General features: G+C 64.2%; 57 protein-coding genes (2 of these 57 cut by a window edge). 29 read left to right on the forward strand and 28 right to left on the reverse strand.

Going from position 1 to position 55,475, the window contains the following annotated elements; translation table 11 throughout:
- A protein-coding gene (locus tag LZ538_RS04180) for a hypothetical protein (protein ID WP_249830727.1) crosses the window boundary here: on the reverse strand, window positions 1-257 show its 5' portion. The gene continues 781 nt to the left of window position 1, outside the view; only the first 257 of its 1,038 coding nucleotides appear in the window; the start codon lies at window positions 255-257; its stop codon lies off the left edge, out of view.
- A 266-nt stretch (window positions 258-523) separates the two neighbouring features.
- Between LZ538_RS04180 and LZ538_RS04185 the strand changes: the two genes are divergently transcribed.
- From LZ538_RS04185 to LZ538_RS04220, 8 genes are all read left to right on the forward strand, one after another.
- Entirely contained in the window at window positions 524-904 is a 381-nt protein-coding gene (locus LZ538_RS04185) for a hypothetical protein (protein ID WP_249830728.1), read from the forward strand.
- A 146-nt stretch (window positions 905-1,050) separates the two neighbouring features.
- Window positions 1,051-1,983 carry an AAA family ATPase gene (locus LZ538_RS04190; protein ID WP_249830729.1) on the forward strand — a complete coding sequence of 311 codons (933 nt, stop codon included), beginning with the start codon at window positions 1,051-1,053 and terminating at the stop codon, window positions 1,981-1,983.
- Between the two features lie 74 nt (window positions 1,984-2,057).
- Complete coding sequence (locus LZ538_RS04195; protein ID WP_249830730.1) at window positions 2,058-4,430, forward strand: PAS domain-containing sensor histidine kinase; 2,373 nt, start codon at window positions 2,058-2,060, stop codon at window positions 4,428-4,430.
- 110 nt (window positions 4,431-4,540) lie between these two features.
- Window positions 4,541-4,840 carry a hypothetical protein gene (locus LZ538_RS04200; RefSeq protein WP_249830731.1) on the forward strand — a complete coding sequence of 100 codons (300 nt, stop codon included), beginning with the start codon at window positions 4,541-4,543 and terminating at the stop codon, window positions 4,838-4,840.
- 59 nt (window positions 4,841-4,899) lie between these two features.
- On the forward strand, window positions 4,900-5,100 hold the full coding sequence (locus tag LZ538_RS04205) for a hypothetical protein (RefSeq protein WP_249830732.1): 201 nt from the start codon (window positions 4,900-4,902) through the stop codon (window positions 5,098-5,100).
- A gap of 213 nt (window positions 5,101-5,313) precedes the next feature.
- A complete protein-coding gene (locus LZ538_RS04210; RefSeq protein ID WP_249830733.1) occupies window positions 5,314-6,957 on the forward strand; it encodes a sensor histidine kinase in 1,644 nt (547 codons plus the stop codon).
- Complete coding sequence (locus LZ538_RS04215; protein WP_249830734.1) at window positions 6,954-7,589, forward strand: response regulator; 636 nt, start codon at window positions 6,954-6,956, stop codon at window positions 7,587-7,589. The genes LZ538_RS04210 and LZ538_RS04215 overlap by 4 nt, the downstream gene beginning before the upstream one ends.
- Before the next feature lie 113 nt (window positions 7,590-7,702).
- Complete coding sequence (locus LZ538_RS04220) at window positions 7,703-8,383, forward strand: NADPH-dependent F420 reductase (RefSeq protein ID WP_249830735.1); 681 nt, start codon at window positions 7,703-7,705, stop codon at window positions 8,381-8,383.
- Here LZ538_RS04220 and LZ538_RS04225 read toward each other — a convergent pair.
- Both LZ538_RS04225 and LZ538_RS04230 read right to left on the reverse strand, forming a co-directional pair.
- Window positions 8,380-10,602, reverse strand: coding sequence for a putative bifunctional diguanylate cyclase/phosphodiesterase (locus LZ538_RS04225; protein WP_249830837.1), 2,223 nt, complete (start codon window positions 10,600-10,602; stop codon window positions 8,380-8,382). The genes LZ538_RS04220 and LZ538_RS04225 overlap by 4 nt on opposite strands.
- A 169-nt stretch (window positions 10,603-10,771) precedes the next feature.
- A complete protein-coding gene (locus tag LZ538_RS04230; protein ID WP_249830736.1) occupies window positions 10,772-12,718 on the reverse strand; it encodes a M1 family metallopeptidase in 1,947 nt (648 codons plus the stop codon).
- A 126-nt stretch (window positions 12,719-12,844) separates the two neighbouring features.
- Here LZ538_RS04230 and LZ538_RS04235 point away from each other — a divergent pair, with 126 nt between their 5' ends.
- The 4 genes from LZ538_RS04235 (at window position 12,845) to LZ538_RS04250 (ending at window position 16,961) form a co-directional block, all read left to right on the forward strand.
- On the forward strand, window positions 12,845-14,017 hold the full coding sequence (locus tag LZ538_RS04235) for a sensor histidine kinase (protein WP_249830737.1): 1,173 nt from the start codon (window positions 12,845-12,847) through the stop codon (window positions 14,015-14,017).
- Window positions 14,017-14,820 carry a LytR/AlgR family response regulator transcription factor gene (locus LZ538_RS04240; RefSeq protein ID WP_249830738.1) on the forward strand — a complete coding sequence of 268 codons (804 nt, stop codon included), beginning with the start codon at window positions 14,017-14,019 and terminating at the stop codon, window positions 14,818-14,820. The genes LZ538_RS04235 and LZ538_RS04240 overlap by 1 nt, the downstream gene beginning before the upstream one ends.
- Window positions 14,821-14,866: 46 nt before the next feature.
- Window positions 14,867-16,531: a dipeptidyl-peptidase 3 family protein gene (locus LZ538_RS04245; protein ID WP_249830739.1), complete on the forward strand. Its 1,665-nt coding sequence runs from the start codon at window positions 14,867-14,869 to the stop codon at window positions 16,529-16,531.
- Window positions 16,532-16,598: 67 nt separating this feature from the next.
- The gene (locus tag LZ538_RS04250) at window positions 16,599-16,961 is read left to right on the forward strand and encodes a response regulator (protein ID WP_249830740.1); all 363 of its coding nucleotides are present in this window, start codon (window positions 16,599-16,601) and stop codon (window positions 16,959-16,961) included.
- Here LZ538_RS04250 and LZ538_RS04255 read toward each other — a convergent pair.
- The 11 genes from LZ538_RS04255 to LZ538_RS04305 form a co-directional block, all read right to left on the reverse strand.
- Entirely contained in the window at window positions 16,958-17,962 is a 1,005-nt protein-coding gene (locus tag LZ538_RS04255; protein ID WP_249830741.1) for a sensor histidine kinase, read from the reverse strand. The two genes, LZ538_RS04250 and LZ538_RS04255, sit on opposite strands and share 4 nt — an antisense overlap.
- Window positions 17,963-18,097: 135 nt before the next feature.
- Entirely contained in the window at window positions 18,098-19,645 is a 1,548-nt protein-coding gene (locus LZ538_RS04260) for a porin (RefSeq protein ID WP_249830742.1), read from the reverse strand.
- Between the two features lie 104 nt (window positions 19,646-19,749).
- Window positions 19,750-20,787: a substrate-binding domain-containing protein gene (locus LZ538_RS04265; protein WP_249830743.1), complete on the reverse strand. Its 1,038-nt coding sequence runs from the start codon at window positions 20,785-20,787 to the stop codon at window positions 19,750-19,752.
- Between the two features lie 130 nt (window positions 20,788-20,917).
- A complete protein-coding gene (locus LZ538_RS04270) occupies window positions 20,918-21,931 on the reverse strand; it encodes an inorganic phosphate transporter (RefSeq protein WP_249830744.1) in 1,014 nt (337 codons plus the stop codon).
- Window positions 21,932-22,576, reverse strand: a complete 645-nt coding sequence (locus tag LZ538_RS04275) for a DUF47 domain-containing protein (RefSeq protein ID WP_249830745.1) — start codon at window positions 22,574-22,576, stop codon at window positions 21,932-21,934. It abuts the gene before it with no gap.
- An 83-nt stretch (window positions 22,577-22,659) separates the two neighbouring features.
- Entirely contained in the window at window positions 22,660-23,352 is a 693-nt protein-coding gene (gene phoB / locus LZ538_RS04280) for a phosphate regulon transcriptional regulator PhoB (protein WP_249830838.1), read from the reverse strand.
- Between the two features lie 5 nt (window positions 23,353-23,357).
- A complete protein-coding gene (gene phoU, locus LZ538_RS04285; protein WP_249830746.1) occupies window positions 23,358-24,047 on the reverse strand; it encodes a phosphate signaling complex protein PhoU in 690 nt (229 codons plus the stop codon).
- Window positions 24,048-24,061: 14 nt separating this feature from the next.
- Window positions 24,062-24,808: a phosphate ABC transporter ATP-binding protein PstB gene (pstB, locus tag LZ538_RS04290; RefSeq protein ID WP_249830839.1), complete on the reverse strand. Its 747-nt coding sequence runs from the start codon at window positions 24,806-24,808 to the stop codon at window positions 24,062-24,064.
- Between the two features lie 209 nt (window positions 24,809-25,017).
- Window positions 25,018-26,232: a phosphate ABC transporter permease PstA gene (gene pstA / locus LZ538_RS04295; protein ID WP_249830840.1), complete on the reverse strand. Its 1,215-nt coding sequence runs from the start codon at window positions 26,230-26,232 to the stop codon at window positions 25,018-25,020.
- Between the two features lie 38 nt (window positions 26,233-26,270).
- Complete coding sequence (gene pstC, locus LZ538_RS04300) at window positions 26,271-27,656, reverse strand: phosphate ABC transporter permease subunit PstC (protein ID WP_249830747.1); 1,386 nt, start codon at window positions 27,654-27,656, stop codon at window positions 26,271-26,273.
- A gap of 19 nt (window positions 27,657-27,675) precedes the next feature.
- The gene (locus LZ538_RS04305) at window positions 27,676-28,713 is read right to left on the reverse strand and encodes a substrate-binding domain-containing protein (protein WP_249830841.1); all 1,038 of its coding nucleotides are present in this window, start codon (window positions 28,711-28,713) and stop codon (window positions 27,676-27,678) included.
- Between the two features lie 148 nt (window positions 28,714-28,861).
- Here LZ538_RS04305 and LZ538_RS04310 point away from each other — a divergent pair, with 148 nt between their 5' ends.
- Entirely contained in the window at window positions 28,862-29,605 is a 744-nt protein-coding gene (locus LZ538_RS04310; RefSeq protein WP_249830748.1) for an isocitrate lyase/PEP mutase family protein, read from the forward strand.
- 3 nt (window positions 29,606-29,608) lie between these two features.
- On the opposite strand, the gene LZ538_RS04315 is transcribed toward LZ538_RS04310, so the two are convergent.
- Genes LZ538_RS04315 through LZ538_RS04325 form a run of 3 tightly spaced genes read right to left on the reverse strand, consistent with a single transcriptional unit; the run spans window position 29,609 to window position 32,586 of the window.
- Window positions 29,609-30,406, reverse strand: a complete 798-nt coding sequence (locus tag LZ538_RS04315) for a hypothetical protein (RefSeq protein ID WP_249830749.1) — start codon at window positions 30,404-30,406, stop codon at window positions 29,609-29,611.
- A 21-nt stretch (window positions 30,407-30,427) separates the two neighbouring features.
- Window positions 30,428-31,627 carry an ABC transporter permease gene (locus LZ538_RS04320; RefSeq protein ID WP_249830750.1) on the reverse strand — a complete coding sequence of 400 codons (1,200 nt, stop codon included), beginning with the start codon at window positions 31,625-31,627 and terminating at the stop codon, window positions 30,428-30,430.
- Complete coding sequence (locus LZ538_RS04325) at window positions 31,624-32,586, reverse strand: ABC transporter ATP-binding protein (RefSeq protein WP_249830751.1); 963 nt, start codon at window positions 32,584-32,586, stop codon at window positions 31,624-31,626. The genes LZ538_RS04320 and LZ538_RS04325 overlap by 4 nt, the downstream gene beginning before the upstream one ends.
- A gap of 44 nt (window positions 32,587-32,630) precedes the next feature.
- On the opposite strand from LZ538_RS04325, the gene queG reads away from it, so the two are divergent.
- Complete coding sequence (queG, locus tag LZ538_RS04330) at window positions 32,631-33,704, forward strand: tRNA epoxyqueuosine(34) reductase QueG (RefSeq protein ID WP_249830752.1); 1,074 nt, start codon at window positions 32,631-32,633, stop codon at window positions 33,702-33,704.
- On the opposite strand, the gene LZ538_RS04335 is transcribed toward queG, so the two are convergent.
- Window positions 33,665-34,039, reverse strand: a complete 375-nt coding sequence (locus tag LZ538_RS04335; RefSeq protein ID WP_249830753.1) for a hypothetical protein — start codon at window positions 34,037-34,039, stop codon at window positions 33,665-33,667. The genes queG and LZ538_RS04335 overlap by 40 nt on opposite strands.
- A gap of 82 nt (window positions 34,040-34,121) precedes the next feature.
- On the opposite strand from LZ538_RS04335, the gene LZ538_RS04340 reads away from it, so the two are divergent.
- Window positions 34,122-35,117, forward strand: a complete 996-nt coding sequence (locus LZ538_RS04340) for an adenosine kinase (RefSeq protein ID WP_249830754.1) — start codon at window positions 34,122-34,124, stop codon at window positions 35,115-35,117.
- On the opposite strand, the gene LZ538_RS04345 is transcribed toward LZ538_RS04340, so the two are convergent.
- Window positions 35,114-36,688: an amino acid permease gene (locus tag LZ538_RS04345; protein WP_249830755.1), complete on the reverse strand. Its 1,575-nt coding sequence runs from the start codon at window positions 36,686-36,688 to the stop codon at window positions 35,114-35,116. The two genes, LZ538_RS04340 and LZ538_RS04345, sit on opposite strands and share 4 nt — an antisense overlap.
- 81 nt (window positions 36,689-36,769) lie before the next feature.
- Window positions 36,770-37,147, reverse strand: a complete 378-nt coding sequence (locus LZ538_RS04350; RefSeq protein WP_249830842.1) for a histidine triad nucleotide-binding protein — start codon at window positions 37,145-37,147, stop codon at window positions 36,770-36,772.
- Between the two features lie 76 nt (window positions 37,148-37,223).
- Between LZ538_RS04350 and LZ538_RS04355 the strand changes: the two genes are divergently transcribed.
- From LZ538_RS04355 to fumC, 3 genes are all read left to right on the forward strand, one after another.
- Entirely contained in the window at window positions 37,224-37,991 is a 768-nt protein-coding gene (locus LZ538_RS04355) for a LytTR family DNA-binding domain-containing protein (RefSeq protein WP_249830756.1), read from the forward strand.
- A 40-nt stretch (window positions 37,992-38,031) separates the two neighbouring features.
- Entirely contained in the window at window positions 38,032-38,514 is a 483-nt protein-coding gene (locus tag LZ538_RS04360; RefSeq protein ID WP_249830757.1) for an SspB family protein, read from the forward strand.
- Between the two features lie 96 nt (window positions 38,515-38,610).
- Entirely contained in the window at window positions 38,611-40,005 is a 1,395-nt protein-coding gene (gene fumC, locus LZ538_RS04365) for a class II fumarate hydratase (protein ID WP_249830758.1), read from the forward strand.
- On the opposite strand, the gene LZ538_RS04370 is transcribed toward fumC, so the two are convergent.
- On the reverse strand, window positions 40,002-40,520 hold the full coding sequence (locus tag LZ538_RS04370) for an acyloxyacyl hydrolase (RefSeq protein WP_249830759.1): 519 nt from the start codon (window positions 40,518-40,520) through the stop codon (window positions 40,002-40,004). The genes fumC and LZ538_RS04370 overlap by 4 nt on opposite strands.
- A 130-nt stretch (window positions 40,521-40,650) precedes the next feature.
- Between LZ538_RS04370 and LZ538_RS04375 the strand changes: the two genes are divergently transcribed.
- Both LZ538_RS04375 and LZ538_RS04380 read left to right on the forward strand, forming a co-directional pair.
- A complete protein-coding gene (locus tag LZ538_RS04375; RefSeq protein WP_249830760.1) occupies window positions 40,651-41,169 on the forward strand; it encodes a DUF4142 domain-containing protein in 519 nt (172 codons plus the stop codon).
- Entirely contained in the window at window positions 41,166-41,573 is a 408-nt protein-coding gene (locus LZ538_RS04380; protein WP_249830761.1) for a hypothetical protein, read from the forward strand. The genes LZ538_RS04375 and LZ538_RS04380 overlap by 4 nt, the downstream gene beginning before the upstream one ends.
- On the opposite strand, the gene LZ538_RS04385 is transcribed toward LZ538_RS04380, so the two are convergent.
- Complete coding sequence (locus LZ538_RS04385) at window positions 41,574-42,128, reverse strand: DUF2585 family protein (RefSeq protein ID WP_283937549.1); 555 nt, start codon at window positions 42,126-42,128, stop codon at window positions 41,574-41,576.
- Between the two features lie 66 nt (window positions 42,129-42,194).
- Here LZ538_RS04385 and LZ538_RS04390 point away from each other — a divergent pair, with 66 nt between their 5' ends.
- A complete protein-coding gene (locus tag LZ538_RS04390; RefSeq protein WP_249830763.1) occupies window positions 42,195-43,172 on the forward strand; it encodes a magnesium transporter CorA family protein in 978 nt (325 codons plus the stop codon).
- Here the strand turns inward: LZ538_RS04390 and LZ538_RS04395 are convergent.
- The gene (locus tag LZ538_RS04395; protein WP_249830764.1) at window positions 43,169-43,375 is read right to left on the reverse strand and encodes a hypothetical protein; all 207 of its coding nucleotides are present in this window, start codon (window positions 43,373-43,375) and stop codon (window positions 43,169-43,171) included. The genes LZ538_RS04390 and LZ538_RS04395 overlap by 4 nt on opposite strands.
- Before the next feature lie 138 nt (window positions 43,376-43,513).
- Between LZ538_RS04395 and LZ538_RS04400 the strand changes: the two genes are divergently transcribed.
- The 4 genes from LZ538_RS04400 (at window position 43,514) to LZ538_RS04415 (ending at window position 47,719) form a co-directional block, all read left to right on the forward strand.
- On the forward strand, window positions 43,514-44,029 hold the full coding sequence (locus LZ538_RS04400; RefSeq protein ID WP_249830765.1) for a low affinity iron permease family protein: 516 nt from the start codon (window positions 43,514-43,516) through the stop codon (window positions 44,027-44,029).
- Between the two features lie 96 nt (window positions 44,030-44,125).
- On the forward strand, window positions 44,126-46,807 hold the full coding sequence (acnA, locus tag LZ538_RS04405; RefSeq protein ID WP_249830766.1) for an aconitate hydratase AcnA: 2,682 nt from the start codon (window positions 44,126-44,128) through the stop codon (window positions 46,805-46,807).
- Window positions 46,808-46,817: 10 nt separating this feature from the next.
- Entirely contained in the window at window positions 46,818-47,090 is a 273-nt protein-coding gene (locus LZ538_RS04410) for a CBU_0592 family membrane protein (protein WP_249830767.1), read from the forward strand.
- On the forward strand, window positions 47,045-47,719 hold the full coding sequence (locus tag LZ538_RS04415; protein WP_249830768.1) for a cyclase family protein: 675 nt from the start codon (window positions 47,045-47,047) through the stop codon (window positions 47,717-47,719). Before LZ538_RS04410 ends, LZ538_RS04415 begins: the two co-directional genes overlap by 46 nt.
- Here the strand turns inward: LZ538_RS04415 and ygfZ are convergent.
- On the reverse strand, window positions 47,701-48,411 hold the full coding sequence (ygfZ, locus tag LZ538_RS04420; protein ID WP_249830769.1) for a CAF17-like 4Fe-4S cluster assembly/insertion protein YgfZ: 711 nt from the start codon (window positions 48,409-48,411) through the stop codon (window positions 47,701-47,703). The two genes, LZ538_RS04415 and ygfZ, sit on opposite strands and share 19 nt — an antisense overlap.
- A 23-nt stretch (window positions 48,412-48,434) precedes the next feature.
- On the opposite strand from ygfZ, the gene pyrC reads away from it, so the two are divergent.
- Window positions 48,435-49,457, forward strand: coding sequence for a dihydroorotase (gene pyrC, locus LZ538_RS04425; protein WP_249830770.1), 1,023 nt, complete (start codon window positions 48,435-48,437; stop codon window positions 49,455-49,457).
- Here pyrC and LZ538_RS04430 read toward each other — a convergent pair.
- Genes LZ538_RS04430 through LZ538_RS04445 form a run of 4 tightly spaced genes read right to left on the reverse strand, consistent with a single transcriptional unit; the run spans window position 49,454 to window position 52,679 of the window.
- Window positions 49,454-50,203 carry a Crp/Fnr family transcriptional regulator gene (locus tag LZ538_RS04430; RefSeq protein ID WP_249830771.1) on the reverse strand — a complete coding sequence of 250 codons (750 nt, stop codon included), beginning with the start codon at window positions 50,201-50,203 and terminating at the stop codon, window positions 49,454-49,456. The genes pyrC and LZ538_RS04430 overlap by 4 nt on opposite strands.
- Before the next feature lie 37 nt (window positions 50,204-50,240).
- The gene (locus tag LZ538_RS04435) at window positions 50,241-51,170 is read right to left on the reverse strand and encodes a Gfo/Idh/MocA family protein (RefSeq protein WP_249830772.1); all 930 of its coding nucleotides are present in this window, start codon (window positions 51,168-51,170) and stop codon (window positions 50,241-50,243) included.
- Window positions 51,170-51,799: a 2-dehydro-3-deoxy-6-phosphogalactonate aldolase gene (locus LZ538_RS04440; RefSeq protein ID WP_249830773.1), complete on the reverse strand. Its 630-nt coding sequence runs from the start codon at window positions 51,797-51,799 to the stop codon at window positions 51,170-51,172. The genes LZ538_RS04435 and LZ538_RS04440 overlap by 1 nt, the downstream gene beginning before the upstream one ends.
- A 1-nt stretch (window position 51,800) precedes the next feature.
- Window positions 51,801-52,679, reverse strand: coding sequence for a 2-dehydro-3-deoxygalactonokinase (locus LZ538_RS04445; protein ID WP_249830774.1), 879 nt, complete (start codon window positions 52,677-52,679; stop codon window positions 51,801-51,803).
- Window positions 52,680-52,762: 83 nt separating this feature from the next.
- On the opposite strand from LZ538_RS04445, the gene LZ538_RS04450 reads away from it, so the two are divergent.
- The 3 genes in view from LZ538_RS04450 to dgoD are tightly spaced (at most 35 nt apart) and all read left to right on the forward strand, a layout consistent with a single transcriptional unit that may run on beyond the window.
- A complete protein-coding gene (locus tag LZ538_RS04450; RefSeq protein WP_249830775.1) occupies window positions 52,763-53,638 on the forward strand; it encodes an SMP-30/gluconolactonase/LRE family protein in 876 nt (291 codons plus the stop codon).
- Window positions 53,639-53,673: 35 nt separating this feature from the next.
- On the forward strand, window positions 53,674-54,966 hold the full coding sequence (locus LZ538_RS04455) for a family 1 glycosylhydrolase (protein ID WP_249830776.1): 1,293 nt from the start codon (window positions 53,674-53,676) through the stop codon (window positions 54,964-54,966).
- Window positions 54,959-55,475: the start of a galactonate dehydratase gene (gene dgoD / locus LZ538_RS04460; RefSeq protein ID WP_249830777.1), read on the forward strand. 635 nt of this gene lie beyond the right edge of the window; 517 of the gene's 1,152 nt are visible here — the first part of the coding sequence; its start codon is at window positions 54,959-54,961; its stop codon lies off the right edge, out of view. The genes LZ538_RS04455 and dgoD overlap by 8 nt, the downstream gene beginning before the upstream one ends.

Below are 55,475 nucleotides of genomic sequence, written 5' to 3' on the forward strand. Positions count from 1 at the left end.
GGAGTCTTGTAGAGCGCCTCCGCCCCCGTCGCATGCTTCCCCATCTGCCACACGGCCGATTGCACGGTGCCCGTGGCGGCGATGCGCGCGACCAGCTCCCTCTGAAGCTCCGGAGTCCAGCCGTCCGGGCGCTTCACCTTGCGGACGACGGGATCGAAGCGGAGCAAGGGCGCGATCTCTGGATCGGCGGCGAGGGTTGCGAATTCGGGGATTTCGGGGCCGCTTGCGGGCGCGGCCGACCCAATGAGTGCGTTCATCCGCGAGTCTGGAGCAGAAAATATTCGAGTAGGAAAATTCGTGAGGGAAGCGTCACGCGGAATGAATCCGACGTGACGTCGATCGCCACTCGCAATGCTCGGGCGTCGGCCGACGTTTCGCATCTCTCGACTAGCTCGCGTGGCGCCTGCGCCTGCTCGCTATTCTCGGTGCTTCACGAGTAGGAAAATTCGTGAGGGAAGCGTCACGCGGAATGGATGCTGAAACGAGTTCAGCATGACGGTTCGGAGGAGTATAAGCCCCCTGCATGAAGGCCGCTTGCTTCGCCTTGCTCATCCTCGCGGCGTCGGGCGCGGGGGCGCAGTCGCTTCCGCCGGGCGGCTTCCGGAGCCCGCCGCCGCCCGCTGCGCATGGCGGCTTCCACGGCTTCCCGGGCGCCTTCTTCCCGATCGAGAATGACGTCGTCTATGTCGAGCGCGAGGTGATCCGCGAAGTGCCGGTCGCGCCCGCCGCTCCGCCCGCTCCTCCACCGCCGCCGCGCAAGCCCTGGTCGCTCGGCGCAAGCTACGACTCGCTGCCGTCCGGATGCATGAAGATGCTGTCCGACGGCGTGTCCTTCTACAATTGCAGCGGCGAATGGTACCGGCAGGTCGCGGCGCACAGCTACAGGGCTGTCGAGGGGCCGTAGGGCCGCACGCGTCACGGGAGTGAATCCCGTGACGTCAGTCCTGTCGCTCCGCGCAGGCCGGCCGCGTCGGCGAGCGTCTCTCGGCCAAGCCAAAGCGTGCTTGCGCATCGTTTGTCTTAGCCGCGGCGCATCGCTACGCTACCGGCATGATTATCGACGTCCGGGCGCTGTTCGAACGGCAGATGACGTTTCCGAACCCGGATGCGCGCGCCCGGCTCCACAGCCTCGTCGGGCTGGACGGGCACATCGACCTGCTGCGCAAGATCCTGGCGCTCCTGGTCTATCCGACCGCGCTGCTGCGCTGGGGCGAGAAATATCATCCGGGCGCGAAGCTGCTGATCGACGCGGTGCTGACGCGGCCGCCGCTGGTGATCCTCGCCGGGGACGTCGGGTCGGGCAAGACGGCGCTCGCGGAATCGATCGGCGACGCAGTGGCGCGCGACGCGATGATCGAGGTGACGCTCTTACCGCTGAGCCTCGCGGCCCGCGGCCAGGGGCGGATCGGCGAGATGACGCAGCTCATCTCCGCCGCGTTCGACCATACGATCAAGGAAGCGAGCACGATGATCGCCGGCGAGATCACGGAGGGCGCGGTGATCCTGCTGGTCGACGAGGCCGATGCGCTCGCCCAGTCGCGCGCGACCGCCGAGATGCATCATGAGGACGTCAGTGGCGTCAACGCCTTCATCCGCGGCATCGACCGGCTGTCGAGCCGGCGGCTGCCGGCGGCGGTGATCATGTGCACCAACCGCTACGAGGCGCTCGACCCGGCGGTGAAACGGCGCGCGGCGGAGATCCTGACCTTCGAGCGGCCGAACGACGAAAAGCGCAAGCTGCTACTCGGCCCGAAGCTCGCCGAGCTCGGCTTCTCGGACGCGGAGATCGACAGGGTCGTCGCGGCGACCGGGCCGCGCAACGGCACCTACGGCTTCACTTACTCCGACCTCGCCCAGCGGCTGATCCCGGCGATGGTGCTCGACGCCTATCCGGAGCAGGCGATCTCTCCGGCGCGGGCGCTTGAGCTCGCCGAAGCGATGGTGCCGACGGCGCCCTTCAACGAAGCGGGCGGCGCGCTCTAGCCAAGTGCATCGCGCAGCAGCCAAACGTCTGTAATAACGCGTTTAGCCCGAGTCGTGCGGGTGCAGGGGAGTAGATGGCGCGCAAGGCGAAAGACGTGATCGAGTCGGACACCGCTCCGCCTCCCATCGAGCTGCCTGCAGCGATGTTCAGCGGTCCCGGGCTGCTAACGCTTGCCGACCTGCTGCCGGTCATGACGGCCTTCGTCGACCGCGACCTTCGCTATCGCTTCATTAACAAGCCGCTCGCCGAATGGCTCGAGCAGCCGCGGCGTAAGTTGATCGGGCTGCACATGCGGGAGGTCATCGGCGACGAGGCGTTCGAGCATCGCGAACCGATGCTGAAGGCCGCGCTGGAGGGCGAGCGGCAGTTCTTCGCATCCACCTTCAACCACCCGGCGCGCGGGCTCGTCGCCGCGCAGACCGACTACACTCCCTGGGTGAATCCCGGCACCGGCGAGGTCGACGGGATCGTCATCGTCGTCACCGACATCACCGAGCAACGCGTCACCGAACGCGCGCTTAGGGAAAGCGAGGAGAGATTTCGCCGCATCGCGAACAATGCGCCGGCGCTGATGTGGGTGACCCGGCTCGACCGCGTGCGCGACTTCGTCAACGACGCTTATTGCGAGTTCCTCGGAATGGCGCACGAAGAGGCGCGGGTGCTCGACTGGCGAGATCGCATTCATCCGGAGGATGTCGACCGAATCGTCGCCGAGAGTATCGCGGGGGAAGCGGCCCTGCAGCGCTTCACGCTTGAGGGGCGGTACCTGCGGCATGACGGCGAATATCGCTGGATCCGAAGCGTATCCCAGCCGCGCTTCGGTCCCGACGGCGACCTCAGCGGCTTCATCGGCGTCGGAACGGACATCACCGTCCGGAAGGAGGCGGAGCTCGAGCTCATGCGCCTCGTCGAAGAACGCACTGGCCAGCTGGCAGCCTCCGAAGCCCAGTTCCGCGCGGTGTTCGAAGCGGCGCTGGAAGTCATGGTGCTGCTGGAACCGGACGGCACGGTGATAGCGGTGAACAACCGGCGGGAGATCTGGCGGCACCCCAAGCCGGAAGATGCAATCGGCACGAAGCTGTGGGACGCGCCGACCATGAGCGCCTATCCGCAGCACCGCGCAGTGATGCAGGAAGGCATCCGCGCCGCGGCGCGCGGAGAAGTGTTCACCACCGAAGTGAAGATGGAGCGCGAGAGGATGCCGACGGCATTCCTCGATGTTTCCGTGCAACCTGTCCGCGGGCCCGACGGATCGATCATCTATCTCCTCTTCGAAGCGCGCGACATCACCGAGCTCAAGACTGCGCAGGAGCAGCTGCGGCAGAGCCAGAAGATGGAGGCGCTAGGCCAGCTCACGGGCGGCATCGCGCACGATTTCAACAACCTCCTTACCGTGGTCGTCGGCGGGCTGGACCTCATCGCCAAGCGTGCCGACGATGCCAAGCTCAGGCGCTACGCCGAAAATGCGCTTGCAGCGGCCGAGCGCGGAGCACGGCTTACCGGCCAGTTGCTTGCCTTCAGCCGCGTGCAGCGGCTGGAAGTACGCCCGACGCAGGTCGCTCCGCTGATCGAGAGCATGCGGCCTTTGCTCCGAAACGTGCTCGGACCCGGGATCAGCAAGACCTTCGACCTGGACGAGGAAATGCTGCCGGTTATGGCCGATCCGACGCAGCTGGAGGTCGCCGTCCTGAACCTTGCGATCAATGCGCGTGACGCCATGACCGACGGGGGCGTGCTCCATTTCGCAAGCCGCAAGGTCGAGGTCACGAGCGATTCCGAGCTGGAAGACGGCAGCTATATCGAGCTTACGATCAGCGACACCGGCGCCGGCATGACGGAAGACGTCGCCAGCCGCGCCTTCGAGCCGTTCTTCACCACGAAGGAGGTCGGCAAGGGTACCGGGCTAGGCCTGTCGATGGTCTACGGAATGGCGCGGCAGTCGGGCGGCACGGCGCGGATCGAAAGCGCGCCAGGCCTCGGCACCGCCGTCAAAATGTACTTCAAGGCAGCGGAGGGCGCCACGGTAGCCGATGCCGCACATCCGGACAGGGAGGCGGAGGAGGATTTGGCGACTCACCACGCCGCCTCCGTGCTGGTGATCGACGACGATCCGGATGTTCGCAGCTTCATCGTCGCGACGCTTGAGGAGCAGGGCTATCGCGTCCACGAAGCGAGCGACGGGCGAGCGGGTCTCGCTGAACTGCAGCGCGCGGACCCGGACCTGGTTATCCTGGACTTCATCATGCCCGGCCTGTCCGGAGCGGAGGTCGCCAGCCGGATACTTCGCAAGCAACCCGACCTGCCGATCCTGTTCGTGTCCGGCTACAGCGAGACAGAGGCGGTCAAGCGGGTTGCGCCCCACGCCCCATTGCTCGCGAAGCCGTTCCGCTCCGATGCGCTCGAGAAGGCCGTGCGCGGAGCCCTGGCCGAACGGGCAAATTCCTAGCCGCTCCCTATTTGTTGGAAATTGTTGGAAATTCCCCGACGGAGTTCCGGCCCGGCCGGCTGTCCGTTTCCTGGTGGAAATCCGAGCTTGTTCGCGCGTTTTATCGGGCGATGACCCGGCTGCTTGTTCTTACCTGCCTGCTCACCGCAGCGTCGGCGGCCGCGGCTCAGACCATGACCCGGGCGAGCGCTCCGAACTTTTCGCGCTCCGCCGAGCTGTTCGAGCGCGATTGGGTGCTCATGAACTGGGCGCTCAAATTCTACGATCGCGACCGGGACATCCTGCTTTCACCATCGGAGGCGCAGGCCGCTGCGGCCGAGTTCCGCAAGATTGCCGACGCGGACAGCGACGGACGCGTCACCCCGCAGGAGTATCGGGCGGCACGCGAGTTCATCCTCGCTCGCTATTGAGCAACAGTTACTGATCGAGGTTAGCAGCGGCCCGCTCGCGATCGGCCTACGGTCGCGCCATGCCTGCGCCCAAAACCTACTTTGAAAGGCGTGCCGCCCAGGAACGCGACGCTGCGAGTCAGGCGAGTGACGAGCGCGCCGCTCAAGCGCATCTTGAGCTTGCGGAGCGCTACGCGAAACTTGCTGAAGGCGGCGGCGAAATCGACACCCGCAAGGAAACGGGGGCGGTGCTGACCGCGGAGTTCCGGATCCTGCCGTAGACATGGAAGGAGGGAGTGCGGTCTCGGGGGCCACACTCCCTCCAAGGGAAGGTCTCACGAAGACCCGGACCGATTCTTAGACTCGAGGCGGCAGCCGCGTAAGCTATCCAAAGATTACTCTAACTATCGTTAGTGTGACTCGCGCGCCGCAACGCCGGTTAACATCGCAGAGCGGCGTAGGCTGTTCGGCCACGGCTGTGCGGAACGCATTCGATGCGATACGATACAGGCGTGGGGAGGAATATCGCTCTGTCTTCTGGCCGCGTGATCGCGCTGGGGCGATTGCTCCTGGCGCTCCTTTTCCTGCTGCTCACGTGGATCGACGCCTACAAGATCCCCGGATATCCGAATTCCCACTTCGCCCTGTTCGGCCTCTACTCCATCTTTGCCGCATCGATCGTGGCGGTCACCTGGAACAACTGGTGGCTGGAGGCCCGGCTTGCAGGGGCCGCCCATACGATCGACATCGCGCTTTTCGCGATCCTGGTTTACCTGACGCACGGCGACAATAATCCGTTCTTCACCTTCTCGATTTTCATTTTCCTGTCGGCCGCGCTGCGTTGGGGCTGGCGCTCGACCGCGCTCACCGCGGTCCTCCTCAGCCTGCTTTTCTTGCTCGCTGCGTCCTTCCATGTGTCGCAGCAAATCAAGTTCCGCTTCACGGACTACATGGCCGGTGCCGGCCAACTCTTCGTCCTGTCGCTGATCGTGATCTGGTTCGGCGTGAACCAGTGGCGCAGCGAGCAGCAGGATCCGCGCGAGGATCGACTGGCGGACCCGTCCAAGATTGCGGCGCTCGAGAATGGGCTGCGCTCGGCGATGGCACGTGCCGGGGCCTCGTCGGGCGCGCTGGTCTGGACCAGTCTGCGCAAGCCGGCGCCGACCGCTCTCGTGATGAACGACGGCGAGTTGTCGGTCACCGAGCTTCCCGGCGCCAACATCTCGCGGGTCGGCCAGGACGTGTTCCTTTACGATGCGCCACGCGATCGATCGCTGAGGCGGGATGCGCACGACAACTTGCGCCCGGCGAAACTCAGCAGGCACAGCCTCGATACGATCGCCGCCGGAATCCCGCTTCGAGAAGGCCTGTCAGTGCCTGTCTTCAGCGAGCGAGGCGAGGGCCGCATGTATCTGGAGAACGTGCGCGGATTGTCGATCGATCACCTTCGCCTCGGCTCCGCGCTTGCATCCGAGGTTGCGACCAAGGTCGAACGACGAGCCCTGATGAAGGCTGCGGAGGAAAGCGCCGAGTCCCGGTCCCGTCTCGCCATGGCTCGCGACCTTCACGACAGCGTGGTGCAATTCCTGGCTGGAGCTGCTTTCCGCCTGGAAGCGCTCAAACGGTCCGAAGCATCGGGCCGGAACCTGGTGCCCGAGCTCAACGAGCTGAAGGAGCTTATGCTTCAGGAACAAGGGGAGCTGCGGTCGTTCATCGCCGCCCTGCGCGGCGGCGCCCAGACGGACCTGGTGGAGCTCGCGAAAGACCTTCAAGCGCTTGCCAAGCGCCTTGCCCGCCAGTGGGACATCCAATGCACCTTTTCGGCCGATGCGGCCGATTTCCCGGTCGCGGCCCGGCTGCATCTCGACGCGCAACAACTGGTTCGCGAAGCGGTGGCAAACGCCGTCCGCCACGCCGGCGCCAAGAATGTCAGCATCCGGCTCGCGGGGCAGGCCAATGAGGTGAAGCTCGACCTCATCAATGACGGAAGCGCATACCCGCGGACGGAGGGTGGTCAGTCGATGCCGAAATCCCTGAAGGAACGCGTCGAGGCAGCCGGGGGAGCAATCGATCTCTCGAGGGGAATGGGGGTCACACGGGTGTCAATCTCGCTTCCGGCAGCTGGGAGAGCGGCGTGACGAAGATCGTACTGGCCGACGATCATCCGATGATCCGCACCGCGATCGAAGTGCTTTTGCGGGAGACCGATTACGAGATGGCGGGCACCGCTGAGACGGGGGCAGCGACCCTGCGCGTGATCGAGGAGGTGCGCCCCGACCTCCTGCTTCTCGACCTGCAGATGCCGGGAGGCGGCGGGATGGAGGTTGTCCGTGCGCTCCAGTCCGACAAAGCGGCGCCGCAAATCATCATCCTCACCGCAGCGATCGACGATTCCTCATTGCTGGAAGCGAAGAAGCTCGGCGTTCGCGGCATGGTGCTGAAGAATTCCGACCCGGCTTATTTGCTCGAGTGCCTCGATCGGGTGAGCTCCGGCGGGACGTGGATCGATCCGGAGCTGAGCATAAGGGCGGATGAGCTGGTCCAGTCGCTCAGCGAGCGACCGAGGATCCAGTTGGCACCCCGCGAGCGCCAGTTGATCGGCTTCGTGCGGCAGGGGTTGCGCAACCGCGAGATCGCCAATGAGCTCGGCGTCACCGAAGGCACTGTGAAGGTCTACCTCCACGGCGTGTTCGAGAAGCTGGGTGTCAATTCCCGAACCGAGCTGGCGGTTCGCGCGGACGAGTTCCTAAGCGACGCCTACATCAAATAGGCATAAGCCGCTTTAATCGATCGCCGATCGTCTTTTGTTGGCGGCCCGCATTCCGCAGACGTAAATGAAGTACCCGTGGCGGCTGGAGAATGAGACAGCCCCAAGAGGAACTTATGGAAAACAAAATCAGCCCTGACCCGGAACTGGGCGTGCTCGGAACCGGCAGGATGGGCGTTCGCCTCGCGGCGATGTTCGCACGCGCCGGACGGAACGTGGTGCTCGGCTCGCGCGATGCCGACAGGTCGGAGGCGATTGCGGAGCAACTGGCCATCCCGACGTTGCGCGGAAGCTGCAATGCCGATGCGTTGCGCGCTCCCGCAATCATCCCGGCGGTATTCCTGCGCGACGGATTGCTTGACCTGCTCAACCGGCATTGCACGAAGCTCCGGGGCAAGCTGCTGATCGACATCAGCAATCCGTTCAATGAGGATTACAGCGACTTCACGACGCCCTGGGACACGAGCGCCGCCGAGCAGATCCAGCAGCACTTTCCGCAAGCCAATGTCGTCGGCGCGTTCAAGAACGTCTTCTGGGAAGTGTTCGACCAGCCCCAATTCGGCGAGAGCCTGAGCGATGTGCTCGTCACAGGAGACGACGACCAGGCGAAGCAGCGGTTCCTCGCGCTCGCGGACGGCACTCCGTTTCGCTACCTCGACGCGGGGCCGCTGGTGAACAGCCGCACGGTGGAGCGGCTGACCTTCATCACCAGCGCGCTCGGACGGCAGCTCAATTCCTATCCGCGAATGAACTGGAGGCTGCTGACGCAGCCGCAGCAGGAAGCGGTGGCGGGTTAGCCCGCCATGCGCCGAGCGCCGAGGCCGACCACCATCTGGTTGGCGCGATCGTACGACAGAGGCTTACCGAACAGGTAGCCCTGGATGATGTCGCAGCCAAGCTCACGCATCCGCTCGAAGTCCTCGGCGGTCTCGACGCCTTCCGCGGTCACCGACATGCGGAAGCTCTTCGCGAGCTGCACGATCGACTGGATGATGGCGACATTTTCGGGCCGCGTACCCGCTTCGCGGACGAAGCTGCCGTCGATCTTGAGCTTGTGGAAGACGGCCTTGTTCAAATAGCCGATCGACGAATAGCCGGTCCCGAAATCGTCCAGCGCGATGCCGACGCCGAGCGCGCGCAGCCGCTTCAGCACGTCGAGCGTCGAACCATTGTCGCCGAGGAACACCCCTTCGGTGACTTCCAGCTCGAGCCGATTGCCGGGAAGCTTGTGGCGCGCCAGCGCCTCGCTCACGACGTTGGGCAGGTTCGGAAGCACGATCTGCTTGGGGCTGATGTTGAGCGCCACGGTGATCGGCTCCGGCCAGGAGGCGGCCGCGCGGCATGCTTCGTCGATCACCCAGGCGCCGATGGTCGGCATGAGGCCGCTTTCTTCGGCCACCGGGATGAAGACGTTCGGCGGCACGAAGCCCCGCTGCGGATGATTCCAGCGGATCAATGCCTCGAAGCCGATCAACTTCTGCGTCTTCGCATTCACCAGCGGCTGGAAGACGAGGTGGAATTGCTTCGACGCAATCGCCGAGCGCAGGTCGCTTTCGAGGCGGACGCGGTCTTCCTGCTCCGATTGAAGCTCGGACGAGAAATAGCGCGCGCAACCGCGGCCGGCGTCCTTCGCCTGGTACAGCGCAAGGTCGGCCTTGAGGATGAGATCGTCGACGGTCGCGCCGTCGATCGGTCCGAACGCGCAACCGATGGACACGCCGATCCGGATCTCGGTCTGGTCGATCTGATACGGTTCCTTGATCGAGTTGATGATGCGGTCGGCGAGCAGCTCCACCTGCTTGCGGCTCTGCGCGTCGGTGATCACGATCGCGAACTCGTCTCCGCCCATGCGTCCCACGTGTCCGTCAGCGCCGACCTCGTCGACCAGGCGCTTGGCGACGGCGCGCAGTACCGCGTCGCCTTTAGGATGGCCGAAGGTGTCGTTGACCGGCTTGAAGCCGTCGAGGTCGAGGAACATGATCGCGCAGGGGACATTGCCGCTGGTCGCGCCCCGAAGCGCCTCGCCGAGCAGCTGGCGAACCCGCCCGCGGTTGGGCAGGCCTGAGAGCACATCGACGTTGGCGAGATGCGTCAGCCGCTCCTGCGTCTGGCGGATCTCGGTGATGTCGGAGCCTACGCCGCGGAACCCCTCGAACCGGCCGGCGGTATCGATGATCGGGTCTCCGGCCATTGAGATCCAGCGCGGCCCGCGGGCGGTGCCAAGCTCCATCTCCAGCGAATTGAACGGCTGCTTTTCGAGCAGGACGCGGCCCAGCTCGGCATTGCCGCCGAGCAGCGCTGGAAGCGAATGGCCGATGAGCTGGCTCGCGGGCTTGCCCAGCAGGGCGGTCATGCGCGAGCTGATGTAGGTGACGCGATTCTCGGAATCGACTTGCCACAGCCAGCCCACGCCGCGCTGCTCATATTCCTGGAGGAGCAGGCTTGCGCCTTCGCTCTGGCTGCCGACGTCGACGTTGGTCTTGAGCTGGTGGAAGGCCCAGCGGGCGACGGTCATGACGCCGACGACGGCGACGCCAATCGTGAAGAGGATCGACAGCATGTGCTGGAACGGAATGCTGTGCCGGCCGAGCAGCAAGGATCCGCCGACTCCGACCGTGAACGCCACCATCCAAGTCGTTGCGCACGGTGGTACGACGACGAGGCCGAGCGCGCCGATGCCGAGCCCCGCAGTGATCGAGGCGGCGATCACCTGCGTACCGGCGTCGAAAGTCGGGAACAGATAGACGGGAAGACTGAGCCAGATTGCCGCGCGCACCGCGACCTCGCCCACCAGCAGCCAGTTCGGCACGCGGCGCCCCGACCGGCCGACGCAGGTGATCGACTGATGCCTGGCGAGCTGCATGGCCGTGAGATTCACGGCCACGACGGCGAGCGCCCATGGCGCCACCAGCTCGAAGGTCACGATATCCCACAGGTTCGCGCACATCATCAGCGCAGCGACGATATTCGCAGCCGCGAAGAAGGGCGCGAGCTGCGCCCGCGAAATGAGTTGCACATCGCGCAAGGGCGAGCTTTCGGAATCGGCCGCACGCGCCGCTAGGCCCGCCGATTCCCCGCCCGGAAGGCGAGCCGCAATTAAGCGCTTATAACGATCTGGAGCCTCGTACATCCGCCCGCCGTTTCACGTCCGACAAGCGGCTTAGCCAAAGAGCGTAAAAGCAGTGTTAAGGAGCAGTGCTTTTTGCGCCTTGCGATGCGGGCTGCGCGAGCTTCAGTTCCTCGAGGTCCCGCACCACCATCGGATGGTAGAAATTGCGCGTTTGCGCGAAGATGCGTTCAGCGATGGGCCTGCCCCACTGCCCGTCCTTCGCAAGCGCCTTGATCAGCGGCTTGACGAACTTCCCGCGGCCCTGGCTGGTCAGGAACTGCTCGAGCGACGGAATACCGGGGTCGTAGCGGTTGCCAACCACCAGATCGAGCCACGCGTAACGCACCTCCATGTTGCCTATGCCGTTGAGATCATAGGCATTCTGGAGTGCATCCAAGCGCTGCTTCGGGATGCTGCGCGGGAGACGGTTCAGGAAGCGCAATCGCTCGTCCGTGGTCCATTTGGTCCAGTCGGGAGCCGTCGATCCGCCAGCGAAGGCAGCTGCCGCCTGATCCTGTTCGGCAAATGTGCCGGCAGGCGGGCGCACCATGTTCGGCGGCACGCCAGGCTCATAGACCCAGCGATCAAGCATCAGCTTGGATTCAAGCCCTTTGTCGCCCTTCACGAGGTGCTGGCGAATGTCGTCGAGGAAAATTTTCGAGGTTACCGGCTGGAAGGCGTGCCGGCTGAACCAGCCCTTGAGCCACTCGTCGAATCGTTCGCGTCCAACGTTCGCCTCGATCGTGCGCAGGAAGGCCGCCCCCTTCTCATAGGCTATGTCGCTGCTGCCCTCGTCGGGATGGCGGCCCTTCACATCGAGATGAAGGCGCGTGTCGGCACCGCTCGGCCCGCCATTGTCCTTAACGGCCTTGTTCATGGCATCGATTCCGAGCGCGATTTGCTCGTCGGCGACCTTCTTTCCGTAGAGCTCCTCGACAATCCGCCGCTCGGCGTAGGTCGTCATGCCTTCATTGAGCCAGAAATCGTTCCAGGTCGCGTTGGTCGCGAGATTGCCGGACCAGCTGTGCGCAAGCTCATGCGCGATGAGGCTTACGAGGCTGCGGTCGCCCGCGATGAACGTCGGCGTCGCGAAGGTGAGGGTCGGGTTCTCCATGCCGCCGAAAGGGAATGACGGCGGAAGGACAAGCACGTCATACCGTCCCCACTGGTAGGGGCCGTAGAGCTTCTCGGCGGCGTCGACCATCTTCTCCGTATCGGCGAGCTCATTGGCGGCAGCGGGAAGCGTCGCGGGCTCGGCCCAGACGCCCGTGCGCGATCCCAGCGATTTGAAGGCCAGGTCGCCGACGGCGATGGCGATCATATAGGGCGCCACACTGTGGCCCATCTTGAAGCTGAACACGCTCTCGCCGCCTTGTGTGATCGGTTCGGCTGACCGGGGAGCGCTCATGACCGCGGTCATGCCTGCCGGCACGCGAACGGTCGCTTCCCAGGTCTGCCGCACGCCCGGGGAATCCTGGGTCGGAATCCAGCTCCGGTTTTCGATCGATTCGCCCTGGCTGAACAGGAAGGGCGCCTTCTTGCCCGCGGTCTGCTGCGGCGTCAGCCAAAGCAATGCGCCGGCTTGGGGCGCGCTCTTGTACTTGATGACCAGGCGCTTCGTGTCGGGATTAAGCGCAACCGCCAGCGGGCTCCCCAGGTTCGGGTCCGCTGCGCCCACCTTCCATTGGAGGGGCCGGTTGGCGCCGTCCGTTATGCTTTCGATCTCGAGGCCCTTGTCATCGAGCACGATCTCTTTCGCGTCGGCCCGGCGGTCGATGTCGAGCGTCGCCGTTCCCGCAATCCGCTTGCTGTCGAAATCGACGCCAAGATCGAGCGCGACGTGCGTGACCCTCGCTTCGAGGGGCTTCGCGAAGCTGCTGACGTCCAGCGCATCCTCGCTGGTCAGGATGGGGGCCACAGTCATCTCGCCCGGGCTGGCATCGGCGCGATTTCCCTCTTCGCCGGCACGGCAAGCGGCAAGCAGGACAGCGGCAGCAAAAAAGGCGGAACGAAGCAGCGTCATGGGGGGCCTCTTTGGGATCTTGCCGGACAACGCGCGGCAGCGAGATTTGGGCCGCTAGAGGCTATCGCCCCCTTTCCGCAAGCCCTGCGCTCGCAAAGGCGGCTGCGCGCCTCTATATCGGCCTTGATGGCGACAGACAGTGCGACCCTCGACCGGCGCTCAGCAACGCCGCGCCGTGCGGCCGACGCCGGGGCGATCCGCTCCCCGGCAGCGCCGATCGCCCGGGGAATCGGGCTCGACCAACCGTTCTTCGACGACAAGAATCGCGCCTTCTGGATCCTGCAGTCGATCGGCTGGAGCGGCTATTTCTTCCTGAGGTCGCTCTCGGGTTTTGCCAATTCGATGGGCTGGATGTGGCTGGTCCACACCCTGCTCCTGACCGCGACCGGCTATTCCCTGACCCTGTTGATGGCCTCCCTGTTCCGGCGGTTGATCCGGATGAAGCCGGTCTTCACGCTGGTGCTCTCCCTCGCCGCGGTCCTGCTCGCCTCTACCGCCTTCTCGATCATCGAGACATGGAGCTACGCGACCTTCCTGAAGCCCAACGCCAAGCCGGCCGGGGTCGAATATTTCGGCGCGATCCTGCTCAATTTCTCGCTGCTCGCCGCATGGGCGGCGCTCTATTACGGGATCAATTACTTCCTGCTGCTGGAGGACCAGATCAACCAGCGCGAGAAGCTGGAAAGCCAGGCATCATCCGCCCAGCTCGCGATGTTGCGGTATCAGCTGAACCCGCATTTCCTGTTCAATACGCTGAATTCGATTTCCACGCTCGTTCTCCTCAAGCAGACGGAACGCGCCAATGCGATGCTGGCCCGGCTGTCGTCCTTCCTGCGCTACACGCTGGTCAATGAGCCGACGGCGAAAGTCACGCTCGCCCAGGAAGTCGAAACGCTGAAGCTTTATCTCGAGATCGAGAAGATGCGGTTCGAGGATCGGCTGCGCCCGCATTTCCGCATCGAATCCGAAACCATCGGCGCGCGCTTGCCCTCCTTGCTGCTGCAGCCGCTGATCGAGAACGCCATCAAATATGCAGTCACCCCCAGCGAAAATGGCGCCGATATATGGATTACGGCGGTCCCGGACGGCCAGGCGGTGCGGATAGAAGTCGCCGACAACGGAAACACGGACGGGCAGGACATCGCAGCCAGCCCGTCGACCGGAGTCGGACTGGCGAATATTCGGGACAGGCTGTCGCAGGCCTATGGCGCCGAGCATCGTTTCGACACCAGGAAGAACGAGAAGGGGGGCTTCAGCGTTATCGTGGAAATTCCCTTCGAGAGCGGAGACAGAGCCTAATGAGCATCCGGACCATATTGGTCGACGACGAGCCGCTGGCGACCCAGGGCCTGCAACTACGGCTGCAAGCGCATGAGGACGTCGAGGTCATCGCGACCGCGGCCAACGGGCGTGAAGCCATCCGCCAGATCAAGACGCACAAGCCGGATCTCGTCTTCCTCGACATCCAGATGCCGGGATTCGACGGTTTCTCCGTGATCCAGGGGCTGATGGACATAGAGCCGCCCCTCTTCGTGTTCGTGACTGCCTTCAGCGATCACGCCTTGCGGGCATTTGACGCGCAGGCGGTCGACTATCTGATGAAGCCGGTCGACGAGGACCGCCTTGCCGCGACCATGGATCGCGTTCGGCAGCGGCTTTCCGAAAAAAGAAGCGCCGAGGAGGCCGGGCGCCTGAAGGAAGCGCTCGCCGAGCATGCGCCGGAGGCAGCTGAGGAGCTTGCGGACGCCGCCCCTGAAGGACCGGCCGCCAACCGCTACGAGAAGATGATCAACATCAAGGATCAGGGCCAAATCTTCCGGGTCGATGTCGACACCATCGAGCGCATCGATGCGGCCGGCGATTACATGTGCATCCAGACAGGCGAAAACACCTTGATCCTGCGGGAAACGATGAAGGATCTGGAGAAGCGGCTCGACCCGCGCCGATTCCAGCGCGTGCACCGGTCGACCATCGTCAACCTCGACCTCGTCCGCCAGGTGAAGCCGCATACCAACGGCGAATGTTTCCTGGTCCTCGACAGCGGCGCCCAGGTGAAAGTCAGCAGATCATATCGGGACGTGGTGGCGCGGTTCGTCCATTAGTCGATAAGATTGCCGCAGCGGGGGAACCGCTGCTAACCAGCCGCGCATGACGAAGACGTACTGGCTCGCGGCCGCCTCCGCGCTCTCGCTTGTCGCTTGCAGCGGCACGTCCACCAGCAACGAGCAAGGCTCGACCAACGCGACCGCGTCCGCGCAGCAAGGCGCCGCGGACAAGCTCGCCCGCATCGATATGCAGGCGGATACGAGCTACCTGACCGACGAAGAGCGGCAGGTCGTCAACCTCCTGATCCAGGCCGCGGACCTGATGAACCCCATCTACCTGCGCCAGGTTTCGGCCGACAATCCGCGTATCCGCGAGGAAATCGCGAAGAGCGGCGACAAGGCGATGCTGGATCGTTTCGACACGTTCATGGGCCCCTGGGACGAGGTCGACGAGGACAAGCCTTTCCACGGCAGCGCGACCCGACCAGTTGGGGCGGGCTTCTATCCCGCCGGCCTGACCAAGGAGCAGTTCGACCAGTATCTGGCTGCGCACGCGGATCAGAAGGATGCGCTGACCAGCGGCTACACGGTGGTGAAGCGTGACGGGGATAAGCTCGTCGCCGTCCCATACAGCGTCGAATATAAGCAATGGCTGGAGCCTGCCGCGCAGAAGCTCGAGCAGGCGGCCGAGATCACCACCAACCCGAGCCTCAAGAAGTTCCTGACGCTGCGCGCCAAGGCCTTCCGCGACGACGATTATTTCCAGTCGGAGCTGGCGTGGATGGACCTCAAGGACACGCCGATCGAGATCGTGATCGGCCCCTATGAGACCTACACGGACGGGCTTTACGGCGCGAAGACCGCATTCGAGGCATTCGTCGTCCTGAAAGACCCGAAGGAGAGTCAGACGCTGGACGTCTACAAGAGCCACCTGCGCGACATGGAGGCCAACCTCCCCGTCGAGGAGAAGTATAAGAACTTCCAGCGCGGATTCGAATCCCCGATCTCGGTCGGCGACCAGATCCGGGGCGGCGGCGACAGCAATCACGGCATCCAAACGATCGCCTTCAACCTTCCGAACGACGAGCGCGTGCGCGAAGCCAAGGGCGCCAAGAAGGTCATCCTGCGCAACCTCATCGCCGCCAAGTACGACCGCATCCTGAAGCCGATGGCCGGCCTGGTCCTGGTCCCCGAGGAAGCGGCCAACGTGAACAGCCGCTACATGTACCTGGAGACCTTGTTCCACGAACTGAGCCACAGCCTCGGGCCGGGCTCGATCGTCGTGAACGGACGCAAGACGACGGTCGACAAGGAGCTGAAGGACGTCGGCAGCGGCTTCGAGGAAGCCAAGGCCGATGTGATGGGCGCCTACAACGTCCTCTTCATGATGGACAAAGGCGTGCTGCCGGCGGCCGAGAAGCCGCAGATCCGCGCGTCTTATGTCGCGGGCCTGTTCAGGGCGATGCGGTTCGGCGACACCGACGCCCACGGCAAGGGCGCGGCGATGCAGTATCGTTACCTCCGCGACAAAGGCGGCATCGTCTGGGATGCGAATGCCAAGCGCTTCCGCATCGACTCGGCGAAGCTGGACGCCGGGATCCGCGACCTCGTCGGCAACATCGTTCGCCTGCAGGCCAACGGCGACTACAACGGCACCAAAGGATTCCTGGCCAAGTGGGCGGTGATGGACGCGGAAGCCAAGCAAATCACCGGCGAGATGGGGCATATCCCGGTCGACATTCATCCGATCTACCCAAATCACGTCTGAGGCGCATTCGCGCGCCGCGCTCAATTGGGTGGATGCGCGCGGAGCGTCGGGGCGCTAGGCTAGGCTCATGAGCGAACTGGCCGGCTGCAGGATACTCGTCATTGAAGATTCCCCCGTGGTGGGCCCGTTCACCGCGGAGTTGCTGGCTGAGCTCGGCTGCGAAGTGGTGGGGCCCGCGCCCAACATGGCGGCCGCACGGGAGCTCGTCGAAAACGAGGAGGTCGACGCGGCCGTGCTCGACGTCCACATCCGTGGAGAGCGCGTCTTTCCCATCTGCGAGATGCTCGAGGCGAAGGGCGTGCCGTTCCTGCTTACGAGCGGATATGCCGACTGGCAGATGCCGGAGAAGTGGCGTGACCGGCCTCGGCTCCAGAAGCCGTACACGCTCGACCAGGTTCAGGCCGCGCTGGCTGCGCTGCTGCCCGCCTAGCGGGCGATTGGCAGGCGCACTTTGACGCTGGTGCCGGTGCCGACAATGCTCTTGATCTCGAGCGTTCCGCGATGCCGCTCGATGATGTGCTTGACGATGGCCAGGCCGAGACCCGTACCGCCCGATTCACGACTCCGAGCTGCATCAACGCGGTAGAAGCGCTCGGTCACCCTCGGGAGGTGCTCGCGCGGGATGCCCGGACCATGATCGGTGATCGCGAGAATGATCCAGGAGCCGCTTCGCGAGGCGTTGAGCTCGACCCTGGATTGCGGGCTGTCGCAACCGTAGCGCACGGCATTGCTGATCAGATTGTCGAGCACCTGAATCAGCTGCGCGCGATCCCCTCGGATGGCTGGCAAGTCGCCAGCGACGCTCACGTCCAGCTCGCACTGGCCGCCCCGCCCGGGGCCGGCATTCGCGAGGGCCGTATTCACGATCTCGTCGACCTCTACCGTCTCGGCCGGCGCGACGAACCGGTCCGCCTCGATCCGCGACAGGCTCATCAGATCTTCGATGATGCGCAGCATTCGGCGGCCTTCATCGCGGATGGTGCGGCCGAAGTTCGACCGCAGCTCCGCCGGCAGGTCGCCTTCGTCCGCAAGCGTTTCGGCATAGCCGATGACGGTCGACAGCGGCGTCCTTAGCTCGTGGCTTGCGTTCGCGACGAAATCGACGCGCATCTTTTCCGCCGACACCGATTCCGAGCGGTCGAACAATCGGAGGAGGGAGGCGCCATGATGCAAAGGCCGGATTACAAGGCGCCAGGAGCGTCCCAGCTCCACGATGCCGGTAACGTCCACTTCCGCGGCTTCGTTCGCGAGGATGCGCTCGAGCGCCTGCGGCTGGCGGATGGCGAGGCGCACGTCGCGGCCCTCGATGCCGCCGCCGAACAGCTCTCGGGCCGGGCCGTTCCCGACCCGGACGATGCCGCCACTGACGATCAGCGCCGGCTCATCCAGCGCGTCGACGATCGCCCGTTCCGAGGCTGAAAGTTCCGCCATCGCGCCTTCTGTAGCGGATTGATCCGCTTCGGCCACGCCATCCACGGCAGTCGCCCCCTCGCCTGGTTGGCGAGGGGGCTGCCTTTCGAGCCGAAGGGGAGAGGGGGACCGAAAGGCGTCGCCTGACGTCACGCTTTAGAAGTCGATCTGCGCGCGCATAGTGAAAACGTCGCTGTCGAACTCACGCTTGTTCGCCGGCTCCGACGTGTCGTTGCTCACCAGGAAGCGGGGGCCACCGGTCACGTTGATGTGCGAATATTGCGCCATCAAGCGGACATAGTCGGTCGGATTCCAGATCCCGCTGAGCTGGTAGGCAACCTGCTTGCCGCCGTTGACGTAGTTCGGAGCGGTCACGGTTGCGCTGTCTGCGACGCGATCGTTCAGATCCAGGTAGTCGACGCGCCCGTTGATCTGGAATGCGCCCCAGCCGCCCTCATTGAACGGGTGAAGAACCTTCACTCGGCCGAAGCTTCCGCCCTTGTAGGCGCGAGTCTCTCCGGTGAGATAATAGCCGAGCTCGAAATAGCCGCCCCAGAAGCCCGGGTTGCCGTTGAGCGCAGTGCCGTTCGGCGTCGTGTTGGTGTCGGGGTCGAGAAGAAGCGCGGCCTGCTCGGCGGGCGTGTAAGTCCCGCGCACCCATACCTTCTGCGCTTCCGCAGCGACGTGGAAGCTCTTCAGGATCGCCGCGACCTCGAGCCCTAGTATGTCGTCACCCTTGGACGAAAGAGCGCCGGTGCTGATGAAGCGCTGGTCGGTGATCTGGGTCATCGGTCGCGCCTGATAGTTGCGGGACTGCGCTTCCTTCTTGTTCGTGCGATGCTCGAAGTTCGCGCCGAGGTGCAGGCGAGCGGAGCCGAGGTTCGGCGAGAAGACGCCGCGCGCTGCGAACACCCAGCCGGTGCGGTTGAAGCTTTCCTGGTTCATTTCCTCGCTGAAGATGCCGCTCTGGAACGTCCAGCGATCGGTCGCCTTGTCGGTAGCGATCAGCGCGGCACCGATGCGGCGGTTATGGCTGAACGCGTCCGTGATGCCGGCGCGCTCCATGAAGGACGTGTATTTGGAGCTGGTCATCGTCTCGAGGCTGGAGAACGGATAGAAATATCCGGCCTGGACCGTCAGCGGCGACTTCCCGCCCTTGAAGTCATAGGCGAGGAACACGTCCTCGAAATCGACCAGCGACTGCGCGAAGTTGAATTCCGCGCTGTAGCGGAAGCCGCCGGGGATCGTGCCGTCCGCGCCGATCGTCAGTCGACGGGCGCGCGTGTTCCAGCCGAGGTTGCCGTAGTTCAGACCGCTGACCGTACCGCGGCGCTCATCGCCATCCGGAAAGCCCACGTAGCCGGCGTCATATTGCAGCAGGCCCTTGGGCTTGAAGCTCCAGCCCGCTTCCTTATCCTCATATTGCGGCGCGCCCTTCCATGACGGTGTCACCTTGGTGACTTGGGCCTTCAGCTGCTCGATCGAGTCCTGCAACGCTTCGATTTGCGCCTGCATCAGCTCGATCTTCGCCTCCGCGTCGTCGACCGGAGCGGCCTGCGCGATCGCCTGGTCCGCGGTCGCATCCGACTGATCGGGCTCCGTCGGCTCGGGCTGAGCCTGTGCGGCAAGATCCTGCGCCCATGCCGGCGCCGAGAATGTGAGTGCGCTACTCGCGAGGAGAGCGGCGACCAACTTCAACTTCATCTTCCTATTCCCCTTATCCCCCACCCCGAAACTGCGGGGTCTGGGGACGCCCGAGCCGACCGGGCCCAGGCGTCCAATTCCGAATTGCACTTCGCCGACGAACCCTATTTGAGGCTCGCCAGATTCAGCGGAGCCAGGTTACGCGCAGCCATCTGGCTGCGGGCACGAATATTGTTCGGCGCCGCGATCATCCCGCCCGACCGTCGCAGATAGCCGTTCGGACCGAACGTGCTTTCCTTCGTGAACTCTGCGACGAACGCGCGGACCGCCGGGATGGCGGCGACGTGGGCGTTCTTCACATAAACGAAGAGCGGACGTGCTCCAGGATATTTGAAGCTGCTGATCGAATCGTACGTCGGCGTCACGCCGTTGATCGGAATGCCCTTCAACTTGTCCATATTCTCTTCGAGATAGGAGAAGCCGAACACGCCGATCGTGCCCTGGTTGGCCTCGATCTTCTGGACGATGAGGTTGTCGTTCTCGCCGGCCTGGATGTAGGCGCCGTCCTCACGAACGCCCTGGCAGATCGCCTTGAACTTGTTCTCGTCGCTCTTCTTCAGCGCAGCCATCGAGGCATTCGCTTCGCAGGGCGGCGTCAGGATGAGCTCCGCGAGCGCGTCGCGCGTGCCGCTGGTCGTCGGCGGGCCGTAGACCCGGATCGGAATGGCCGGCAGGCGACCATTCACGTCCTTCCAGGTCTTCGCGCGGTTCGGCTTCCCGAACGGCGTCTTGGCGAGGGCGAGATAGATGTCGCGCTGGCTAAGGTTCGCCAGCGGGCTGTTCTTCGCGGTGGCGAAGGTCACGCCGTCGAGGCCGACCTGGATCTCGGTGATCTTGCTGACGCCGTTCGCAGCGCACAGCTTGGCCTCGGACGCCTTCATACGCCGCGACGCATTCTCGATGTCCGGGAAGCGCTCGCCAACGCCGGCGCAAAAGAGCTTCATGCCCGCGCCGGTGCCTGTCGATTCGATGATCGGCGTGCCGAGGCGTGGATTGGCGCGAGCAACGCGCTCCGCCACCAGCTTCGCGAACGGATATACGGTCGACGATCCGACCGCGCGCATGGAGCGCGCATCGGCGTTTCCGGAAATGGTGAGCGCCATCACCGCGGTCGCGGCGAGGCCAATCGACTTGCAATACATTCTACCTTCCCCTTGAACGGACATCATCTCGTCCGCTGAGTCGGGGACTAGGCCGGGGTCGCGACGGTTGTTTGAAGCTTTTGTTTCGTTTCTGTGACGGTGCTCTGGAGCAACAGCGCCCTCAGAACGATCAGAAAAAGGTCGTCAGTGCGTAGAACATGGCCGCCACGGCAGCGGAGGCCGGAATCGTGATCACCCATGCGACCATCACGTTCTGGGCAACCTGCCAGCGCACAGCAGATGCGCGCCGCGCCGCACCCGCGCCGATGATGCAGCCGGTGATGGTATGGGTGGTGGACACGGGAATGCCGAGCCAGGACGCGGTCAGAAGCATCACCGTCCCGCCGGTCGATGCGCTGAATCCCTGATGCTGCGATAGCTTTGTGATGCGCGTGCCCATCGTTTCGATGATGCGCCAGCCACCGGACAGCGTGCCTAGTCCGATCGCGATGTAGCAGCTGATCGCGACCCAGTGCGGTACGTGAAAATCACCATGAAGATAGCCCGTCGAATAAAGCAGCACGGCGATGATCCCCATCGTCTTCTGCGCATCGTTGAGGCCGTGGCCGATCGAATAGGTCGCGGAGGAGACGAGGTGCAGCGCGCGAAAGGTCCGCTCGGCGCCAGCGGCGGTGGCTCTCACGCCGAGCCAGCTGGTTACCAACATGATGAACATCGACAGGATCATGCCGAGAGTGGGCGAAAGGACGATCGCGATCAGCGTCTTGTTGAGGCCGCTCCATTGGATACCGGTGAAGCCCGCATGTGCCATGCCGGCGCCGACCAGGCCGCCGACCAACGCGTGGCTCGAAGATGACGGAATGCCTTTGAGCCATGTCACCACATTCCAGAACATCGCGCCCACGAGCGCGCCAAAGACCACCGCGGGCGTGACGAGATCCTTGTCGATGATCCCCTTTCCGATCGTGTCGGCCACCTTGTGCAGCTCGGGCACCGCAAGCGAGAGGAAATAAGCCGCGAAGTTGAAGAATGCGGCGAAGATAACCGCCTTTCCCGGGCTAAGGAGGCGAGTGGCGACGACCGTCGCGATCGCATTCGCCGCATCGTGAAGGCCGTTCAGGAAGTCGAACGCGAGCGCGACGATGATCAGGCCGACGAGCAGTGGGAAGGCGAGCTCGTGCATCTAGGCGTGGTCGATTACGATGCCGTCGATCTGGTTGGCGACATCCTCGAACGCGTCAGTGACCCGCTCGAGGTTCTTGAAGACTTCGCGGGAGATCGCAAAATCGACCGGACTCTTCGGAGCGATTTCCTGGAAGGCCTTTTTGAGGCCGGCCGCATGAAGGTCGTCGGCATCGCCTTCGAGGCCGACCAGCCGCCCGGTCAGCTCATGAAGCCTGGCGCCATTGGCACTGACATTGCGAAGAAGCGGAACAGCCTCGGCCGTGACTGCGGCAGCCTCCGCGATCAGATCGACGATCTGCTTCATCTCGGGCCGCAGCTCTCTCAAATCGTAAATGTCGACCGCGCGAGCCACGGCGAGCATCTCATCGATTGCGTCATCCATCGCGCCGATCAGCGACGTGATCGCGCCCCGATCGAACGGGGTCAGGAAGGTCTTCCGAATTGCCGTCAGCACATCGCGGATGATGTCGTCGGCCTGATGCTCCTGATCATGAATCTTCTCGAGGATCTCGCTCGGCGTGCCCCCATCCGCTGCGAGCTCCTGCAAGACCTTCGCTGCTCGGACCAGGGTCGCGGCGTGAGCCTCGAACATGCCGAAGAAATCGCCCTTCTGGGGCAGCAGCCGCTGGAACCAGGCGAACATGAGCCCCCTTCAAACGATGGCGTAACGCCTCGCATTTAGCCGAAAGCTGCCCGATGGCCATAGGCCCGGGTGCTCAAAGGGACTTATCGTTCGCTGTCGAGCGAGTAACCCGCCGAACGCACCGTCCGGATCAGATCGGGGCGGCCATTGGCGTTAAGCGCCTGGCGAAGGCGCCGCACGTGCACGTCGACGGTGCGGGAATCGATGTCTGGGTCGTGCGACCAGACAGCGTCGAGAAGCCGATCGCGCGAGAAGACACGCCCGGGGTGTTCCAGGAAATGGCGGAGCAGCCGGAACTCGGTCGGCCCCAATGGAACCTGCTCCCCGCCGCGCCGGACCCGATGGGAGGCCACGTCCATCTCCAGGTCGGCATAGCCGAGCCGCTCGCCGGCAAGAGCCGGGCGCACGCGCCGGAGCACGGCATCCACCCGGGCAACCAGCTCGCGTGGGCTGAACGGCTTGGTGACGTAATCGTCCGCGCCAGTCTCGAACCCGCGGATTCGATCGCTTTCTTCGCCACGGGCAGTGAGCATCATCACGGGAAGGTTGGCGGTCGTGGCGCGACGCCGAAGACGCCGGCAAACTTCGATGCCGCTGATTCCCTCGATCATCCAGTCGAGCAGGATGACGTCGGGGCGGACTTCCTCTGCGAGGATCAAAGCCTCATCGCCATCGCCCGTTCGGGTCACCGCATAGCCGGCGCGCTCGAAGTGGAATGTCACGAGGTCCGCCAGCGCGCGGTCATCCTCTACCAGCAGCAGATGCTTGCCGGCCAAAGCGTTCACCGCACCGTCCTCCCAAGCCCATCGGCCATGTGCGTTCCCGTCGCCGCATAATAGACCATCTCGGCGATGTTCGTCGCGTGATCCCCAACCCGCTCCAGGTTCTTTGCGACGAAAAGGAGGTGCGCCGCCTGCCCAATCGTGTGGGGATTTTCCATCATATGCGTGAGCAAGGTGCGGAAGATCGAATCGTAGAAATCATCGACCGCATTGTCGCGCTCGCATACGCGCACCGCCGCCTCGGCATCGCGTTCGACGAATGCATCAAGCACGTCGTGCACCATTTGCATTGCGATGCGTGCCATCTCCGGAAGCAGCGACAGCGGCTCGATCTTGCCGACATTCTCGAGCTGCGGGACGCGCTTCGCGATGTTCTTCGCATAGTCGCCGATGCGTTCGACGACTCCCGAAATCTTGAGCGCCGCGACAACGTCGCGAAGGTCGCCGGCCATTGGTGCCCGCAATGCAATGAGTTGCACTGCGCGCCGCTCGGTCTCGATCTCAAGCGCGTCGAGCTTCTGGTCATCCTCGACGACCCGCAATGCTCCGTCCAGATCGCGGTCGACCAGGCAGCGCATCGCCTCCTGGATCGCATGCTCGGCAAGACCGCCCATCTGGCTGATGAGGGCCCGCAGCCGCTCGATATCCTCGTCGAACGCCTTGAGCGTATGTCCGCTAGCCTGCTGCATTGGTCCTGCTCCGATCAGCCATAGCGGCCCGTGATGTAATCCGTTGTGCGCTGCATGCGCGGATTGGTGAAGATCTCCGAAGTCTTCCCATATTCGACGAGCTCGCCGAGGTGGAAGAATGCCGTGCGCTGCGACACGCGAGCGGCCTGCTGCATATTGTGGGTGACGATCGCGATGGCGTAGCGGCCGCGCAGCTCATGTATGAGCTCCTCGATCTTCGCTGTCGCGATCGGGTCGAGCGCCGAGCAGGGTTCGTCCATCAGGATCACTTCGGGATCGACGGCAATGGCGCGCGCGATGCAAAGCCGTTGCTGCTGGCCGCCGGACAAGGCTGTCCCGCTTTCCTGCAGGCGGTCCTTCACCTCTTCCCAGAGGCCGGCGCGCCGGAGCGACTTCTCGACGATCTCCTGAAGCTCCACCTTGTTCGTGGCGAGCCCGTGAATGCGGGGGCCGTAAGCCACATTCTCGAAGATCGATTTCGGGAATGGGTTAGGCTTTTGGAACACCATGCCGACGCGCGCGCGGAGCTGCACGACGTCCATGCTCGACGATGTGATGTCCTCATCGTCGAGCGCGATGCGACCGGTCACGCGTGCCGTCGGAATGGTGTCGTTCATCCGGTTGAGGCAGCGAAGGAAGGTGGACTTGCCGCAGCCCGAGGGGCCGATGAAAGCCGTGACCAGGTCGTCGTAAATCTTGATCGAAACGTCCTTGAGCGCCTGCTTCTCGCCGTAGAAGACGCTGACCTCGTCCGCGCGCATCTTCGGATCCCGGCCGGTGTCGAGATCAGGGACAGATGCTTCCTCGATATTCGGCTGGTGCGAGACGTCGATGCGCGGCGCGCTGTCGGTCATGTCCGGCTCGGCATCATCCGCAAAGGATGGGGCTTCGCGATGGGCGGCGGCGGGAATCGCGGCCGACGGGGTCACCGGCGTCGTGGGCGTGATCGGCATTTTTTCTTTCATATCCATCACCAGCGGCGCTCGAAGCGGTTGCGAAGGTAGATTGCGAGGCCGTTCATCAACAGCATGAACAGCAACAGGACGATGATCGCGGCGCTTGTCTTCTCGACAAATGCGCGGTCGACTTCATCGGACCAAAGGAAGATCTGAACCGGCAAAACGGTCGCGGGATCGGTGACCCCGTCCGGCGGCGCGGCGATGAATGCGCGCATGCCGATCATCAGGAGCGGCGCAGTCTCGCCGAGCGCCCGCGCCATGCCGATGATCGTGCCCGTAAGAATACCCGGCAGGGCGAGCGGAAGCACGTGATGGAACGTCACCTGCATCTTGGATGCTCCCACGCCTAGCGCGGCGTCACGGATCGACGGCGGCACGGTCTTGATCGCGTTGCGTCCCGCGATGACGATCACCGGCATGGTCATGAGCGCGAGCGTCATGCCACCGACCAGAGGAGCGGAGCGCGGCAGGTTCATTACGTTGAGGAAGACCGCGAGCCCGAGGAGGCCGAAGATGATCGACGGCACGGCGGCCAGGTTGTTGATCGACACCTCGATGGCGTCGGTCCAGCGGTTCCGCGGAGCGAACTCTTCGAGATAGACGGCAGCAAGCACGCCGACGGGAAAGGCGAGCGCCATCGTCACGAGGATGGTGAGGAACGTCCCCTTGAGCGCGCCCCAGACGCCGACCGACGTCGGATCGGTCGAATCGGACGATTCGAGGAAGTTCGCGTTGAAAGTACGCTTGAGCGAGCCACGCGATTCCAGCGCCTTGACCATGCGTTCGCTGGCCTCATCGCCTTCGTGCTTGGCGGCGACGTCGAGCTTGCTCCCGACCGGCAGCCAGAAGGTGGGCCGCTGCGTCAGGATATCGGGATTGGCGACGATCTCGCGAGTTAGCCGCGTCGTCGCGGCGTCGCCGAACATTTCCTCGGCACTGCTTCCATAAGCGGCGACTGCCGCCTTCGAGATCGCGCCCTCGATATCCGCCGACGCGACGGTCTGTTCGGCGTCCGGACCGCGCAGGGTCGCGGGATCGAGGAACAGGTCCGTCTTGCTGAAGTCGATCGGAAGCGCCGCTTCAAAATGGCTGAAGCCGCCGAGCCCGCGCGAGGCCATCGACCACAAAAGGAAGGCGAGGAAGAGCACGGAAAGGCTGATCGCTGCGAACCCGGCGCCGCGGAACCAGCGCTCCGCGACATACCGCCGGCGCACGCGCCGAAGCATCTTCTCTTCCTTCCAGCGGGTGGCCGCGATTGCGGTCGTCACTCGTATTGCTCCTGATATTTGCGCACGATGTGCAGCGCGATGAGGTTGAGCAGCAAGGTGATCAGGAACAGCGCAAGGCCGAGCGCGAAAGCCGCCAGCGTCTTGGCGCTGTCGAACTCCTGGTCGCCGGTCAGCAGCTGAACGATCTGCGTCGTCACCGTGGTCACGCTCGCGAAGGGATTGGCGGTCAGGTTGGCGGCAAGTCCGGCCGCCATCACCACGATCATCGTCTCGCCGATGGCCCGGCTGACGGCGAGCAGGATACCGCCCATGACGCCCGGGAGTGCGGCGGGAAGCAGCACCTTGCGGATCGTCTCGGACTTGGTTGCGCCCATCGCCAGGCTGCCGTCGCGCATCGCCTGCGGAACGGCCGCAATCGAATCGTCGGACATCGAGCTGACGAACGGGATGATCATGACGCCCATGACCGAGCCGGCCGCAAGCGCGCTTTCGCTGCTTGCGGAGCTAACGCCGATCGCAAGTCCGAAATCGCGCACGGCAGGCGCCACGGTGAGCGCCGCGAAATAGCCGTAGACGACGGTCGGAATGCCGGCGAGGATCTCTAGGATCGGCTTCAGCCAGGCGCGAACCCGCGCATGCGCATATTGCGTGAGGTAGATCGCGCTCATCAGGCCGAGCGGTACGGCAACGACCATCGCTATGATCGCGCCGATGAAGAACGTGCCCCACATGAGCGGCACCGAGCCGAAGGCGCCAGACGAGCCCGCCTGGTCGGCACGAAGCGCAGTCTGCGGGCTCCATTCGAGGCCGAACAGGAAGGATTGGACCGGGTAGAGCCGGAAGAAGCGCAGGCTCTCGAACATCAGCGAGAGCAGGATTCCAAGCGTCGTCAGGATGGCGATGAGCGATGCCGCGAACAGCAGGCCCATCACCCATCTTTCGACCCCTGTCCGCGCGCGGAATTGGGGGTTGCTTCGCCGCACGGCGAAGGCGGCGGTAGCCAGCGCAACCGCAATGGCGATCAGGCCGCCAAACAATGCGTAACGCTGCTCGGCAGCGCGGATTCGAGGCGCCAGCGTGGTTGATTCAGGGTTGAAGCCCGCCTCGCGGTCTCCGTGCGCAATCTCCCGCGCTTCCGACAAAATGGACTCGCGCTGCATCTCGAAGGCCGGCAGCGCCTTGCCCTCGGGGCTCGACAGGACCGTCTGGTCCACAAGCCGCGACTGCATCGGCGCCCAGGCCGCAATCAGCAACAGCGCCGGGATCGCAGCCCACAAGGCCGCGTGCGCGCCGTGATAAACCGGCAAGGAATGCAGTCTGCTGCCGCTGCTCGCGCGCAGGCGACGGGCACGGGCATAGCCCAGCCAGGCGGCCGCAAGGGCGACCGCGAGGATGGCGACGAACGCCAGGCCGAGGCTCATGCCGCTCGCCGCCTTTCGCTTACTTCAGCGTACTCGGGTCGAGCGGGTTCAGGTCCGTCGCCTGTTTCGCGGCGGCTTCGGAGTCCGCGCCAGCGAAGGGCACCAGGCCGACACGCTCCAGCGGGCCGCCCTTGTTCCACATCTTGGCGAACTGGGCGACGAAATCGCGCAGCTTGGGCTTCGCCTGCATATGCTCGCCCTTCACGTAAATGTAGAGCTTCCGCGCTCCCGGATAGGAGAGGTCAGCGATGGTCGCCTCGGTCGGCTCGATGCCGGCGATCTTCACCGGCCGAATACGATCCTTATTCTCTTCGAGATAGGAATAACCGAGGATCCCGAGCGTTCCCGGGTCCGACGAAACCTTCTGGACGAGCAGGTTGTCGTTTTCGCCGGCTTCGACGAACGCACCGTCCTCGCGGATCTTCGTGCAGATGTCCTTGTGCTTGTCCTCATTCGTTGTCTTCAATGCCTTCATCGCCGGGTCGCTCTCGCAGCCCTTGGTCAGGTAGAGGTCGGCGAGGCTGTCGCGGGTGCCGGACGTCGGCGGCGGACCCAGGACGCGGATCTTCACCGCCGGAAGCGACGGGTTCACGTCTTTCCAGGTCTGCGCCGTGTTCGGTCCCTTCCCGAACGGATTGGCCGCGAGCGCCTTGTAGATGTCGGCCTGCGTCAGATTCATGGCGGGGCCGTTCGCGGCTTCGATGACGGTCAGCCCGTCGATGCCGATCGCGACTTCGATGACCTGCTTGACGCCGTTCTTCGCGCACTGGTCATATTCGCTCTTCTTCATCGCGCGCGAGGCGTCCTCGATGTCCGGGAACTGACTGCCGACGCCGTTGCAGAACAATTTCATGCCCGCGCCTGTGCCCGTCGATTCAACCGTCACGCGCAGGCCGGGATTGGCGCGCATGAAGTCTTCGGCGACCGCCTTGGTGAATGGGTAAACGGTCGATGAGCCGACGATGCCGATGTCGCCGCCCGAGCCGGATCCACCGCCGCCCTTGCCGGACTGACCGCACGCGGCGAGCAGCGCCGCCAAGGGCAGCGCGATGATCATCCTGTTCACTGGCTAGACTCCACTTTGCACGGATATTGCGGATCCGCCGTAGCGGTCATTCGGCGACCCCCTTGTGACACTTTCTTTGCACTTTTGTGACGGCGCACGCGGGATTGCGCCCGATGTCGCGCGGGCCTAGGCGCGCCGCATGGCCAGCAAATTCGAGACGTTCGCAGCGCTGCACGTGCCTGGAAATCCGGTCGTGCTTTACAACATCTGGGACGCGGGAAGCGCCCAGGCAGTCGCACAGGCCGGAGCAAAGGCGCTCGCGACCGGGAGCCACCCTGTCGGCGATGCCGCGGGCTTCGGCGACGGCCAGCAAGTGCCATTGGATTATGTCTTCGCGAATGCCCGTCGCATCATGACCGCGGTCGACCTGCCCCTGACCGTCGATTTCGAAGGCGCCTATTCAACCGATCCCGAGGAGGGCGGCCGCAATGTCGCGCAGCTGAAGGCGACAGGGGCCGTCGGCTGCAACTTCGAGGACCAGGTGATCGGGGGCGAAGGATTGCATCCGCTCGACCTGCAGGTTCGACGAATCCGCGCAATCCGGGATGCGGTCGGCGACGACTTCTTCATCAATGCCCGCACCGATCTGTTCCTGAAGACCCAGACCTATGACGATGCGCTGATCGACCAGGTCGTGGAACGCGGGAAGGCGTTCGCCGACGCAGGAGCAAGCGGCTTCTTCGTGCCGCGCATCGCGGAGCCCGCGCATATCGAGCGCGTCGTGCGCGAGGTGCCGCTTCCGCTCAACGCCATCGCCTTCCCCGGCGCGCCGGAGAAGAAGGTCTGGGCCGACGCGGGCGTTGCGCGGATCAGCCACGGCCCCTTCCCGCACCGGGCCTTGATGGCGAAGCTGACGGAAATGGCGCGCGAAGCGATCGGCTAGGCGCTATCGCATCTTCGCCACTGCTTTGCGCAGTATCGTTAAATCCTCGCCGACGAGCGGGCCCGCTGAGCTCGGCTCACAATTGCGGCCAATGCTCGCACCTAAAACACCGCACATGTCGATTGCCCAGGCGGTGATCCCATCGTGATAGTTAACGACGACGGCATGATTGCGTGTGGCGTCGGCCATGCGGTTCCCGAATTCTCGATCAGCGCAGAGCGCTCCGCGATCATAGTCGATGGCTTCTGATTGCGCTGCGGCAGGATCGAAGCGCACGCGAAGCCGCGTGTCGCCGGGCGCTACGGGTTCTTTCGCCAGGGACCGAAAATAGTCGTTTTGTCCCTCGACCCATGCAAGCTGGGAGTTAAAGGACGCAATCGCTTCCCGCACGCGCCTGTCGGGAATGGATGCCAGCCCCCCAGAGCCCATCATTTCCTGATAGACAGAGCGTGGCACGTCGAATGAAGGCAGCATCTGCGTCGTGTACACGGCTCCCCACATCTCGGCCGGTGGACACTCGCCACGGCCGAGGCGCGTAGCGAATTCGACCTCGATTTTCCCGAACCCGATCATCACATCGCGGATCTCTCGAAGCGATGCCACATCCTGTTCTGACTCTTCGAACAACCGCTCCATCATCTGCCGGTGCCGCGCGGCCTCATTCCGGCGGGAGGCCCATTCATTAAGCTCGAAGGCAATCAGAATCCCGGCGACAACGCCCAACGTCTCAAGCGACAGCAGCGCCCATTCGCGGCTCTCAATTCCTTTGAATGCGCCGCCAACGCGCTTGAACAGGATCATACACCCGCCCCCCAGCAGGCGTTATGTCACAGGCTTGCGTTTCCACCAACGCGGGCGCGGGCCCGACTTGAGCACCGTTGTCCGGAAGAGCCGCGCGCCCATGCGCAGGATCAGCACGACCCACAGCAGCTGCCAGGCGAGCGCGGCAACATGCGTCCAGAGGCCCGGCACTTCGGCCGCCCGCGCAAGCATCACCATTGGCGATGAAAGCGGGAAGACGGCCGCAGCAAGCGCTTCAGGTGAATTCGGCGAGCCGATCGACGTCGATGCAAACCCGAAGATCAGCACCTGCGCGAACGTCACCGGCATCGACAGGGTCTGGACTTCCCGTACCGTCGTCGCCTGCGCGCCGATGGTCAGAAAGACGGCCCCCAGAAGCAGATAATTCATGGCGAAATAGGTGACGCCGAAAGTCAGAAACGCCGGCCATCCGACGGCGGGCGGCGGGAGCGCGGAGACGCCGCCCTGCTTGACCAGCTGGACGAGCAGCGCGCCGGATCCCACCCACACCACGATGCCCAGAACCGAAGCGGCGAGCATCGCGAATAGCTTGCCGACGAACAGAGCGTCGATCGGAACCGCCGCCGCGATCACCTCGATGATCTTGTTCGACTTCTCCTCGATCAACTGGGACAACAGCATGCCCGACAGCAGGATCGTCAGGAAGAAGAGGATCATCTGGCCGAGCTGGCCAGTCAGCGCGCGATCCTGCGAAAGGCCCGGCGGCGCGGCTTCAGCCCTGGTCATGCTGAGCGGAGCAGCCCGCGACTCCGGCTCTCGCGCCGTTTTCACGATGAGTCGCAGCTGGCTCGCGACCGGATCGTTAGGCGAAAGGTTGCCGACGACGTGCGGCTCATCGAGTGAGCCGTAAAGAACGGCGCGCGCAGACACGCTCGAGCTTGTCAGCACGCGCTCCGGATGCCCGCGATCGGCGGGGTCCTGCGTGACGTAAATCAGCCGCACGACCTGCTGCTCGCCCATGGCCTCGGCGAGCTGGTTCCGGGCATTCGAATAGCGCGTGAAGTCGGATTGCGTGCCGACCACGGCCACGGTCGGGCGTTCCGTCTGCGTTGCGACCCGCGCCCCGATGGTCCCGAACAGGCCGCCGAGCAAGAGCGGGAACAGCGGTCCGAGGAGGAAGAAGATGAATGCCTTCGAGAGGACCGTCGCCGCGAAATCCCGACGTGCAATCACATAAGCGGAGCGCACCAGCTGCATCATTCGCTCGGCTCCTGATGGCCCATGGCTTCTGCTGCGGCGTCGCCCGCAATGGCGACAAACGCGTCGTGAAGCCCGGGGCGTTCGATGGCGAGCGTTTCGATACCTGCTTCCCCGTCGATCAATGCCTTCAACAGCGGCTCGGGACCGCCTTCCGGCAGTTCGAACACCCATTCTCCGTTGTGGAGCCGCGCCGCGGCAGGAATGGCGGAGCGCCATGACCCGTCCTGCGACCGGGTCCGCAGCCTTACAATCGGCCGCAGCCGGCCCCGCGCCTCATCGACGCTGCCTTCGAATGCGACACGGCCCTGGGCGATGATCGCGATCCGCTCGCACAGCCGCTCCGCATGCGCGATGACGTGAGTCGAAAAGATGATCGTCGCCCCCTCGCGCGCCTGGCGGCGGATCAGTTCCTCGAGCCGGGCCTGGTTGATCGCATCGAGGCCCGAGAAAGGCTCATCGAGCACGATCAGGCGCGGGCCGTGGATTATGGTACCGAGCAGCTGGACGGTCTGCGCCATGCCCTTGGACAAGTTGCGGATCGGCCGCCGCGCCCATTCGCCAAGGCCATGCTCCTCCAGAAGCTCATCCGCACGGCGGCGCCCTTCGCGCAATGGAAGGCCTCGCAGCGCGCCCACGAAGGCGATTGCGTCCCGCGCGTGCATCGAAGGGTACAGACCGCGTTCTTCAGGAAGATAACCGACCTCGCGAGCCGCTTCGAGCGGCCGCTCATGACCCAGCACGCGGCGCGTTCCGCTTGAGGGATCGATGATGCCGAGGAGGATTCGAAGGGTCGTCGTCTTCCCCGCGCCATTCGGCCCCAGCAACCCGAAAATGCTGCCCGAGGGAACCGCCAGACTGACGCCGTCTACGGCTCGCGTCTCCCCGAATTCCTTGACGAGATCGACCGCCTCGACCGCGAATCCTTCATGAACCCGTTCGTGCTGAGCTTGGCGAAGCACTGAAATTCCTACGAAAAGCGGCCCGGCCAATGTACAGGCACCGCGTGCATAAGAGCCAAACTCTTGAGGAAGCAATAAGGTCGGAAGCGGAGCGCCTCGGCTTCGTTGCCTGCGGCTTCACGCGTGCCGACGCCGCGGACCCAGCCGGACTGGAGCTCCGGCGCTGGCTGGAGGCCGGCCGACATGGCGCGATGGGCTGGATGGAGAGCCGCGCTCACCACCGTCTCTCGCCGCTCGCGCTCTGGCCGGATGCCAAATCCGCGATCGCGCTGGGCATGAGCTACGCCCCGGCCTCCGATCCCCTGATGCTGGGGGAGCACCCGGACCTCGGCCGCATTTCGGTCTATGCTCAGGGCGGCGACTACCACAAGACAGTGAAGAAGGCGCTCAAAGCTCTCGCCCGGTTCATCGTCGACCGCGCGCCGAGCGAGCTCAAGGTCTTCGTGGACACCGCGCCGGTGATGGAGAAGCCGCTCGCGCAGGCCGCCGGCATCGGCTGGCAAGGCAAGCATACCAACCTCGTCAGCCGCGAGCATGGAAGCTGGATGTTCCTCGGCGTGATCCTCACCAGCCTCGAGCTCGAGCCGGATGCGCCGGCGAGTTCCGGAGTTCATTGCGGAAGCTGCACCCGGTGCCTCGATGCCTGCCCGACCAATGCTTTCGACGGACCGCACAGGATCGATGCGAGGCGCTGCATTTCCTACCTGACGATCGAGCATGACGGTCCCATCCCGCTCGAATTCCGCGCAGCGATGGGCAATCGCATCTACGGCTGCGATGACTGCCTCGCGGTCTGCCCGTGGAACCGGTTCGCCGAGAGCGCGGCGGCAAATCGCGCCTTTCTCCCGCGCGCGGAATTGGCCGCGCCACGGCTCGCGGACCTGCTGGCGCTCGACGACGTCAGTTTTCGGGAGATGTTCGCAGGCTCGCCGATCAAGCGGATCGGCGTGAAGCGCATGATCCGCAATTGCCTGATCGCCGCCGGCAACAGCGGCGATCGCGCGCTGCTTCCGTCAGTGGAGCGCTATGTCGACGATCCGGACCCCGTCGTCGCCGATGCCGCGCGCTGGGCGCGGGATCATTTGGTTGCTTCTATCTGCGAGATACAGGCAGCCTGATCCGTATCCTGACCAGACGGCAGCCTTGCGTCCGAATGCGAGACGCGGGTGAGGCCGGTGCCGCTTTCCGGCGGATATAGATAGGCATCCAGCACGCAATAGCGCGAGCGGAACTGCATCTTCAGGCCAGGCCCTTCGCGCACCTGCAACACCGGGTTTCCAAGGTGGGAAACCAGCTCGGATGCTGTCATTCCTATCAGATTACTGCGAATTTCGCGGGACGGGGTGATCGACTGCGAAGTGCTGGCCGGTTCGGGCGTGCGCGGCGCTGTGGCGCAGGCGGCGACGAAGAGGCTCAGCGCGGGGACTAGGCGACGCATTTGATGCACATGCATGGCTCAGCATCCCGCCGCAAGGTTGCCGCGCAATGAACGTGCGGCTAGGCCGCGCGCTTTCCTTGCATCAGCTGGAGATTTCATGCCCGAACGCCGCCTGGACGTGCTCGCAATCGGCAATGCGATCGTCGACGTGATCGCGAACGCCGACGATGGCTTCCTAACTCAACACGGAATGCACAAGGGCGCGATGCAGCTGATCGACGAGGCTCAGGCGACGCGGCTCTATGAAGCGATGGGACCCGGTCGCGAACTGAGCGGCGGCTCCGCCGCGAATACGACAGCGGGGCTGGCGTCGCTCGGGCTCAAGGCCGGCTTCATCGGCCAGCTCGCTGACGACCAGCTCGGGCAGATCTTCACTCACGACATCCGAAGTCTGGGCGTCGAGTTCGATACCGCACCGCGCAGCGATGTGGACGCCACGGCGCGCTGCCTGATCATGGTGACGCCGGACGCCCAGCGGACGATGAACACCTTCCTTGGCGCGGCGCAGATGCTGGGACCGGACGCCGTCGATCCGGACCACGTGGCGGATGCGAAGATCCTCTATCTCGAAGGCTATCTGTGGGACCCGGCCGATCCTCGCGCGGCCATGTACAAGGCGATGGACGCCGCGCGCGCGGCCGGCACCAAGGTCGCCTTCACCTTGTCGGACAGCTTCGTCGTCGACCGCCACCGCGGCGACCTCGAGCAGCTTTTGAACGAGCGGCGGATCGACATCCTTTTCGCGAACCAGGTCGAGGTCGAAGCTCTCGCCGGCGTCGACGACGTCGAGAGCGCGGTCGCCACCCTTCGCGACAAGGTCGAGACCCTCGTCGTGACGCGGCACGAGCATGGCGCTCTCGCCATCCGCGGTCCCGAGCGGGCCGACGTCCCCGCCGAGCCGATCGCCGAGCTGGTCGACACCACAGGCGCCGGCGACCTGTTCGCCGCCGGCTTCCTCGCGGGGGAAGCGCGCGGCCTTTCGCTCGAGCAGTCGCTAAGGCTCGGCGCAATCTGCGCGGCGGAAGTGATCCAGCATTATGGCGCGCGCCCCGAGGCTGACCTCAGGGCGCTCACCGGAGGCCTGCTAGCCTAAGGCCGCATGACCGGCTTGCCGCTATCGTCCTTCGGCTCGTCTTCGGGGAACAAGGCCGGTTCGCCGGTGGCAGCAACCTGGTGGCCCTTCGCCAGCTCGCTGTTGTGCATGCCATAGACGAAATAGAGCACGATCATCGCCAGGGTGTACCAGGCGAAGAACACCAGCACTCGCGTCTCGACGGTGAAGATCAGGGCGAAGCAACTCACGATGCCGAGCGCCGGAACCACCGGATAGATCGGCACCTTGTAGCCGCGCGGGATGTCCGGATGCGTCCGCCGCAGCCAGATCACCGTCAGGCAGACGATTCCGAAGGCCGCAAGCGTTCCGACCGAGGTCATGTCGCCCAGGGTGTTGATGTCGAAAAAGCCGGCGGCGGTGGCGACGATCAGGCCAACCAGGATCGTGTTGATCCAGGGCGTCCGGAATGTCGGGTGCACCGTCGAGAAAATCTTCGGGAGCAGGCCGTCGCGCGCCATGGTGTAGAAGATGCGCGTCTGCCCATACATCAGCACCAGGATGACGGACGTCAGGCCGATGATCGCGCCGACCTTGATGGTCGAGGCGAACCACGCCCACTGCGGGCCGAATGCGTCCACCGCGACCGCGACCGGGTCCGGCACGTTGAGCTTGGTGTAAGGCACGATCAGCGTCAGGACGATCGACACCAGGATGTAGATGACCGTGCAGGCGAGCAATGACCCGATGATGCCGAACGGCATGTCCTTTGCCGGGTTCTTCGCCTCCTGCCCCGCAGTTGAGACGGCCTCGAAGCCGATATAGGCGAAGAAAACGATCGAGGCGGCGCGAAGGATTCCGCTCCAGCCGAACTCACCCTTCTCGCCCGTGGGCGGTGGAATGAATGGGTCCCAGTTCGGCGTGTAGGTCGGCAGGTTCTTCAGGATGATGAAGCCGCCGACGAGGATGAAGGCTACGAGCACGGTCACCTTGATGGCGACGATCACGTTGTTGAACTTGGCGCTTTCCGAAACGCCGATCACAAGCAGCAGGCCAAGGGCCGCGCAAACCAGGAAGGCCGGCAGGTTGAAGACGGTCGTGATGGTCGTCCCGTCCGCCAATTCCTTCAGATGACCGGAAGGTCCGGTGAGCGCATCCGGTATGTGGACGCCGATGTCGTTGAGAAGGCTGACCATATAGCCGGACCAGCCGACCGCGACGACCGATGCGGCAAGACCGTACTCCAGGAGCAGCAAGGCGCCCATGACCCAGGCGGCGAACTCCCCAATGGTCGTATAGCTGTAAGTGTAGGCCGATCCGGACACCGGAAGGGTCGAGGCCAGCTCCGCGTAACAAAGGCCCGCGAATGCGCAGACGATGCCGGCGATCACATAGGAAATGAGCACGGCTGGCCCGGCGTGAAGCGCCGCGGCGTTGCCCGTACGGACGAAAATGCCCGCTCCAATGATGCACCCGATACCCAGGAAGACGAGATTCCAGGCCCCGAGAGAGCGCTTGAGTTCGCTCGATGCGGTCTCATGTTGAACCTGCGCCACGCTCTTGCGCAGCATCATCCTGCCCAGGAGCCCCCGACTTGGAGCGGCACTTGCCATTCGATTTCCCCTCGAAATGATTGGAACGGACCCTAGCGGTTGAGGCTGTGAGGGCAATCCCCCTTGTGCCGCGGCGGCGCCCTAGCGGGCGAGCATTGGGCCGAGCGGCCGCCCGCCGAAGATATGCACGTGGAGATGCGGGACTTCCTGGCCCGAGTTGAGTCCCACATTTGCAAGGGCCCTGTAGCCCTGCTCGACAAGCCCTTGATCCCGAGCGACCTTGCCCACGGCCCGGATGAAACCCGCAATCTCCCGGTCGGACGCATTGGCGGAGAAGTCGTCCCACGAAACGTAGGGACCCTTGGGGATCACGAGGATGTGGGTCGGACTGAGCGGGCTGATGTCGTGAAAGGCGAGCGCATGCTCGTCCTCGTAAACACGCTGCGACGGTATCTCGCCGCGCAGGATCCGGGCGAAAATGTTGGACTCATCGTACGGCTGGGTCGGGTCGATGGGCATGAGCGGGAGTGTCGCCGCGCCAGCGGGGCCGTCAAGCCAATTGTCGCGAAGCCGGCGCAGGATTATTCTGCCAGGCATGGCGAGCGCCGCCCCATCACTGAGTCTCGGCCGCATCTTCTTCGAGCCGCTGCGAGGCGCTGTGCTCGCCGGTTGCGGCGTCGCGATCTGGCTGGCTGGCGCGGCTTATTGCCACCTCTATCAGACGCTGACGACAGGCGAGAGCCCCGGACCATGGTCGGGAAGCCTGACCTGGTCGGCGATCGCGGTGGTGCCCTGGTTCGCTCTCTTCGAATGGTCGAAGCAAGCTGAAGGCGCCGAAGCGACGCGCCGCCCGGCGCTCCTGGCAGGCCTGGTGCTGGCCATCGCGGCCCTGTCGATTTCCATCGAGTATGTCGTCGACTTCTGCCTGGGCGACGTTACCGACCGCTTCGGACTGCTCGTCATGCGACGGCTTCCCGCTATCGGGGTAACGATCCTGCTGATCGCGGTCGCGCGCAAAGCCGTTCTTCGCCGGCCGCCGAGCAGCGCTGCGGTGGACCTCGCGGCCCTTGCCGACGCTCTCGACTGGGTCGAGGCCGCGGACAATTATGTGGAGCTGCACGGCCAGGGGAAGATGACGCTCCGCCGGATGACGATGCGCGAGGCCGAGCGCGCGCTCCGTGAGCGGGGGTTTGTCCGAATCCATCGGCGTTACCTCGTCAACCAGAGCCGCATCAGCAGCATCATCGGCACCAACGGCGATCGGGTCGTGCGATTGACGAGCGGCGCCGAGCTCCCCGTCGGGCGGGCCTTCGCAGGGAACCTCCGGGCGCCGGTTGAGGAGACGCAGGTGGAGCCGGGGTAGACTCGCTTGACGCTGATCGTCTGCCCGCTACGACCGAGGAATGAGCGACGAGACTCCGGAAAGCCTGATTCCGTACGACGAGATCGTGCAGGACGCCCTGCGCGCCGTCGTCGGCCGGGTGCTGGGGGAGGTCGAGCGTTCCGGTGGACTCCCGGGCGACCATCACTTCTACATCACCTTCAAGACGCGGATGCCGGGCGTCTCGATCCCCAAGCATTTGATCGAGAAGTTTCCGGACGAGATGACCATCGTCATCCAGCACCGATTCTGGGACCTGAAGGTCGAAGACGATGCCTTCTCCGTCGGCCTGTCGTTCGGCGGCGTGCCGTCCACGCTCCACGTTCCTTTTGCGGCGGTCACGCAGTTTCACGACCCGGCCGTGGAGTTCGCGCTCACCTTCCAGGCAAATGCCGAGGAAGAGTCCCGTGAAGAGCATGAAGAGGCCCAGAATGATGCGCCCGCTGCGCAGCCTGCGGAGGACGGTTCCAACGTCGTGAACGTGGACTTCACCCGGAAGAAGTGAATCATCGTCCTGAACTTGTTTCGGGACCCATTTTCGAGCAGGGCGCCGGACATTGGAATGGATGCTGAACCAGGTTCGGCATGACGGATGGAGAACATGTCCAGCAGCACCCGCACCGAGACCGACAGCTTCGGTCCGATCGACGTTCCCGCAGACGCTTATTGGGGCGCGCAGACCGAGCGATCGATCGGCAACTTCCCCTTTGGTCCGCGGGAGCGGATGCCCGCCGAGATCGTCCATGCACTGGGATTCATCAAACAGGCCGCGGCCCGGGTGAACGCCCGTATCGGAGGGCTGGACCCCCAGCTTGCCGAAGCGATCCAGCAGGCGGCCGCGGAAGTCGCGCGGGGTGACCTCGACGGACAGTTCCCGCTCGTCATCTGGCAGACCGGGTCGGGCACGCAGTCCAACATGAACGCCAATGAGGTCATCGCCGGGCGCGCCAACGAGATCCTGACCGGCAAGCGCGGCGGCAAGGAGCCCGTCCACCCGAACGACCACGTGAACAAGGGCCAGTCGTCCAACGACAGCTTCCCGACCGCGATGCATATCGCCGCGGGCCGCGCGGTACATCAGCGGCTGATCCCGGCGCTCAAGATGATGCATGCGCGCCTTTCCGATCAGGCGAACAAATGGGATTCGATCGTCAAGATCGGGCGCACGCACTTGCAGGACGCAACGCCGCTCACGCTGGGGCAGGAATTTTCCGGCTACGCGGCTCAGGTTGAGGATTGCGTCGCCCGGGTCGAGGCAGCGCTTCCGCGGGTCATGCGGCTTGCCCAGGGCGGCACCGCCGTTGGGACAGGCCTCAACGCCCCGAAAGGCTTCGCGGGCGAATTCGCCGCCGAAGTCTCGCGGCTGACGCAGCTGCCCTTCACGTCGGCCCCGAACAAGTTCGCCGAACTCGCGGCGCACGACACGTTGGTCGAGCTGTCCGGAGTGCTGAACGTGGTCGCGGTCGCGCTGAGCAAGATCGCGAACGACATCCGCCTGCTAGGATCCGGCCCTCGTTGCGGCCTGGGCGAGCTGAAGCTGCCTGAGAACGAGCCGGGAAGCTCGATCATGCCTGGCAAAGTGAACCCGACCCAGGCGGAAATGCTGACCATGGTCGCGGCGCAGGTCATGGGCAATCACGTCGCCGTCACCGTCGGCGGCCTCCAGGGTCACATGGAGCTGAACGTGTTCAAGCCGCTGATCGGCGCGAACGTCGTCCGCTCGATCAACCTCCTCGCGACGGGCATGGAAAGTTTCACGGAACGCATGCTGGACGGCACTGAGCCGGATCAGGAGCGGATCTCGGAACTCATGAACCGATCGCTGATGCTGGTCACGGCCCTCGCCCCGGAGATCGGCTACGACAATGCCGCGACGATCGCCAAGCATGCTCACAAGACCGGCAAGACGCTGAAGGAGGCTGGCCTCGAGCTCGGACTGGTGGACGAGGCGACCTTCGACCGCGTCGTCAAGCCGGAGACGATGCTCGGCCGCTAGAGCCTGAAATTCAGCCGCACTCCGAGATTGTCCATCCCGGGGTTCTGATGACCGAACAGCTGGGCATGGCTCATGTGCGCCCAGCTGGCCTCGAACGACATACGATCGCTGAGCTGCGCGCCGATACCCAGCTCCGGCTCGAAAAGGACGCGGCTTCCGAAATCGGTCTTGTCGTTGGTCAGGTCCTGAAAGTCCTTGGCTGATCCGGTGTGCACGGCAATCCCAAGCCCTGGGCGCACATAGACATGTTTGCCGAAGCGAGCGGAAAGGCCCGCTGCGGCATAATGCGTCTTGCCCGCCGTATTCAGTGCGCCGAACGCATAGGGTTGCAGGGGAGTCGAGCCGATGCGGCCGCCGCGCCAGCCGAGCTGTACGTCGGCCCCACCTTCCACGCCGCCAATGGACAGCGGCGTGTCCACATCATGGACATAGAGGCCGCCGAAAATCTCTCCGGCATTGGCTGCGGACGGCGCGGCCAGCGCCAACAAGGTGCCTAGAACGACTATACGGCTCACGCTCACTCTCCCCAGTGGACAAGGCCTCAATGTTCGAAGGGACGAAACGTGCCTTCCAGTGCGGAAATGGCAGCGATGAACTGCCGTTCGTTTACTGCTACGATTGCCTAGAACGCGGAGGAGGCTGCCCATGCGTCGTCTGGCATTTACAAGTGTTGCGCTGGCCCCGTGCCTGTTGCTCGGAGCATGCCTTGGCAGCGGCGGCACCCGAGTTGCGAACCCGGTCGTGGCGGTCAGCCCGGCGCTGGCGGCCGCAGCCTATGTCGCAATGGCCGGGTCGATCGACCTCTATGAAATCCAGGCAGCGGAGCTCGCGCTGCAACGCTCGCAGGATCCCGCGAACCGAGCGTTCGCCCAACAGACTTTGACGGCCCATGAGGGAACCAGCGCGCAGCTGTCCATGGCCGGGAGGAGGCTGAATCTGCTTCCCTCCGCAACGCTAAACCCCGAGCACCAGGCGCTGCTCGATGCTCTGAAAGCGACGCCCGATTTCGACCATACCTATCGCGCCCAGCAAAATATCCTTCACAGGGAAGGCGTCGCGCTACACACCCGTTACGCAAAGGCGGGCGACAGCCCGACGCTGCGCCCGGTTGCAAGGAATGCGGAGGAAGTGATGCGGCGTAACCAGCAGGCCATGCCTCGATGAGAAAGCTGATGCTGGCGGGGGCGGCATTACTAGCATCGGGCTGCAATACGCCCGGTCTCAATGAGGAGCCGGGGCGGCTGATCGGCGTTTGGGGCGGGCCACACGCGGGCATCGTCTTCCAGGGAGGACTTGGCGACGTCGAATTCGACTGCGCTTCAGGCACGATCGACGGTACGGTCACGCCCGGTAAGGACGGCTCCTTCATGGGCCAGGGCACTTATCGCACGGGAACTTCGGGCCCGGTCCGGGTCGGGCAGTTCTTCAAGAGCCAGCGGGCGACCTACATGGGTACCGTCGTCGACAAGACGAACATGACGCTGAACGTAGAGCTTGAGGACGGAACCCACATCGGTCCTTTCAGCCTGGTTCAAAACGCGCCGCCCCAGACGACCCGCTGCCTCTGATCAGCCGGCCTGCCAGGCGCGAAGGGCGTCGCTCGGCCAAAGCAGCATCCACACGTTCAGCGTCAGATTGTCGCGGATCACGAGCAGCGGCACGAGCTCCAGGAAGAGGACCACGGCGATCGACGCCCAAAGCGGCAACTTGCGCGCCGCCAGGAACCCCAGGATCATCATGAGGATGTCCGACAGCGAGTTGATGACGCTGTCCCCGGTGTAGCCGAGCGCCGCCGTGGCGGTGCGATAGCGGTCGATCACCATCGGCGTATTCTCGGTGATCTCCCACGCCGCTTCGATGAAAAGCGCGACGAGGAAGCGGCGCTCGACCGGCCATCCGGGCGCTATCAGCCAAAGCACAGCAAAGAATAGGAAGCCATGGACGATATGGCTGAAGCTGTACCAGTCGGCGAGCATCTGGCTCGTCCGTGGGCTGTCACGTCCCGCAACCCACAGGTCGATGGCGCCGCAGGTGCAGATCGGATTGCGGCCCATCGCGAGGAGGACAGCGGCGGCGAACAGGATCATGACGAGAGCTGCCAATGCAGCGCGGCGGGATATCATCGCACTCACGATTAGCAGAGCGAAGCGGCTTGCAAAGATCAGCCATAGGGCGGATCAACCGCGCCGATGCTGCGAGCTTACGGACCTGGCTGCGACGGGAGCGTCGTCGAGGCGAAGATTAGCAAGATCCCCGAGGGCGCGACATGGATCGACCTCGAGGAGCCGACGCACGACGAAGAGAAGCTGGTCGAGAAATGCGTTGGCTTCAACGTGCCGACCCAGCAGGACCTTGCCGAGATCCAGCCCTCCAGTCGGCTCTACGAACGGGACGGCGTGCTCTACATGACCGTGAGCGTTCTCTGCGGCATCGAAGACGGGCAGCCCACGACCACGCCGATCGGATTCGTGCTTGGGGACAACCGCCTCGTCACGATCCGCTATGCGACCCCGAAGCCGATCCGCGCTTTCGTCGACCACGTGCGGCGCGAGCCGGAGCTCGCCCGCAATGCAACGACGGTGCTCGCGCGGATGCTCGATGCGGTCACCGACAGGATCGCCGACGAGCTCGAGGCCGTGGCCGCCAACATCGAGAGCGTCTCGGCGCTCGTCTTTCCGAAAAACATCAAGGTGCGCCGCATCCCCGCGGAAAGGCTCACTGCCCTCCTGACACGGGTCGGCAGAGCGCAGACGCTGGTTGCGAAGGCTCGCTATTCCGCCGTGAGCATGATGCGGATGCTGAGCTTCCTGAACGGGTCGGGCAGGATGAACGATGCCGCGAACGCGGAGGCGCGATCGCACTTGCGGAGCCTCGCGATCGACACTTCGTCGCTGAGCGAGCATGCAAGCTTCCTGGCAGACAACCTCATCTTCCTGCTCGATGCCGCACTGGGGCTGATCAGCATTGAGCAGAATGCGGCGATGAAGGTGTTTTCGTGGGTCGCGGTCGTCCTAATGCCGCCGACGCTCATCGCCGGGATTTACGGGATGAACTTCCGCTATTTCCCGGAACTAGGCTGGCACTACGGCTATGCGATCTCGATCGTGGTGATGGTCGCCAGCGCGGTCGTTCCCTTCGCGATCCTGAAGCGGCTTCGCTGGATCTAGTCGTTGACGAGCAGAATCGGAGCGTCCGCGTCCGCGTCCGCAACGGGAGCGGGCTCGGGCTTTGCGGCGCGACGGCGCGCCAGCGCTGCATAAGCGAGCGCCAGGTCGCCGGCGACTTCCACCGACTCGCCGCTCTCCTTGGAGAAAGCGGCAGCGCGCGCTTCAGCGGCTCTGCGCCGGAAATATTCGCTATCGTTGACCATTCCCCGGTTCCTGACTTGTTCTTCCTTGGCATGTAGAATGCGCAGGTGACAGATTGAAGTCGCCGCCCGTCAGCCCGGCGCAGCCGATGATCCGTTCGGCGCAACGTAACGGCCGTAAGGTCGTTTCAGCCTCGCAACATGAGCAAAATCGCGAAAAACGGCGCCAAAAACGGCGGCAGCAAGCAAAAGAGCCGTGCGGTCCAGATCGGCGACGCGATCTCCGATTGGACGTCCAAGGTTTTCGCCCATCCTTACATGCAGGTCGGGGTCATCCTGTTCTGCGCGACATGGTTCGCCATTGGCCTTCAGACCGATCTTCTCACTGCCGCGCTGTCGATCCTCGCCATCACGCTCACACAGATGGTCCTCAACAGTCAGTACGACCGCGAGGCCGACGCTCACCGGCGGGACGTCGCCATGCACGCCAAGCTCGATGAGCTGATCGCGGCCAGCAGGCGCGCGAAGAACGAGTTCGTCGGCATCGAGGAGCGGGAGGAAGAGGAAATCGTCCAGCTGAAGGAAGAGGTGAAGGAAGCGATCGAGGACTCGGTCGAAGAGGCCGTCGAGGACGGGCAGCCCGTCGACCAGGCCATCGATCAAGCCGCGCGCAAGGTCAAAAGCGAGCGGACGCCAGCGGAAGAAGCGCGCCGCTGAGCGTGCAGCTTCCGGAATCTTTGCGGCGAGGGAAGCGGGTTGCTAAGGGCGCTCCCGCCACCAAATGGGCGGCGAAGACACCTTCAAGGACCGATAATGATTCCGACCGGCCAGGATAGCCTCAGCACCCGTTCAACCCTGACAGCCGGTTCCAGAACCTACGCTTATTATTCGATCGCCAAGGCTGCGGATCATCTGGGCGATGTTTCGCGCCTGCCTTTCTCGATGAAAGTGCTGCTCGAGAACCTGCTGCGCTTCGAGGACGGCCAAACGGTCACCCGCGACGACCTTCAGGCGATGGTCGACTGGCTGAAGGAGCGGACGATCTCGCGCGAGATCCAGTATCGACCGGCGCGCGTGCTGATGCAGGATTTCACGGGGGTTCCCGCCGTGGTCGACCTCGCAGCCATGCGAGACGCCATGGCGAACCTCGGTGGCGATCCGCAGAAGATCAACCCGCTCGTCCCGGTGCATCTGGTCATCGACCACAGCGTGATGGTCGACGAGTTCGGCAATCCCCGCGCCTTCGGCCGGAATGTGGAGCTCGAATATGCGCGCAATGGCGAACGCTACGAGTTCCTCAAATGGGGTAGCCAGGCTTTCGATAATTTTCAGGTCGTCCCGCCGGGAACCGGCATCTGCCACCAGGTGAATCTGGAACATATCGCCCAGTGCGTTTGGACCGGCGAGGACCAGAGCGGCGAAACCGTCGCCTATCCCGACACCCTGGTGGGCACCGACAGCCACACGACGATGGTCAACGGCCTCGGCGTTCTCGGCTGGGGCGTAGGCGGCATCGAAGCCGAGGCCGCGATGCTCGGACAGCCGGTCAGCATGCTCATCCCCGATGTGGTCGGCTTCCGCCTGTCGGGCGAGCTGAGCGAAGGAATCACGGCGACCGACCTGGTGCTCACCGTCACCCAGATGCTGCGCCAGAAAGGCGTCGTCGGCCGCTTCGTCGAATTTTACGGCCCCGGGCTCGACAGCATGAGCGTCGCCGACCGCGCGACGATCGCCAACATGGCGCCGGAATATGGTGCGACCTGCGGCTTCTTCCCGATCGACCAGCGCACAATCGAATATCTTCGCCTGACGGGCCGCGACGAGGACAGGATCGCGCTCGTCGAAGCCTATGCGAAGGCGCAGGGTCTGTGGCGCGATCAGTCGACGCCCGAACCCCTCTTCACCGACACGCTCCAGCTCGACATGGGCAGCATCGAACCGTCTCTAGCCGGGCCAAAGCGTCCGCAGGATCGCGTCCTCCTTTCCGAGGTGGACGATCAGTTCAACGCGGAGCTTGAGCAGACCTACAAGAAGCACGATGACCCGCGGGTCGCGGTCGAGGGCGAAGCTTTCGATTTCGGCAACGGCGACGTAGCGATCGCAGCGATCACCAGCTGCACCAACACGTCAAACCCCTCGGTCCTGATCGGCGCCGGGCTGGTTGCCCGAAAGGCCCGCGAGAAGGGTTTGGAGACCAAGCCATGGGTCAAGACGAGCCTCGCCCCGGGCAGCCAGGTCGTCACCGACTATCTCAACGAAAGCGGCCTCAGCGAAGACCTTAACGCGCTTGGGTTCGATCTCGTCGGCTATGGCTGCACGACCTGCATCGGCAACAGCGGGCCGCTCCCCGAGCCGATCAGCAAGGCCATCAACGACAACGACCTGGTCGCCGTCAGCGTCCTTTCGGGCAACCGCAACTTCGAAGGCCGCGTGTCCCCCGACTGCCGGGCCAACTTCCTCGCCTCGCCGCCGCTCGTGGTCGCATATGCGCTGAAGGGCACGGTGCGGTCGGACCTGGTGAACGAACCGATCGGCACCGACCGGAATGGAGAGCCCGTCTACCTGAAGGACATCTGGCCGACCAACGACGAGATCCGCACCCTGATCGACGCCCATGTGCATTCCGACATGTTCCGCCGTCGCTATGCCGACGTCTACGCGGGTGACGAGCGCTGGCGGAAGATCGAAGTGACCGGCGGCGAGACGTACGGCTGGCCGGCTGATTCCACCTATATCCAGAACCCGCCATATTTCGCCGGAATGACCATGCACGCGGTCCCGCCCGAGGACATCACGAGGGCGCGGGCGCTGGCGGTGTTCGGCGATTCGATCACGACCGATCACATCTCGCCGGCGGGGGCGATCAAACCGGACAGCCCTGCTGGCCGCTACCTCCTGGAGCGCAATGTCCCGCGGGGCGAGTTCAACAGCTACGGCGCTCGGCGCGGCAATCATGAAGTGATGATGCGCGGCACCTTCGCCAACATCCGCATCCGCAACCGGATGCTGGACAATGTCGAGGGCGGCTTCACGCGCTACGCGCCGACCGGCGAAGTCATGCCGATCTATGACGCGGCAATGCTCTACAAGCAGGACAATCGTCCGCTCGTGATCCTGGCGGGCAAGGAATATGGCACCGGAAGCTCGCGCGACTGGGCGGCGAAGGGAACCGTCCTGCTTGGCGTCCGGGCCGTCATCGCGGAGAGCTTCGAGCGAATCCACCGTTCGAACCTGGTCGGAATGGGCGTGCTCCCGCTGCAGTTCCGCGACGGGGAGAATGCCGAGAGTCTGGGCCTCGACGGCAGCGAGAAGTTCACGATCACGGGAGTTCCCGGGCTCCAGCCGCGTCAGGACGTCGAGGTCACCGCCCGCCGTCAGGATAAAAGCGAGTTCACCTTCACTGCGCGCTGCCGCATCGATACCTACAACGAGCTCGAATATTTCCGCTCTGGCGGCATCCTGCATTACGTCCTGCGGAGGCTTGCGGCGCAGTGAGCCGGTCAGCGTGACGCCAGTCGAAATCGCCGTCGAAATCGCCGGCTGGATCGGGGCGCTGCTGATCCTGTTCGCCTATCTGTTCCTGTCCGCGGGAAGGCTCACCGGGCAGTCGCTCGCCTATCAGGCGATGAACGTGGTCGGGGCCGCAGGCTTCGTGATCAACGGCTGGTGGCACGGCGCCTTGCCGTCGGCGTCGCTGAACGTGTTATGGCTGTTGATTGGAGCGGTCGCATCATGGCGAATAATGAAGAAACGAGGATCGTCGACCTCAGCCATGTGATCGAGCATGGCATGACGACCTACAAGGGGCTTCCGGGCCCGCACATCTGCGATTTCTGGACGCGCGAAGGTTCAGCCGAGAATTACGACGACGGGTCCAGCTTCCAGATCGGACGGATCGACATGGTCGCGAATACAGGCACCTATCTCGACAGCCCCTTCCATCGCTACGCCGATGGCGCGGATCTTGCGGAACTGCCGCTGAATTCTCTCGCGGAATTGCCCGGCATCGTCATCCGGCGGCCGTGGGAGAACGGGATCGAGATCGGCCTGGCAGGCATGGAGGGCCTCGACGTCCACGGTATGGCGGTGCTTTTCCAGACCGGCTGGGACCGTCACTGGAGGACCGATCGCTACGGCGAGGAACACCCCTATCTAACCCGCGAGGCCGCGGAATGGCTGGTCGCCAATGGTGCCGCTCTGGTCGGGATCGACAGCTACAACATCGACGACACGCGCGTTCGCGCGCGGCCGGTTCACACCAAGCTGCTCGCGGCTGATATACCGATTTGCGAACATATGACGGCCCTTGGCAGCCTGCCCGATGCGGGATTCCGTTTCTCCGCCGTGCCGCCAAAGATTTCCGGAATGGGCACCTTCCCGGTTCGCGCTTACGCCGTGCTCGGCTGAGCCAAAGCGGCCGCGAGCCAATCCGGGATCAAAGCGCCGCTCAAATCTTCGACGCGCCGATGTTCGACGGAGAGGCCAAGTTCGCGATAGTGGATGCGCGAGCGGGGGCCAGGATCGTCCGTCTGCACCACGACCAGCCGGCGATTGACCTTCTGCCGCCAGTTCATGCGCGCCGTATTTTCCTGGCCGACGAAGCAACCCTTTGTGAAGCTGACGCCGTTCAGCTCGGCCGCATTGCACTCGAGCCAGAGCAGGTCGCCGAGCTCCGCGCTGCCCTCGCACACGCCGAGGCGCAGGCGATGCTCGAGCCAGCCTGCGGCCGGTTCCTCCGCCGGGCCGATCCAGCGACTGCCAAGGCCTGGCAGGCGCGGGTCCGGCGTGCTCCCGTCGCCCGGCGACCAGTGAACGGCGAGGCCTTCGTCGCGCTCAATCCGGATCGGCCGGCGAAGGCGATAGAGGCCGAGCCGCTTGATCAGCTCCTCGACCGCGTCCGCTTCGCAATCGATCAGCAAGTCGTCCGCATCCGGCCAGACGATGAAGTCAAACATGCATTTGCCTTGCGGCGTCAGCAGGCCCGCCCACACGGGCAGGGCGCCGCTCACGTCGCTGGTGATAAGTCCCTGCAGGAAGCCCCGCACGTCCTCTCCAGAGAGACGAACGATGGCGCGATCGGTCAGGGTGGTTGCCGGCATGATCATCAGTTAGGGAGCGGTCCGTGGCTTCGCAAACGCTGACCATCCGCCGGCCGGACGACTGGCACGTGCATTTGCGCGATGGCGAGATGCTTCGCCGGGTCGCGCGCTACACCGCGAGGCAGTTTTGCCGGGCGATCGTCATGCCCAATCTCGTCCCACCGGTGACAAGCGTGGACGCCGCTGCAGCCTATAGGGATCGCATCAGGGAAGCGGCTGGCGAGGGCTTCGAACCGCTGATGACGTGCTACCTCACGGACGAGGCCGATCCCGCGGAGATCGCGCGGGGCTTCGAGGAGCGCATCTGGATCGCGGCCAAGCTCTATCCGGCTGGCGCGACGACCAATTCCGCATCCGGCGTGACGGAGATAAAACGCATCTACCCGGCCCTGGAGCGCATGCAGTCGATCGGCATGGTCCTGTGCGTGCATGGCGAAGTCACCGACCCGGAAATCGACGTTTTCGACCGCGAAGCCGTATTCATCGATCGCGTCCTGAGCGGCGTCGTCCACGATTTTCCGGATCTGAAGGTTGTGTTCGAGCACATCACGACCAGCGAAGCCGCTCAGTTCGTCCAGGGCGCGGGCGACAACATCGCAGCTACGGTCACGCCGCAGCATCTCATCATCAACCGCAACGCGATCTTCGCGGGTGGATTGAGGCCGCACGCCTACTGCCTCCCCGTCGCGAAGCGGGAAAAGCACCGCCTCGCCGTTCGCGCTGCGGCGACGTCGGGTTCGCCGAAATTCTTCCTGGGCACCGACAGCGCTCCGCATTCGCGCGAAGCGAAGGAATCTGCCTGCGGATGCGCCGGCATCTTCAATGCGCCCTTCGCCCTCGAATCCTACGCGCAGGTGTTCGAAGAGGAGGATGCGCTGGATCGGTTCGAGGGGTTCGCTTCCGAGCATGGAGCACGCTTCTATGGACTGCCGCTCAACGCAGGAACCACGACCCTGGAACGCAACCAAGTCATCGTCCCGGACGAAATGGAAGGACTGGTGCCCTTCCACGCGGGGGAAACTCTCCGATGGAGGATTGCCGGCTAGCTGTCGCCGTGCCCAGTGCCGCCGATCACCGAATTGAAATGCGTTTCCAGGCGCTCGTAGCATTCGCACGCGCGCTGGCTTAGCCCTTCGCGGTCCGTGATCCGGACCACTCCGCGCCCGGTCGCGATGAGGCCGTCCTGCTCAAACGACTGGAGTACGGCGTTGACAGTCGTTCGCTGGACCCCAAGCAGGTCGGCCAGTGCCTGCTGGGTTAGCTCGATCCGGTTTCCGGTGCGGTCCTGGGCGTGCAGCAACCAACGCGCGGCCCGCTCGGGGATCGAATGGTAAGCATTGCATGCGACTGACTGCATCGTCTGGGACAGCAGGTAATCGGAAAATCGGCAGAACAGGTTGGCGATGAAAGGCGATTCCCGCTTGGCGTCTTCAAGCGCCTTCATCGGCACGCGAAGCGCCTGCCCGCCCACCAGGACGCGGGCACGTGAAAATGCAGGCGCCTGACCACAGCTGACGATCCCGCCGACTGCGCCCCTTCGCCCGATCAGGGCTGCTTCCACCGTTCGTCCGCCGCAGAGCTCGATCTCCATGGAGACCAAGGTCGGTCCGACCGGAAAGAGGCTGCTCACGACTTGTTCGCCCCGGGTCAGTGCTATGTCGCCAGTCTGGAACTCTACCATCGTCCCGAACGGCTCGATCAGCTTGCGAGCCTCGGATGAGAAGGTCGCAAGCAGGCGATTGCCCGCGAAAGCCGCATCGGTCTGCGTAAGTTCGTCTGTGATCACAGCCATTACGGCGACACAATGCGCCTTGGCCGAAGTTGATCCATCAGCCGTTGACGGCGTTTACCGCGTGAGTGCGCCCCACGAGCAGGCAATCGGCGACGAGCCGCAGAGGCGCGACATCGACCAGGCGGCCCCGCTCGTCGATCAAGTCAACGAACTTGCCGTAGATGTCGGGATATTCTCCAGGCCCGCTGTCCTCTTGGATTTCTCCATCGATCAGCAGTCGCGACCCGCCATTCTCGAGGCGGAGCGTCGTTCCTTCGGCAGCGGTGACTGCGATCGTCCATTCTTCGCCCTCGGTGCGCCGCCAGTCGAGGCTGGCACTTAGCGGACCGTCCGCTTCCGGGCTTCCGAAGCGAACCTCGGCGGCGATCGGTGTCTGGGCATTCGCGGGGATGCTGAGGTCGGCAGCCTCGACGAAAAGCTCGCCCGGGAAGATCCTGGTCGCGATCGAAAAAGCGTTGATGCCCGGGTCGAACACGCCGAACCCGCCCGGCTCCCAGATCCAGCGCTGGCCAGGATGCCATTTATGCACATCCTCGTGCCACAGGATCTCCATCGAAGCGATGCGCTTGCCCGCGAGTACCTTGGCCGCGGCTTCCACCGTCGAATGGTGCTGCGCGTGCCACGTCGTCATCAGGGTGAGCTGCCGGGCCTCGGCAAGGCAGGCGAGATCGTTGATTTGTGCGAGCCCAGCCGTCGGCGGCTTTTCCAGCAGGCAGTGGAGCCCGGCAAGAATGCACTCGCGCGCAATCTCGTAACGAGGACCGGGCGGAGTGGTTATTGACACCGCCTCGAGCCCGTCGACCGAGCGGATCAGCTCGCGCCAGTCGGTAAAGGTTTTTTCCACACCCTGACCGGAGCGGCTAGACGTCGCGACCAGCTCAAGCCGCGGATTGCCCTCGATTGCCGGCACATGCTGGTCCTCGGCGATCTTTCCGAAGCCGAGAATGGCGATCCTGATTGGCCGCATCAGGGCTTCAAACCTTCGACATAGGCCCGCGCCTTGGCCGCCGTCTCCTCAGCTGTCTGGCCCGGCTTGTACAAACCGCCGCCCAGCCCAAAGCCTGTTGCCCCCGCATCGAGCCAGGACCGCATGTTGTCGGGCCTGATTCCGCCAACCGGCAACACCGGCACCTCCTTGGGAAAGACCGCGAGTTGCGCCTTCAGCACCGCCGGGCTCGCCGCTTCAGCCGGGAAGAGCTTCAGCGCCGTGGCGCCCGCGTCGAGCGCCCGGAATGCTTCGGAGGGCGTGAAATAACCGGGCGTGCAGACGAGCCCCTCGGAAGCGGCTGCGGCGATGACATCTCTATCGGTATTGGGCGAAACGATAAGGTGCCCGCCCGCTGCGCGTACATCTGCGACTTGATGCGGCTTGAGCACGGTGCCGGCGCCCACTAGCGCGCGGTCGCCAAGGCTCTCCGCAAGCCGCTCGATGCTCTTCAGCGGCTCCGGCGAATTGAGGGGCACTTCGATGATCCGGATGCCGTTCTCGAACAGCGCCTGCCCGATTTCTACTGCCTCGTCGGGCGTCACCCCCCGGATGATCGCCACCAGCGGGCATTCCCCGAGGTACAGCTGCAAGCGATCCAGTGCACTCATCTCAGATCATCTCCGCCAGTTTGCCGATTCCGGCCAGGAAGCAGCGCTCGCCGTCGAGCTCGATCGCCTCCCGCTTGGCCTCGCGAATGGCGGCGGCATAGAGCGATGTGAGTTCCGGACGGCCCATGACCACGACCTGAGCGGCCAGCGGCTCGGAAAGCCCGATGCGAACATCGGTGCCGATCAGGAGACCGCTCGTATAGGATGCGGCATCACTCGACTCCGCCTTGCCGAGCAGGACCCGAGCGCGGACTGTGAACAGTTCCGCGGTCACCTCGGCGCTGTCGAGGCCGTCGCGCACTCCACGGCAGAAGGTTTCTCCGACCTCGACTTTGCCGCGCAGCAGGTCGCTCAAGATGCTGTGTTCCTTGAGCAGGTTGAACAATTCCCCGGTCATGACCGTGCGGAACGTCTCGATCTGGCGGTGGCGAACCAACGCCCACTTATTGTGGGTACCGGGATGGCAGACGAGCGCCGTCGGATCGATCAATTCGGCAGCGATGGCGCCGACCAGCTGCACTTCTTCGCCGCGCATGACGTCGGCCCGGCCGTCGCGATTCAAGGAAACGCCTGGAACTATCGCTTCCCGCTTGCCGGGCCATGCGAGCCCGCGCGCAAGCTCCTCGATGCCTGCGGGACAAGGAACATAAGGCGCTTCGACCCAGCCGCGATTGGAGCCGATCATTCCGGCAAGCAGGAGGGGCTTGTCGCCAAGCCGCGCGCGGATGTCTCCGACCGCCTCCTCGAACCCGCCGGAGGGCACGGACAAGATGCCCTTTCCGTCCTCGAACTCGTCGACGCACTTGCCCGAAGCGTCGAGCAGGTACGCGCGGCGATTGGTCGTGCCCCAATCCGCAGCGATGAATCCGTCGCGCCACATGCTTGCGCCCATGACGTCAAGAACATTGCGGAGGCAACCTTGCTCCCGGTTTTCTTTTCGGGCGGCGGGGCTATCGCAGGGCCATGCCATCCGAATCGCCTGTGGCCTGCGTTGCCGACGTTCACGCCGCGCTCGGGGAAGGCCCCGTCTGGGTCCAGCGTGAGCGCGGCGTCTACTGGGTGGACATCAAGGGAAAGAAAATCTTTCGTCTCGATGACCAGGGCGGATTGCGCCAATGGACGACGCCCATGCGAGTGGGATCGCTCGCCCCGCGAACCGGCGGAGGCTTCATCGCAGGAACCGAGGATGGCATTGCCGATGTGAGCCTCGACGGCGATCGCTACGACGTCCTGTTCCGGCCGGAAGAGCATTTGCCCGAGAACCGCTTCAACGACGGAAAGGTCGATCGTCGCGGACGCTTCTGGGCCGGCACCATGGACGATCGCGAGCGCGAAGCGAGCGGCACGCTGTACGTGCTTGAAGCCGGAAACGTGCCCGCCGCGGTAGACACAGGCTACAACGTCACCAACGGGCCCGCATTCAGCCCGGCGGGCGACATCATGTACCACAATGATTCCGCGCGGCAGGTCACCTATGCCTTCGACATTGGCGGCGACGGAAAGGCGGTGAACCGGCGCGTATTCCTTCAGTTCGGACCTGGCGACGGTTACCCCGACGGCATGACCGTGGACGAGGAAGGCTGCCTCTGGATTGCGTTCTGGGACGGCTGGGCGGTCCGGCGTTATTCTCCCGCCGGCGAGTGGCTGGAGACCATCCGCATGCCGGTTGCCCGACCGACCAGCTGCGTCTTCGGCGGGATCGATCTCGACCGCATGTACATCACTTCGGCAAGCATCGGGCTCGACGAAGATGCGCTCAAGATGCAACCAAATGCTGGCGGCTTGTTTATGGTCAAACCGGGCGTGCGGGGTTTGGCCGACGTGCCCTTTGCCGGCTGACGAGAGACGCAGGAGACTGAGTCATCGCCAATTTCATGTTTGCAACGGGGATCGAGAACAGCATCCCCACCATCGACCACGGAAAGACCCGCGTGGACGAGATGGAGGTCTGCGGCCACTACGAACGGTGGCGCGAGGATTTCGACTGCGTCCAGGAAATCGGGATCAACTACCTGCGCTACGGGCCCCCTTTGTACCGGACCTGGCTCGGCCCGAATAAGTTCGATTGGGAGTTTACCGACATCACCTTCGCGGAGCTGAAGCGCCGCGACATCACGCCCATCGTCGACCTTTGCCACTTCGGCGTTCCCGATTGGATCGGCGACTTCCAGAACCCCGATTTCCCGCGGCTTTTCGCCCATTATTGCGGAGAGTTCGCCGAGCGCTTCCCGTGGGTGCAGCTCTACACCCCGATCAACGAGATGTTCATCTGCGCGGTCTTCTCGGCGAAATACGGCTGGTGGAACGAGCAGAAGAAGGACGACACCTCTTTCGTCACCGCGCTCAAGCATCTCGTCAAAGCCAATATCATGGCCATGATCGAGATCCTGAAGCGCCGCCACGATGCGATCTTCATCCAGTCGGAATCGTCGGAATATTACCACGCCGACAGCCCCGCCGCGATCGGGCGCGCGGAAGTCCTCAACCAGATGCGCTTCCTCTCGCTCGACCTCAATTACGGGCGGCGCGTCGACAGCGGGATGTACGAATATCTGCTCGATAACGGGATGACCCGGGAGGAATATAACTGGTTCCTCGAGCATCGCCTGAAGCAGCACTGCATCCTAGGCAACGACTATTACATGCTGAACGAGCATCGCGTGTTCGCCGACGGCCATACCGTCGCCGCGGGCGAGGTCTTCGGCTACTGCGAGATCACCCGACAATATTACAATCGCTACCGCGTCCCGGTCATGCATACGGAGACCAACCTGTGGGAGGGTCCGCATGGCGACGAAGCCGTCAAATGGCTGTGGAAGGAGTGGGCCAACGTCCTTCGCCTGCGCAACGTCGGGATCCCGACCGTCGGTTTCACCTGGTATTCGCTGACCGATCAGGTGGATTGGGACACCGCGCTTCGCGAGAAGAACGGCAACGTCAATCCGCTCGGCCTGTTCGATCTCGACCGAAAGATCCGCAACGTCGGGCGCGCGTACAAGCAGCTGATCGCCGACTGGCGCAACGTGCTTCCAGCGCAGAGCGTCTGTCTTGTCGTTCCGATCAAGAAGATCGGTGAGCATCCGGATGCCGTGGATGAAGAGGACGACGCGGCGGGCCGCGAGTTCGGAGCGCGCGACTCCCAGGTAAGCAAGGCGCAACGTGACTGAGCTGAAAATCGCCCGCATCGAGGTCTTCCACGTGCCGCCGCGCTGGCTCTTTTGCCGCGTCGAGACGGAAGACGGGGCCGTCGGCTGGGGCGAGCCCAGCCTCGAAGGTCATGCGGAGGCGGTCGATGGGGCGTTCGAGGCGATCCGCGACCGGTTCATCGGCCATGACGCCCGCCGCATCGAGGACATCTGGCAGATCGCCTATCGTGGCGGCTTCTATCGCGGCGGCCCGGTCCTCATGTCCGCGCTCGCGGGTTTCGAGCAGGCGCTTTGGGATTTGAAGGGCAAGGCCGTCGGCCTGCCGGCGTGGGAAATGCTGGGCGGCCGAGTTCGGGATCGCGTCCGCGCTTATGCATGGATCGGCGGCGACCGCCCGCACGAGATCGCCGACGCAGCTGAGGTGCGCCGCAACCAGGGCTTTTCCGCGGTGAAGATGAACGCGACCGCCGAGCTCGACTGGATCGGCACGCCGAAAATCTTCGACGAGGTCGTGAAGCGCGTCGAAGCCG

Source organism: Sphingomonas hankyongi, from assembly GCF_023516575.1.
GTDB classification, from domain to species: domain Bacteria; phylum Pseudomonadota; class Alphaproteobacteria; order Sphingomonadales; family Sphingomonadaceae; genus Sphingomicrobium; species Sphingomicrobium hankyongi.

Excerpts from the sequence above, each read along its gene's own strand:
- LZ538_RS04220 (WP_249830735.1), top strand. The coding sequence starts at position 7,703 with ATGGAAAACAAAATCAGCCCTGACCCGGAACTGGGCGTGCTCGGAACC.
- LZ538_RS04440 (WP_249830773.1), bottom strand. The coding sequence starts at position 51,799 with ATGAGTGCACTGGATCGCTTGCAGCTGTACCTCGGGGAATGCCCGCTG.
- LZ538_RS04340 (WP_249830754.1), top strand. The coding sequence starts at position 34,122 with ATGCCCGAACGCCGCCTGGACGTGCTCGCAATCGGCAATGCGATCGTC.
- LZ538_RS04380 (WP_249830761.1), top strand. The coding sequence starts at position 41,166 with ATGAGAAAGCTGATGCTGGCGGGGGCGGCATTACTAGCATCGGGCTGC.
- LZ538_RS04320 (WP_249830750.1), bottom strand. The coding sequence starts at position 31,627 with ATGATGCAGCTGGTGCGCTCCGCTTATGTGATTGCACGTCGGGATTTC.
- LZ538_RS04240 (WP_249830738.1), top strand. The coding sequence starts at position 14,017 with ATGAGCATCCGGACCATATTGGTCGACGACGAGCCGCTGGCGACCCAG.
- LZ538_RS04195 (WP_249830730.1), top strand. The coding sequence starts at position 2,058 with ATGGCGCGCAAGGCGAAAGACGTGATCGAGTCGGACACCGCTCCGCCT.
- pstB (WP_249830839.1), bottom strand. The coding sequence starts at position 24,808 with ATGCGCGCGGACGAGGTCAGCGTCTTCTACGGCGAGAAGCAGGCGCTC.
- LZ538_RS04260 (WP_249830742.1), bottom strand. The coding sequence starts at position 19,645 with ATGAAGTTGAAGTTGGTCGCCGCTCTCCTCGCGAGTAGCGCACTCACA.
- LZ538_RS04450 (WP_249830775.1), top strand. The coding sequence starts at position 52,763 with ATGCCATCCGAATCGCCTGTGGCCTGCGTTGCCGACGTTCACGCCGCG.
- LZ538_RS04235 (WP_249830737.1), top strand. The coding sequence starts at position 12,845 with ATGGCGACAGACAGTGCGACCCTCGACCGGCGCTCAGCAACGCCGCGC.
- LZ538_RS04385 (WP_283937549.1), bottom strand. The coding sequence starts at position 42,128 with ATGATATCCCGCCGCGCTGCATTGGCAGCTCTCGTCATGATCCTGTTC.
- ygfZ (WP_249830769.1), bottom strand. The coding sequence starts at position 48,411 with ATGCCGGCAACCACCCTGACCGATCGCGCCATCGTTCGTCTCTCTGGA.
- LZ538_RS04230 (WP_249830736.1), bottom strand. The coding sequence starts at position 12,718 with ATGACGCTGCTTCGTTCCGCCTTTTTTGCTGCCGCTGTCCTGCTTGCC.
- LZ538_RS04360 (WP_249830757.1), top strand. The coding sequence starts at position 38,032 with ATGAGCGACGAGACTCCGGAAAGCCTGATTCCGTACGACGAGATCGTG.
- LZ538_RS04185 (WP_249830728.1), top strand. The coding sequence starts at position 524 with ATGAAGGCCGCTTGCTTCGCCTTGCTCATCCTCGCGGCGTCGGGCGCG.
- LZ538_RS04205 (WP_249830732.1), top strand. The coding sequence starts at position 4,900 with ATGCCTGCGCCCAAAACCTACTTTGAAAGGCGTGCCGCCCAGGAACGC.
- LZ538_RS04190 (WP_249830729.1), top strand. The coding sequence starts at position 1,051 with ATGATTATCGACGTCCGGGCGCTGTTCGAACGGCAGATGACGTTTCCG.
- LZ538_RS04345 (WP_249830755.1), bottom strand. The coding sequence starts at position 36,688 with ATGGCAAGTGCCGCTCCAAGTCGGGGGCTCCTGGGCAGGATGATGCTG.
- pstA (WP_249830840.1), bottom strand. The coding sequence starts at position 26,232 with ATGCTTCGGCGCGTGCGCCGGCGGTATGTCGCGGAGCGCTGGTTCCGC.
- LZ538_RS04395 (WP_249830764.1), bottom strand. The coding sequence starts at position 43,375 with ATGGTCAACGATAGCGAATATTTCCGGCGCAGAGCCGCTGAAGCGCGC.
- LZ538_RS04430 (WP_249830771.1), bottom strand. The coding sequence starts at position 50,203 with ATGGCTGTGATCACAGACGAACTTACGCAGACCGATGCGGCTTTCGCG.
- LZ538_RS04445 (WP_249830774.1), bottom strand. The coding sequence starts at position 52,679 with ATGTGGCGCGACGGATTCATCGCTGCGGATTGGGGCACGACCAATCGC.
- pstC (WP_249830747.1), bottom strand. The coding sequence starts at position 27,656 with ATGAGCCTCGGCCTGGCGTTCGTCGCCATCCTCGCGGTCGCCCTTGCG.
- LZ538_RS04210 (WP_249830733.1), top strand. The coding sequence starts at position 5,314 with ATGCGATACGATACAGGCGTGGGGAGGAATATCGCTCTGTCTTCTGGC.
- LZ538_RS04435 (WP_249830772.1), bottom strand. The coding sequence starts at position 51,170 with ATGCGGCCAATCAGGATCGCCATTCTCGGCTTCGGAAAGATCGCCGAG.
- LZ538_RS04255 (WP_249830741.1), bottom strand. The coding sequence starts at position 17,962 with ATGGCGGAACTTTCAGCCTCGGAACGGGCGATCGTCGACGCGCTGGAT.
- fumC (WP_249830758.1), top strand. The coding sequence starts at position 38,611 with ATGTCCAGCAGCACCCGCACCGAGACCGACAGCTTCGGTCCGATCGAC.
- LZ538_RS04390 (WP_249830763.1), top strand. The coding sequence starts at position 42,195 with ATGCTGCGAGCTTACGGACCTGGCTGCGACGGGAGCGTCGTCGAGGCG.
- acnA (WP_249830766.1), top strand. The coding sequence starts at position 44,126 with ATGATTCCGACCGGCCAGGATAGCCTCAGCACCCGTTCAACCCTGACA.
- phoU (WP_249830746.1), bottom strand. The coding sequence starts at position 24,047 with ATGCAGCAGGCTAGCGGACATACGCTCAAGGCGTTCGACGAGGATATC.
- LZ538_RS04275 (WP_249830745.1), bottom strand. The coding sequence starts at position 22,576 with ATGTTCGCCTGGTTCCAGCGGCTGCTGCCCCAGAAGGGCGATTTCTTC.
- LZ538_RS04315 (WP_249830749.1), bottom strand. The coding sequence starts at position 30,406 with ATGATCCTGTTCAAGCGCGTTGGCGGCGCATTCAAAGGAATTGAGAGC.
- LZ538_RS04415 (WP_249830768.1), top strand. The coding sequence starts at position 47,045 with ATGGCGAATAATGAAGAAACGAGGATCGTCGACCTCAGCCATGTGATC.
- LZ538_RS04250 (WP_249830740.1), top strand. The coding sequence starts at position 16,599 with ATGAGCGAACTGGCCGGCTGCAGGATACTCGTCATTGAAGATTCCCCC.
- LZ538_RS04245 (WP_249830739.1), top strand. The coding sequence starts at position 14,867 with ATGACGAAGACGTACTGGCTCGCGGCCGCCTCCGCGCTCTCGCTTGTC.
- LZ538_RS04355 (WP_249830756.1), top strand. The coding sequence starts at position 37,224 with ATGGCGAGCGCCGCCCCATCACTGAGTCTCGGCCGCATCTTCTTCGAG.
- LZ538_RS04310 (WP_249830748.1), top strand. The coding sequence starts at position 28,862 with ATGGCCAGCAAATTCGAGACGTTCGCAGCGCTGCACGTGCCTGGAAAT.
- LZ538_RS04305 (WP_249830841.1), bottom strand. The coding sequence starts at position 28,713 with ATGATCATCGCGCTGCCCTTGGCGGCGCTGCTCGCCGCGTGCGGTCAG.
- LZ538_RS04400 (WP_249830765.1), top strand. The coding sequence starts at position 43,514 with ATGAGCAAAATCGCGAAAAACGGCGCCAAAAACGGCGGCAGCAAGCAA.
- LZ538_RS04350 (WP_249830842.1), bottom strand. The coding sequence starts at position 37,147 with ATGCCCATCGACCCGACCCAGCCGTACGATGAGTCCAACATTTTCGCC.
- LZ538_RS04265 (WP_249830743.1), bottom strand. The coding sequence starts at position 20,787 with ATGTATTGCAAGTCGATTGGCCTCGCCGCGACCGCGGTGATGGCGCTC.
- LZ538_RS04270 (WP_249830744.1), bottom strand. The coding sequence starts at position 21,931 with ATGCACGAGCTCGCCTTCCCACTGCTCGTCGGCCTGATCATCGTCGCG.
- LZ538_RS04455 (WP_249830776.1), top strand. The coding sequence starts at position 53,674 with ATGTTTGCAACGGGGATCGAGAACAGCATCCCCACCATCGACCACGGA.
- LZ538_RS04200 (WP_249830731.1), top strand. The coding sequence starts at position 4,541 with ATGACCCGGCTGCTTGTTCTTACCTGCCTGCTCACCGCAGCGTCGGCG.
- LZ538_RS04335 (WP_249830753.1), bottom strand. The coding sequence starts at position 34,039 with ATGCATGTGCATCAAATGCGTCGCCTAGTCCCCGCGCTGAGCCTCTTC.
- LZ538_RS04375 (WP_249830760.1), top strand. The coding sequence starts at position 40,651 with ATGCGTCGTCTGGCATTTACAAGTGTTGCGCTGGCCCCGTGCCTGTTG.